Origin of the sequence: Terrabacter lapilli, from assembly GCF_039531305.1 — a bacterium.
Lineage (GTDB): Bacteria > Actinomycetota > Actinomycetes > Actinomycetales > Dermatophilaceae > Terrabacter > Terrabacter lapilli.
Genome location: NZ_BAAAPU010000003.1, coordinates 427,136 through 468,691, shown reverse-complemented (window position 1 = coordinate 468,691; position 41,556 = coordinate 427,136). Strand labels below are relative to the sequence as shown.

At 71.6% G+C, this 41,556-nt stretch carries 40 protein-coding genes (1 of these 40 running past the window's edge); 9 read left to right on the top strand and 31 right to left on the bottom strand.

The features are described 5' to 3' along the window. From ABD241_RS20650 to ABD241_RS03525, 6 genes are all read right to left on the bottom strand, one after another. Positions 1–154: saccharopine dehydrogenase NADP-binding domain-containing protein (locus ABD241_RS20650; RefSeq protein ID WP_425580703.1), on the bottom strand; the 154-nt coding region annotated here is incomplete at its 3' end. 15 nt (positions 155–169) lie between these two features. Continuing rightward, positions 170–964 carry an ABC transporter permease gene (locus tag ABD241_RS03545; RefSeq protein WP_344058476.1) on the bottom strand — a complete coding sequence of 265 codons (795 nt, stop codon included), beginning with the start codon at positions 962–964 and terminating at the stop codon, positions 170–172. Position 965: 1 nt separating this feature from the next. Further along, complete coding sequence (locus ABD241_RS03540; RefSeq protein WP_142184144.1) at positions 966–1,904, bottom strand: ABC transporter permease subunit; 939 nt, start codon at positions 1,902–1,904, stop codon at positions 966–968. A 1-nt stretch (position 1,905) separates the two neighbouring features. Next, a complete protein-coding gene (locus ABD241_RS03535) occupies positions 1,906–3,030 on the bottom strand; it encodes an ABC transporter ATP-binding protein (RefSeq protein WP_344058471.1) in 1,125 nt (374 codons plus the stop codon). Beyond that, entirely contained in the window at positions 3,030–4,277 is a 1,248-nt protein-coding gene (locus tag ABD241_RS03530; protein ID WP_344058469.1) for an ABC transporter substrate-binding protein, read from the bottom strand. Before ABD241_RS03530 ends, ABD241_RS03535 begins: the two co-directional genes overlap by 1 nt. Before the next feature lie 100 nt (positions 4,278–4,377). Next, positions 4,378–5,826 (bottom strand): gamma-aminobutyraldehyde dehydrogenase, encoded by a 1,449-nt coding sequence (locus tag ABD241_RS03525; protein ID WP_344058467.1) that lies wholly within the window; start codon positions 5,824–5,826, stop codon positions 4,378–4,380. Between the two features lie 113 nt (positions 5,827–5,939). Between ABD241_RS03525 and ABD241_RS03520 the strand changes: the two genes are divergently transcribed. Both ABD241_RS03520 and ABD241_RS03515 read left to right on the top strand, forming a co-directional pair. After that, on the top strand, positions 5,940–6,443 hold the full coding sequence (locus ABD241_RS03520) for an Lrp/AsnC family transcriptional regulator (RefSeq protein WP_344058465.1): 504 nt from the start codon (positions 5,940–5,942) through the stop codon (positions 6,441–6,443). Beyond that, complete coding sequence (locus ABD241_RS03515) at positions 6,440–7,879, top strand: aspartate aminotransferase family protein (RefSeq protein ID WP_344058463.1); 1,440 nt, start codon at positions 6,440–6,442, stop codon at positions 7,877–7,879. The genes ABD241_RS03520 and ABD241_RS03515 overlap by 4 nt, the downstream gene beginning before the upstream one ends. 11 nt (positions 7,880–7,890) lie before the next feature. Here the strand turns inward: ABD241_RS03515 and ABD241_RS03510 are convergent, their stop codons facing one another. Further along, positions 7,891–8,811 (bottom strand): DUF1996 domain-containing protein, encoded by a 921-nt coding sequence (locus tag ABD241_RS03510; protein WP_344058461.1) that lies wholly within the window; start codon positions 8,809–8,811, stop codon positions 7,891–7,893. Between the two features lie 313 nt (positions 8,812–9,124). Here ABD241_RS03510 and ABD241_RS03505 point away from each other — a divergent pair, with 313 nt between their 5' ends. Next, the gene (locus ABD241_RS03505) at positions 9,125–9,898 is read left to right on the top strand and encodes a hypothetical protein (protein ID WP_344059510.1); all 774 of its coding nucleotides are present in this window, start codon (positions 9,125–9,127) and stop codon (positions 9,896–9,898) included. Between the two features lie 116 nt (positions 9,899–10,014). After that, entirely contained in the window at positions 10,015–10,386 is a 372-nt protein-coding gene (locus ABD241_RS03500) for a VOC family protein (protein ID WP_344058459.1), read from the top strand. An 11-nt stretch (positions 10,387–10,397) separates the two neighbouring features. Here the strand turns inward: ABD241_RS03500 and ABD241_RS03495 are convergent, their stop codons facing one another. Beyond that, positions 10,398–11,336, bottom strand: coding sequence for an AEC family transporter (locus ABD241_RS03495; protein ID WP_344058457.1), 939 nt, complete (start codon positions 11,334–11,336; stop codon positions 10,398–10,400). An 82-nt stretch (positions 11,337–11,418) separates the two neighbouring features. Here ABD241_RS03495 and ABD241_RS03490 point away from each other — a divergent pair, with 82 nt between their 5' ends. Beyond that, positions 11,419–12,540 carry an LOG family protein gene (locus ABD241_RS03490; RefSeq protein WP_344058455.1) on the top strand — a complete coding sequence of 374 codons (1,122 nt, stop codon included), beginning with the start codon at positions 11,419–11,421 and terminating at the stop codon, positions 12,538–12,540. Between the two features lie 113 nt (positions 12,541–12,653). Here the strand turns inward: ABD241_RS03490 and ABD241_RS03485 are convergent, their stop codons facing one another. Next, positions 12,654–14,576 carry a propionyl-CoA synthetase gene (locus ABD241_RS03485; RefSeq protein WP_344058453.1) on the bottom strand — a complete coding sequence of 641 codons (1,923 nt, stop codon included), beginning with the start codon at positions 14,574–14,576 and terminating at the stop codon, positions 12,654–12,656. Between the two features lie 4 nt (positions 14,577–14,580). After that, positions 14,581–15,954: an MFS transporter gene (locus tag ABD241_RS03480; RefSeq protein ID WP_344058451.1), complete on the bottom strand. Its 1,374-nt coding sequence runs from the start codon at positions 15,952–15,954 to the stop codon at positions 14,581–14,583. A gap of 71 nt (positions 15,955–16,025) precedes the next feature. Between ABD241_RS03480 and ABD241_RS03475 the strand changes: the two genes are divergently transcribed. Continuing rightward, on the top strand, positions 16,026–17,033 hold the full coding sequence (locus tag ABD241_RS03475) for a GlxA family transcriptional regulator (protein ID WP_344058449.1): 1,008 nt from the start codon (positions 16,026–16,028) through the stop codon (positions 17,031–17,033). Positions 17,034–17,064: 31 nt separating this feature from the next. Here ABD241_RS03475 and ABD241_RS03470 read toward each other — a convergent pair whose 3' ends face one another. The 14 genes from ABD241_RS03470 to rpsB all read right to left on the bottom strand — a co-directional run bounded on the left by ABD241_RS03470 (position 17,065) and on the right by rpsB (position 31,757). Further along, positions 17,065–18,267 (bottom strand): N(5)-(carboxyethyl)ornithine synthase, encoded by a 1,203-nt coding sequence (locus ABD241_RS03470; RefSeq protein ID WP_344058447.1) that lies wholly within the window; start codon positions 18,265–18,267, stop codon positions 17,065–17,067. A 99-nt stretch (positions 18,268–18,366) separates the two neighbouring features. Continuing rightward, positions 18,367–19,578: a dual-specificity RNA methyltransferase RlmN gene (rlmN, locus tag ABD241_RS03465; RefSeq protein ID WP_344058445.1), complete on the bottom strand. Its 1,212-nt coding sequence runs from the start codon at positions 19,576–19,578 to the stop codon at positions 18,367–18,369. Positions 19,579–19,617: 39 nt separating this feature from the next. After that, positions 19,618–20,409: an SDR family NAD(P)-dependent oxidoreductase gene (locus ABD241_RS03460; RefSeq protein WP_344058443.1), complete on the bottom strand. Its 792-nt coding sequence runs from the start codon at positions 20,407–20,409 to the stop codon at positions 19,618–19,620. 2 nt (positions 20,410–20,411) lie between these two features. Beyond that, positions 20,412–21,440, bottom strand: coding sequence for a phosphatidate cytidylyltransferase (locus ABD241_RS03455; protein WP_344058441.1), 1,029 nt, complete (start codon positions 21,438–21,440; stop codon positions 20,412–20,414). Next, positions 21,437–21,994, bottom strand: coding sequence for a ribosome recycling factor (frr, locus tag ABD241_RS03450; RefSeq protein ID WP_142184175.1), 558 nt, complete (start codon positions 21,992–21,994; stop codon positions 21,437–21,439). The genes ABD241_RS03455 and frr overlap by 4 nt, the downstream gene beginning before the upstream one ends. A 114-nt stretch (positions 21,995–22,108) precedes the next feature. Then, positions 22,109–22,837 (bottom strand): UMP kinase, encoded by a 729-nt coding sequence (gene pyrH / locus ABD241_RS03445; protein ID WP_344058439.1) that lies wholly within the window; start codon positions 22,835–22,837, stop codon positions 22,109–22,111. A 101-nt stretch (positions 22,838–22,938) separates the two neighbouring features. After that, positions 22,939–24,066, bottom strand: coding sequence for an aminotransferase class V-fold PLP-dependent enzyme (locus ABD241_RS03440; RefSeq protein ID WP_344058437.1), 1,128 nt, complete (start codon positions 24,064–24,066; stop codon positions 22,939–22,941). Then, positions 24,021–26,756, bottom strand: a complete 2,736-nt coding sequence (locus ABD241_RS03435; RefSeq protein WP_344058436.1) for a DUF4153 domain-containing protein — start codon at positions 26,754–26,756, stop codon at positions 24,021–24,023. Before ABD241_RS03435 ends, ABD241_RS03440 begins: the two co-directional genes overlap by 46 nt. Beyond that, on the bottom strand, positions 26,753–27,574 hold the full coding sequence (locus ABD241_RS03430; protein ID WP_344058434.1) for a response regulator: 822 nt from the start codon (positions 27,572–27,574) through the stop codon (positions 26,753–26,755). The genes ABD241_RS03435 and ABD241_RS03430 overlap by 4 nt, the downstream gene beginning before the upstream one ends. A gap of 82 nt (positions 27,575–27,656) precedes the next feature. Continuing rightward, on the bottom strand, positions 27,657–28,184 hold the full coding sequence (locus ABD241_RS03425) for a DsrE/DsrF/DrsH-like family protein (protein ID WP_344058432.1): 528 nt from the start codon (positions 28,182–28,184) through the stop codon (positions 27,657–27,659). Further along, the gene (locus ABD241_RS03420) at positions 28,184–28,498 is read right to left on the bottom strand and encodes a TusE/DsrC/DsvC family sulfur relay protein (RefSeq protein WP_344058430.1); all 315 of its coding nucleotides are present in this window, start codon (positions 28,496–28,498) and stop codon (positions 28,184–28,186) included. Before ABD241_RS03420 ends, ABD241_RS03425 begins: the two co-directional genes overlap by 1 nt. A 21-nt stretch (positions 28,499–28,519) precedes the next feature. Beyond that, entirely contained in the window at positions 28,520–29,767 is a 1,248-nt protein-coding gene (gene sqr, locus ABD241_RS03415) for a type III sulfide quinone reductase, selenoprotein subtype (protein ID WP_344058428.1), read from the bottom strand. Positions 29,768–29,939: 172 nt separating this feature from the next. Next, complete coding sequence (gene tsf / locus ABD241_RS03410) at positions 29,940–30,770, bottom strand: translation elongation factor Ts (protein ID WP_344058426.1); 831 nt, start codon at positions 30,768–30,770, stop codon at positions 29,940–29,942. Between the two features lie 66 nt (positions 30,771–30,836). Next, positions 30,837–31,757, bottom strand: a complete 921-nt coding sequence (gene rpsB / locus ABD241_RS03405; protein WP_344058424.1) for a 30S ribosomal protein S2 — start codon at positions 31,755–31,757, stop codon at positions 30,837–30,839. A gap of 288 nt (positions 31,758–32,045) precedes the next feature. Here rpsB and ABD241_RS03400 point away from each other — a divergent pair, with 288 nt between their 5' ends. The 3 genes from ABD241_RS03400 to ABD241_RS03390 all read left to right on the top strand — a co-directional run bounded on the left by ABD241_RS03400 (position 32,046) and on the right by ABD241_RS03390 (position 35,896). Continuing rightward, entirely contained in the window at positions 32,046–33,956 is a 1,911-nt protein-coding gene (locus tag ABD241_RS03400; protein WP_344058422.1) for a DUF6541 family protein, read from the top strand. Positions 33,957–34,071: 115 nt separating this feature from the next. Continuing rightward, on the top strand, positions 34,072–35,253 hold the full coding sequence (locus ABD241_RS03395) for a pyridoxal phosphate-dependent aminotransferase (RefSeq protein WP_344058420.1): 1,182 nt from the start codon (positions 34,072–34,074) through the stop codon (positions 35,251–35,253). Positions 35,254–35,356: 103 nt separating this feature from the next. Then, positions 35,357–35,896: a M23 family metallopeptidase gene (locus tag ABD241_RS03390; protein ID WP_344058418.1), complete on the top strand. Its 540-nt coding sequence runs from the start codon at positions 35,357–35,359 to the stop codon at positions 35,894–35,896. 19 nt (positions 35,897–35,915) lie between these two features. Here ABD241_RS03390 and ABD241_RS03385 read toward each other — a convergent pair whose 3' ends face one another. The 7 genes from ABD241_RS03385 to lepB form a co-directional block, all read right to left on the bottom strand. After that, complete coding sequence (locus tag ABD241_RS03385; protein ID WP_344059508.1) at positions 35,916–36,851, bottom strand: tyrosine recombinase XerC; 936 nt, start codon at positions 36,849–36,851, stop codon at positions 35,916–35,918. A gap of 77 nt (positions 36,852–36,928) precedes the next feature. Next, a complete protein-coding gene (dprA, locus tag ABD241_RS03380; RefSeq protein ID WP_344058416.1) occupies positions 36,929–38,116 on the bottom strand; it encodes a DNA-processing protein DprA in 1,188 nt (395 codons plus the stop codon). Next, on the bottom strand, positions 38,113–39,675 hold the full coding sequence (locus ABD241_RS03375; RefSeq protein ID WP_344058414.1) for a YifB family Mg chelatase-like AAA ATPase: 1,563 nt from the start codon (positions 39,673–39,675) through the stop codon (positions 38,113–38,115). Before ABD241_RS03375 ends, dprA begins: the two co-directional genes overlap by 4 nt. After that, entirely contained in the window at positions 39,675–40,040 is a 366-nt protein-coding gene (locus tag ABD241_RS03370) for a YraN family protein (protein WP_344058412.1), read from the bottom strand. The genes ABD241_RS03375 and ABD241_RS03370 overlap by 1 nt, the downstream gene beginning before the upstream one ends. Before the next feature lie 119 nt (positions 40,041–40,159). Further along, positions 40,160–40,480 carry a DUF2469 family protein gene (locus tag ABD241_RS03365; RefSeq protein ID WP_142184205.1) on the bottom strand — a complete coding sequence of 107 codons (321 nt, stop codon included), beginning with the start codon at positions 40,478–40,480 and terminating at the stop codon, positions 40,160–40,162. Then, a complete protein-coding gene (locus ABD241_RS03360; RefSeq protein WP_344058409.1) occupies positions 40,477–41,250 on the bottom strand; it encodes a ribonuclease HII in 774 nt (257 codons plus the stop codon). The genes ABD241_RS03365 and ABD241_RS03360 overlap by 4 nt, the downstream gene beginning before the upstream one ends. 17 nt (positions 41,251–41,267) lie before the next feature. Then, positions 41,268–41,556 carry the 3' end of a signal peptidase I gene (gene lepB / locus ABD241_RS03355; RefSeq protein ID WP_344058407.1) on the bottom strand. The gene runs 587 nt beyond the window's last position, so only the last 289 of its 876 coding nucleotides appear in the window; its start codon lies beyond the right edge, outside the window; it ends in the stop codon at positions 41,268–41,270.

Here is a 41,556-nt window from a genome sequence, read left to right as displayed (position 1 = left end):
CGAAACGGCTCTCCCCCGGGTGGCGCTCGACCACGGCGGCCACCGTGCGCTCGGCACGGGCGGCGTCGTGGTCGGCGACGACCCAGCGGTCGAAGAAGTCGCGCTCCGCGGCGATGCGCGCCGCTGCGTCACCGACCCCGCCGGAGCCGACCATCAGCACCCGCACGGCTCACGCCACCCTGCGGGAGCGGCGGCCGCTCAGCAGCTGGCCGGTGACCACGACGACGAGCGCCCCGAGGAACATGACGGTCCCGATCACGTTGATCTGCACGGGAGTTCCGCGTTGCGCGGCGCCCCAGACGTACATCGGGAACGTGACCGAGGAGGGGCTCGCGTTAAAGTTGGTGATGATGTAGTCGTCGAACGACAGCGAGAAGGCGAGGAGCGCACCGGCAGCGATGCCCGGGAGCACCAGGGGAAACGTCACCTTGAGGAAGGTCTGCAGCTCGTTGGCGTAGAGGTCGGCCGCCGCCTGCTCGAGGCGCGGGTCCAGCGAGGCGACGCGGGCCTTGACCGTGACGATGACGAACGACAGGCAGAACATGATGTGCGCGATGAGGATCGTCGTGCGGCCGGTCGGGATGCCCATGGCGATGAAGAGCGTGAGCAGGCTCGAGCCCATGACGACCTCGGGCGTGGCCATCGGCAGGAAGATCAGCAGGTTGGTGCCCGAGCGCCCGCGGAAGCGGTAGCGCCCCAACGCGAACGCCACCATGGTGCCGAGGACCGCCGCCGTCAGCGAGGCGATGAGCCCGATCTGCAGGCTGAGGCCCACCGACTGGCACATGCCCGGCACGCCGCAGACGTTGGTCCAGGCATCGAGCGAGAACTCGTTCCACTGGTAGTTGTAGCGGCCCACGGGCTTGTTGAACGAGAAGACGATGACGACGAGGTTCGGGAGCAGGATGTAGACCATCACGAGGATCCCGATGATGATCACGAGGTTGCGTCTCAGCCATGCCATCTCAGACCAGCTCCTCGGTCCCGGCCCGGCGCACGTAGGTCACGACGAGGGCCACGATCACCAGCATCAGGATGAAGCTCAGCGCCGCCGCCGTCGGGTAGTCGAGGACCCGCAGGAACTGCGCGTCGATGACCTGCCCGATCATGACGGTGCGGGTGCTGCCCAGGAGCACCGAGTTGATGTAGTCACCGGTGGCGGGGATGAAGGTCAGCAGGGTGCCGGCGACCACGCCCGGCAGCGACAGCGGCCAGATGACCCGGCGGAACGCCTGGAAGGGCGAGGCGTAGAGGTCGCCGGCCGCCTCGACCAGACGGTGGTCGAGTCGCTCGAGGTTGGAGTAGAGCGGCAGCACCATGAACGGCAGGAAGTTGTAGGTCAGGCCGCAGATCACGGCGAACGGCGAGAAGAGCAGCTGGTCGTTGTTGATGAGTCCGACCGTCTTGAGCGCCTCCTTGAACCCGGAGAGCAGCCAGCTGGTGTGGGTCCGCAGCGCCACCTCCGCGAGCAGGCCCTGGTCGCCGAGGATCGTCTGCCAGGCCAGCGTCCTGATCAGGAACGAGGTGAAGAACGGGGCGATGACCAGGACGAGGAGGAAGTTCTTGTACTTCCCCGAGCGGTGCGCGATGAACCACGCCAGCGGGTAGCCGAGCGCGAGCGTCGCCAGGGTTGCCACCCCGGCGTAGACGAGCGAGCGCAGCATCTGCGGCCAGTACGTGGACAGCGCGTCGACGTACGTCGCGAAGTTCCACGTCATCGTGTAGCCGTTGTCGACGTCCCCGGTCTGCAGCGACTGCGAGCCGAGCGAGATCATCGGCAGGACGAAGAAGACGACGAGCCAGAGCATCCCGGGGATCAGCAGCAGGTAGGGCACCGCGGCACCCCGACGACGAGCGCGCCGGGGTGCGGTCACCGGCGCCCCGGTGAGGGTGGAGACGGCCATGTCACTCGTCCTCGACGCTGTCGACCCCGGCGTCGGCGTCCTGCGAGGCGTCGAGCGCGAAGCTGTTCTCGGGCACCCACCCGAGGGTGACGTTGGTGCCCAGGGCGGCACGCGGCATACCGTCGTTCTGCTGGACCACCGTCAGCTCCCGGCCCCACGGCATCGCGACGAGGTACTGCGTCGCGACGCCGAGGAAGGACACGTCGGTGACCTCGCCCTTGAGCGTGTTGAGCCCGGTCGTGTCGGATGAGTCACCGAGGAGGCGGACCTTCTCGGGTCGGATGCCGAGCCACAGCTCGGCACCGCTGCCCGGCAGCGACGACGCGGGGAGTGCCATGGGTATGCCGTGCACGTCCAGGGAGGCCATCTCGCCGGACACGCCGCTCACCGTGGCCCGGAGCAGGTTGGACTGGCCGAGGAAGTTCGCCGCGAAGGTCGACTGCGGCTTCTCGTAGAGCGTGCCCGGGTCACCGACCTGCTGGAGGCGCCCGGCGTTCATCACCGCGATGGTGTCGGCCATGGTCATGGCCTCCTCCTGGTCGTGGGTGACGTGGACGAAGGTGAGGCCGACCTCCTGCTGGATGCGCTTGAGCTCGATCTGCATCTGGCGGCGCAGCTTGAGGTCCAGCGCCCCGAGCGGCTCGTCGAGCAGCAGCACGTCGGGGCGGTTGACGACGGCACGGGCGAGGGCGACGCGCTGCTGCATGCCGCCCGAGAGCTGCGTCGGCTTCTTCCTCGCCACCTGCGCGAGCTCGACGAGCTCGAGGGCCTCCATCGCCTTGGCCTTCCAGTCCCGCACGCCCCGTCGCTTCAGGCCGAACGCGACGTTCTCGAGGATGTCGAGGTGCGGGAACAGGGCGTAGTTCTGGAAGACCGTGTTGACGTTGCGCTGGTAGGGCTTCGTCGCGGTGATGTCCCGGGCGCCGATGGAGATGCTGCCCACCGTCGGCTGCTCGAGGCCCGCGACCATGCGCAGCGTCGTCGTCTTGCCGCAGCCGGACGGCCCGAGGAGGGCGAAGAACGAGCCCTGGGGGATGGTCAGGTCGATGTTGTCGACCGCCGTGAACGTGTCGTAGGTCTTGGTGACCGCGGAGAGGACCAGGTCTCCGCTCGTGCGCTCGGCCATCAGCCGGTCACCAGCGCCTGGAACTTCTTGTTGTACTTGGTCTCCTCCTCGGCCGTGAGGCCGCGGAAGACGTGTGCGCGCGACAGCGTCTCGGCGGACGGGAAGATCAGCTCGTTGCTCGAGACGGAGGGGTCCTGCTTGGCGAGGATCGCCTGCGCGCCCTTGACGACCGAGATGTAGTTGACGTAGTCGACGACCTGCGCCATGACCTTCGGGTCGTAGTAGTAGTTGATGAGGCGCTCGGCGTTCTTCTTGTGCTTCGCGAGCGCCGGGATGACGAAGTTGTCGGACCACAGCGTGCACCCGGTCTGCGGGAGGGCGTAGCCGAGGCTGGGGTTGTCCGCCCGCAGCTGAACCACGTCGCCCGTCCACGCGAAGCAGGCGGCGGTGTCGCCGGAGGCCAGCGGCTTGGTGTAGTCGTTGCCGGTGAAGCCCTTGATCTGGCCGGCGTCCTTGGCCTTCTGCAGCTCGGCCATCGCGGCGTCGAAGTCGGCGTCGGTGAAGCTCTCGATCTTCTTGCCCATCGCCATCAGCACCAGGCCCACCGTGTCGCGCATCTCGGTCAGCAGCGTGACCTTGCCCTTGAGGCTGGGGTCGGTGAGGAGCTGGTCGACCGACTCGACCTTCTTGCCCCCGGTTGCCTTGGGGTTGAAGGCGATACCCGCGAAACCGCTCTGCCACGGAAGCGAGTACTGGCGGCCCGGGTCGAATGTCACCTGCTTGAGCGAGTCCTGCAGGTTGACGTGGTTGGGGATGTTGGCCATGTCGAGCTTCTGGACGTAGCCGTTGCGGATGAGCCGAGCGACCATCCAGTCGGTGCTGCACCACACGTCGCGGCCGGTGTCGCTGCCGGCCTCGAGCAGGGGACGCACCTTGGCGTAGAACTCGTCGTTGTCGTTGTAGTCCTCGGTGTAGTTGACCTTGATCCCGGTCGCCTTGGTGAAGGCCTCCAGCGTCGGCCGGGCCTTGGTCTTGTCGTCGACGTCGATGTACGCCGGCCAGTTCGACCAGTTGATCACCTTCTCGGTGTCCGACATGTCCTGCGCGGCCGCTGCGGTCTTGGCCGCGGCGGTGCCGCTGCCCCCGGCTCCGGTCGACGGGTTCTTGCCTGCCGAGCCGCAGGCCGCGAGGAACGCGGCGGCCCCGATGCCGGCAGCGCCCATCATCGCCGAGCGGCGCGACACCAGACCGCGCAGGAGGGCGGCGCGCAGGTGCGGGTCGCCGGTGTCGAAGCTCTTGTCGTTCATCTCAGTGGCTCCAGGGTTCGAAGGGGTCGTGTGGAGGTGTCGACGCTGACCCGGGATGGTGCTGGTCGAGGAAGCGGCGGGCTCGCGAGCCCGCCGCGCGTCAGGACTCGATGTTGGCCATGACGTGCTTGATGCGGGTGTAGTCCTCGAGCCCGTACATCGAGAGGTCCTTGCCGTAGCCCGAGTGCTTGAACCCGCCGTGTGGCATCTCTGCAACGATCGGGATGTGCGTGTTGATCCACACGCAGCCGAAGTCGAGCTTGCGGCTCATCCGCATGGCGCGCCCGAAGTCCTTCGTCCACACGGACGAGGCGAGGCCGTACTGCACGCCGTTGGCCCACGCGAGCGCCTCGTTCTCGTCGGTGAACTGCTGCACGGTGATGACCGGTCCGAAGATCTCGCTCTGGATCTGCTCGTCGTCCTGGCGCAGGCCCGCGAGGACGGTCGGCTCGAAGAAGTAGCCCTCGCCGAGGCCGTCGGCACGGCGCCCGCCGGCCACGACCTGGGCGTGGTCGGGGAGACGGTCGATCATGCCCGACACGTGGGCGACCTGGTTGGGGTTGTTGACCGGGCCGAAGAGCGCGTCCGGGTCGTCCGGCATACCGACCTTGGCGGAGCCCTTGGCGTAGTCGGCGAGCGCGGCGACGAAGTCGTCGTGGATGCGTGGGCCGGCGAGCACGCGCGTGGCAGCCGTGCAGTCCTGGCCGGCGTTGAAGTAGCCGCCGACGGCGATGCCCTCGACGGCGGCCTCGAGGTCTGCGTCGTCGAAGACGACGACCGGTGCCTTGCCGCCGAGCTCGAGGTGCACGCGCTTGAGGTCGCGCGAGGCGCTCTGCGCGACCTGCATGCCGGCGCGCACGGACCCCGTGATGGCGACGAGGGCGGGCGTCGGGTGCTCGACGAGCATGCGACCCGTCTCGCGGTCGCCGGTGATGACGTTGAAGGTGCCCTCGGGCAGGAACTCGGACGCGAGCTCGGCGAGCAGCAGCGTGGTCTCGGGCGTGGTGTCGGAGGGCTTGAGGACGATCGTGTTGCCGGCGGCGAGCGCCGGGCCGATCTTCCACATCGCCATCATCATCGGGTAGTTCCACGGGGTCACCTGGCCCACGACGCCGATCGGCTCGCGGCGCACGAACGAGGTGTGGCCCTTCATGTACTCGCCCGCCGACTTGCCCTCGAGCACCCGTGCCGCGCCGGCGAAGAAGCGCAGCTGGTCGAGCATCGGCGGCACCTCCTCGCTCTCGGTGAGGGCGTGCGGCTTGCCGGTGTTCTCGGACTCGAGGCGGATGAAGTCGCCGGCGCGGGCCTCGATGGCGTCGGCGAACTTCAGCAGGGCAGCCTGCCGCTCGCTCGGGGTCGTGTCGCCCCACGTCTCGAACGCCTTCGCGGCGGCGGCGTACGCCCGGTCGACGTCGGCCTGCGAGCTGACCGGCGCCTTGGCGACCACCTGCGCGGTCGAGGGGTCGACGATGTCGGTGGTCGCGTCGCCCTCGGGGTCGACGTACTGGCCACCGATGAAGTTGCGGAGCTGGCGCGGCTGCGAAGTCATGCCGGAATGCTAAACACACACCTTCGCAATCAGGAAGGGTTGTCGAGAAAAAACTTCGGAATCCGTTGCGGAGCCACTTGCCAACATCGCGTTCCACAGGTCAGTATCGGCGCATGACGACCATCCGAGGCGTGGCCAACAACGGGGGTGACGGAACCCGAAGACCCTCGGTCAACCTGGACGAGGTCAGCAAGACCATCATCGAGCTGCTCCAGCACGACGGCCGCAAGTCCTATGCATCCATCGCCCAGCACGTGGGGCTGTCGGAGGCCGCCGTGCGCCAGCGCGTGCAGCGCCTCCTCGATGCCGACGTCATGCAGATCGTCGCGGTCACCGATCCGCTGCAGGTCGGGTTCCAGCGCCAGGCGATGGTGGGGCTGCGCGTGTCCGGGGACATCACCCCGGTCGCCGAGGCCCTGACAGAGATGGACGAGGTCGCCTACGTCGTCACGACGGCAGGCAGCTTCGACGTACTGGCCGAGGTCGTCTGCGAGGACGACAACCACCTGCTCGAGCTGCTCACGACCCGCATCCGAGCACTCCCGGGCGTCACGGCCACCGAGACGTTCGTCTACCTGAAACTCAACAAACAGCTCTACAACTGGGGTACGCGATGACCACCAATCCGAACGACGTCTGGGAACCCACCTCGGACCACCGAACGCCCGCGGGCACCCTCCACTCCGAGGCCGCGCGCGACCACCTGTGGATGCACTTCACGCGCCACTCGGTCTTCGAGGACCCCGGCGACGGAGGGATGGGCCACTCGGTCCCCATCATCACCAAGGGCCGCGGGTGGCAGATCTGGGACGACCGCGGCAACGAGTACATCGACGGGCTCGCGGGGCTCTTCGTCGTCCAGGCCGGCCACGGCCGCGAGGAGCTCGCGGAGGCGGCGGCCAAGCAGGCCAAGGAGCTCGCCTTCTTCCCGCTGTGGAGCTACGCGCACCCCAAGGCGATCGAGCTCGCCGAACGCCTCGCCGGCCACGCCCCCGGCGACCTCAACCGGGTCTTCTTCACCACCGGCGGCGGCGAGGCCGTCGAGACCGCGTGGAAGCTGGCCAAGCAGTACTACAAGCTGACCGGCAAGCCGACCAAGCACAAGGTCATCTCCCGCGCGGTCGCCTACCACGGCACCCCGCAGGGCGCCCTGTCGATCACCGGCATCCCCGCGGCCAAGGAGATGTTCGAGCCGCTCGTGCCGGGCGCGCACAAGGTGCCCAACACCAACATGTACCGCGCCCCCGAGCACCTGCGCGACGACGAGAAGGCGTTCGGCCGCTGGGCTGCCGACCGCATCGCCGAGGCGATCGAGTTCGAGGGTCCCGACACCGTCGCCGCCGTCTTCCTCGAGCCGGTGCAGAACTCCGGCGGCTGCTTCCCGCCGCCGGCCGGCTACTTCGAGCGGGTCCGCGAGATCTGCGACGAGTACGACGTGCTCCTGGTGTCCGACGAGGTCATCTGCTCCTTCGGCCGCATCGGCTCGATGTTCGCGTGCGACGACTTCGGCTACGTGCCCGACATCATCACGTGCGCCAAGGGCATGACGAGCGGCTACTCCCCCATCGGCGCGATGATCGCGAGCGACCGCCTCTTCGAGCCGTTCCGGCACGGCACGACCTACTTCCCGCACGGTTACACCTTCGGCGGTCACCCGGTCTCCGCGGCCGTCGCGATGGCCAACCTCGACATCTTCGAGCGCGAGGGCCTCAACGACCGCGTCAAGACCAACGCCCCGGTCTTCAAGGCGACCCTGGACAAGCTCCTCGACCTGCCCCTGGTCGGCGACGTCCGCGGCGCGGGCTACTTCTACGGCATCGAGCTCGTCAAGGACAAGGCCACCCGCGAGACGTTCGACGACGCCGAGTCCGAGCGCCTGCTGCGCGGCTTCCTCTCCAAGGCGCTCTTCGACGCCGGCCTCTACTGCCGGGCCGACGACCGCGGCGACCCCGTGATCCAGCTCGCGCCGCCGCTGATCATGGGACCCGAGCAGTTCGACGACATCGAGTCGCGCCTCCGGTCGGTCCTCGTGGAGGCCGAGAACCACCTCTGACCCGACGCACGTCAGGGCTGGCAGCCCGAGGAGCTGAACGCGCTCCGGTCCACGACGCACCTCTGGAGGAAGGTCTCGAAGTCCTGCTGCGACCACGTCTGCCAGAAGTCGCCGTGCAGCGACCGGCCGTCGCTCGTGCCCATCGGAGCGTCCGACGACAGCGCCACGTCGGCACCCGTCCCGGCGTACGCGAACTGCACCGTCTCCCGCAGCTCGGCCACACCGATCGGGAATCCCGCCGGGCACGACCGTCCCACCCGGTACGCGTAGTGCGCGTTGTCCCTCGTGTCACCGTACTGACTCGTCGGGTGGCTCGGCGGGACCCCGTCCCAGCACGACGGGAAGTCGATGTGCGCCGTCAGCGTCCGCCCCGGCGTGCCCGGCAGACCCGAGCAGTCGGGGATGCTCTGGACCGGCGTCGAGCGCGCACCCGAGTTCTGCCCGCACGTCCAGTTGTACTCGGTCCCGATCAGCCGCGTGTCGGCCGGGATCGCCCGAGCCGCACCGAAGTCGTCCCCGGACGCCGCCCGGTAGTACGCCGTGAACTGCTGCGCCGGCACCAGCTGGCCGGCGTTCGGCCCGGAGACGTACCGCAGCGTCGGCGTCCAGTAGGCCGCCGAGTCCGCCGAGTACGCCAGGCCCAGCACCTTCCGGCAGTTGTTCGTCCGGCCCACCAGGTCCGCGTAGTTCGACGTGTTCGGGTTGGGCAGCGAGAGCCACGCGATGTTCCCGAACAGCTGGTGCTCGTGCGCCGCGCCCGTGCCGTTGTGATTGACGATCGGGTCGTACGAGGCGACCGACACGGTCGGCTGCCCGGACACGTCGCACACCACCTTCCCCATGGCCGATGCCGGGCCCGCAGGCAGCAGCATCGCCAGCACCACGCCCGGCGCCGACAGGAGCGCGACGAGCATCTTCCTTCGCCTGTGCATGTCCCCCCACCCTTCGCTCTCGCCGGACCGGAACGGTCACGGCGCCATCTCCCGTCCTGACCGCGGCCGGCGCCCCCCGCATCGGCCGAGTCCCGGTCCACGTTCCCCTAGTGTGTCGAAGATCACGGCCGCCGTCTGCCACTCGGCCTGCACTCGGCCTGCACCCGGCCTGCACTCGGCCTGCACCCGGCCTGCACCCGGCCTGAACGCGTCCTCACGATCCCTGCGCCCGGTGGGCACCGGAACGCTCGGTCGAGCCGTTCGTTGGGGTAGGTGTCCGATGACTGCGACGCCGACGCACAAGGAGCACGACATGGGATTCCTCGACAGGTTGCTGGGCCGCGAGCCGCTGCAGCAGCAACGCCCGCAGCAGCCCCAGCAGCCGCCCACCGGCCAGCCCTACGCCGTTCCGCCACCGCGCGGAGGCGCGTCCAGCGAGGACGAGCGGGCCATCGCCCGCTACCGGTACCTCCTGCGCACCGCCGACCCCGAGGACATCGAGCGGGTGCACGCCGAGGCCTTCGGCAAGCTCTCCCCCGAGCAGCGGCAGATGGTGCTCCAGCGCCTGACCGAGGACCTGCCCGAGAACGAGCGCCCTCGCACCGACCAGCCCGCCGACCTCGCTCGCAGCGCGACCCGGGCCGAGATGAGCCGACCCGGCTACCTCCAGGGCGCCTTCGGCGGGGGCCGCTTCGGTGGCATGGGTGGCATGGGTGGCATGGGGATGGGCGGGATGTTCGCCGGCTCCATGCTCGGGACCATCGCCGGCGTCGTCGTGGGATCGGCGCTGGCCGACATGATGCTCGACGGCTTCGACTCCTCGCCCGAGGCCCACGAGGCCGGCGACAACGGCGGCGACGGTGCTGCTGACGGCGACGGTGCGGGCGACGGGGGCGACTCCGGGTCTGGTGACCCGGGAGACGCCGGCGGGGCTCAGGACGCCGGGAGCTTCAACGACAACAGCTCCGTGGACGGCGGCTCGGACCTGGCCGGCGGCTCCGACTTCGGTGACTTCGGCGGCGGTGACTTCGGCGGGGGCGACTTCGGCGGCGGAGACTTCGGCGGGAGCGACTTCGGCGGCTTCTGAGGGCCCGCGGCGGCCCGGGCCCACCGGGCCCGGGCCCTGTCGGGATTGTCCAAGACACGGCCGGCGCACGCGGGCACGCTTGGCCTGTCACCGTTCCCCGACGAAAGGCCCGCGCCATGGCGATCGCCGCCCCCAAGATGATCACCCTCGACAGCTCCGACGCCCGGCGCGACGCCGCCTTCTGGTCGACCGTGCTCGGCTGGGAGGTGGCGCACGTGCAGGACGAGTACGCCATGCTCACCGGCCCCTTCGGTGTCGCACTCGGTCTCGGGCTGGTCGAGGACCACGAGCCGCCCACGTGGCCGAACGAGCGCGGTACCAAGCAGTTCCACCTCGACCTGGCCGTCGACGACCTCGACTCGGCCGCGGCCGACTGCGTGGCGGCCGGCGCCACCCTGCCCGACGAGCAGCCCGGTGAGACCTGGCGCGTGCTTCTGGACCCGAGCGGCCACCCCTTCTGCCTCACCCAGGCGGCCAACTGGGGCTGAGACCGTCGACCTCAGACGCCGGCGAAGCCGTGGAAGAGCGCCGCGATGCCGAGGATGACGGGCACGGATGCGAAGGTGCTGACGAAGATGGCATCGCGCGCCAGGTTGACCTCGCGGCGGTAGCGGACGGCATACGTGAAGATGTTCTGCGCGGTCGGCAGTGCTGCGGTCACGACCACGGCGAAGAGGGCCTGCCCGCGCAGCCCCAGGGCCAGCCCGACGCCGAAGGCGATGGCCGGCATCACGAGCGTCTTGAGCGCGACCACGGTCCACACCTGCTCCGCCGCGCGCCCGGTCGCCGGGCGCGGCCCGCGGCGCAGCGAGATGCCGAACGCGACGAGCATCGACGGCACCGCCATCGCGCCGAGCAGGTCGATCGGGGCCGCGACGACCCGTGGCAGGTGGATGTCGAACACCGCGACGAGCAGGCCCGCGACGGCGCCCAGCGTGATCGGGTTGCGGAACATCCGGCCGATGCTGCGGACGAGGGTCGGTCGCTCGTCGCGTGCGTCGCTGTCGAAGAGCGCCATGTAGACCGGCGTGACGAGGAGCAGCTGCATGAGCAGGGTCGGGGCCACCCAGGCCACGTCGCCGAGGACGTAGAGCGCGATGGGGATGCCGAGGTTGCCCGCGTTGACGTAGCCCGCGGAGAGGCTACCGACGAGCTGCGAGCCGAGTGTGCCCGCGCCCCAGCGCAGCCGGGCGATCAGCAGGTAGACGCCGACCACCAGCACGAAGCTGGTCAGCGAGGTCACGAGGTTCGTCGAGAGCACCTGCTGCAGCGAGGTGCGTTGCATGACGGTGAGCAGCAGCGCCGGTGAGGCGACGTAGAAGGCCAGCCGGGAGAGGTTGACCTGGGCCGAGTCGTCGAGGATCCGGCGGTCGGCGAGCAGCCAGCCGACGGCGACGACCACCGCGATCGTCGCGAACCCCTCCAGCACCCCGACCATGGGGGTGATCCTTGCAGCGCGGGCGGTCCCGGCGTGGGAGGGGGTCCGCAGCGCGGCCAGCCCGAACGGGCAGGATGACCGCATGGAGATCGAGACGCTCGACGAGCTGGACGACCACCTCGCCTCTGACGCGAGCCTGCGCGGGCTGCGGCTGCAGGACCTCGACCTCACCGGCTACGGCGACCGGCTGGCCGAGCGCGGCGACCTCACCGGTCTCGTCGTCCTCGGCGGGACGGTGCCCGTGCCCGTCGCCGAGCTGCTCATCGCACGGGGAGCCATAATCTTCCCCGGCATCGCCGACGCCCCGGTGGACCCGTGGCGCGGGCTCTACCTCCCCTCCGACCTCTACGACGGACTGGAGCAGGGCTATCCGCACACCCGGGACGCCAGGACGTATGCGTGGTCCCTCGACGCGCGCCTGCGCACCGACGCGTACTGCACCCTGGTCCGCGCCATCCACGACGACTCCGTCACCGACGCGCTCGACGAGCTCGTCTTCGGCCGCTCGGTGGTCGGGATCATGGGCGGGCATGCGGTGCAACGGGACTCGGCGGCATACGCAAGCGCCGCAGGCCTGGGTCACGCTCTCGCCGACGAGGGTCACCTCGTCGCCACGGGCGGCGGCCCGGGTGCCATGGAAGCCGCCAACCTCGGTGCCCTGTGCCGCGACCGGGCGACGCTCGAGGAGGCGCTGCGTCGCATCGCGACGGTGCCGGGGTTCCGGCCCGACGTCACCGCCTGGGCCGACACCGCCTTGGCGGTCCGGCGCGCGGTCACAGCCGACGAGCCGCCCGCGCCCACCGACACGCTCGGGCCCAGCGCGCGCTCGCTCGGCATCCCGACGTGGTTCTACGGCCACGAGCCGCCCAACGTCTTCTGCGACGTCATCGCCAAGTACTTCTCCAACGCCATCCGGGAGGAGGGGCTGCTCACCCGGTCCGACGCGGGCATCGTCGTGCTCGGTGGCGCGGCCGGCACCGTTCAGGAGATCTTCCAGGCCGTGACGCCGCTCTACTACGCCGCCGGGGAGGAGCCGCTGCCGCCGCTCGTGCTCGTCGGGCGCGAGCACTGGACCGAGCGCGTCCCGGTGTGGCCGGCGCTCACGGCGATCGCCGCGGGGCGCCCGATGGCCGAGGCGATCCACCTCGTCGACCGGGTCGAGGACGTGCTCACCCTGCTCCCCTCCCCCGCCACGGCAGCCTGAACCACCGCGCTGCAACCGCGCCATGGCGCACTTCCGGCCGCCCGTCACCCCAAGACCCCGGCCTGAACCGCGCCATGGCGCACGTGCGCGCAGGCCCCTGGCGGGCTCTGAAGTCAGGAGGTGGGTGCGCTTCGCAGGACCGGGGTCAGGGTCTCGAGCACCGAGGGGTCCTCGATCGTCGCGGGCACGGCCGGCGTGTGGCCGTCGGCCAGCTCACGCATCGTCTTGCGCAGGATCTTGCCCGAGCGCGTCTTGGGCAGCGCACCGACGATGTCGACCTGGTGCAGGGCGGCGACCGGCCCGACCTCGGCCCGCACCCGCGCGACGAGCTCCTTCTTGATGCGGTCGCCGTCGGCGTCGGCGTCGATGCCCGACTTCAGCACCACGAGGGCGCGCGGCACCTGGCCCTTCAGCTCGTCGTGCACGCCGATGACTGCGCACTCCGCCACCGCCTCGTGGCCCGAGAGCGCTGCCTCGAGCGAGCCCGTGGAGAGCCGGTGCCCGGCGACGTTGAGGACGTCGTCGGTGCGGCCCATGACGTAGAGGTAGCCGTCCTCGTCGAGGTAGCCGCCGTCACCCGTCAGGTAGTAGCCCGGGTAGGCCGAGAGGTAGGAGCTGACGTAGCGGTCGTCGTCGCCCCACAGGGTCGGCAGCGTCCCGGGCGGCATGGGGAGCTTGATGCAGATCGCGCCCTCGACGCCGGGCGCGACCGGCTCGCCCGTGCCGTCGAGCACCTGCACGTCGTAGCCCGGCACGGCCACCGTCGGCGATCCCGGCTTGATGGGCAGCAGCTGGATCCCCTTGGGGTTGGCGGCGATCGGCCAGCCGGTCTCGGTCTGCCACCAGTTGTCGATGACGGGCTTGCCCAGGGCCGCGGAGGCCCACTCGTACGTGTCGGGGTCGAGCCGCTCCCCAGCGAGGAAGAGCGCCCGGAAGCGCTCGAGGTCGTGCTCGGCGAGCTTGGCGGCCTTCGAGTCCTCCTTCTTGATGGCGCGGAACGCGGTGGGAGCCGTGAACAGGCACACGGCGCCGTACTCCTCGATGACGCGCCAGAAGGCGCCCGCGTCGGGGGTGCCCACCGGCTTGCCCTCGTAGAGCACCGTGGTCGCCCCCGTCAGCAGCGGGCCGTAGACGATGTAGGAGTGGCCGACCACCCACCCGACGTCGCTGGCCGTGAACATCGTCTCGCCCGGCGCGACGTCGAAGATGTTGGCCATCGACCAGCGCAGCGCCACGGCGTAGCCGCCGCTGTCGCGGTAGATGCCCTTCGGCTTCCCGGTGGTGCCCGAGGTGTAGAGGATGTAGAGCGGGTCGGTGGCTGCGACCGTCGCGCACTCCGCGGCGGGCGCGTCGGCATACACCTCGTCCCAGGTCATCTCCTCCCAGTCGGTGTCGCGCTGGCCCACCGCGGCCGGAGACTGCTCACGCTGAAGGACGATGACCGACTCGGGCGTGTGGCTGCTGCGGCGCAGCGCCTCGTCGAGCATCGGCTTGTACTCGACGATGCGGGAGGGCTCCACCCCGCAGCTCGCGGAGACGACGACCTTGGGTTCGGCGTCCTCGATGCGGGCCGCGAGCTCCTGGGGCGCGAAACCGCCGAAGACCACCGAGTGCACGGCGCCCAGGCGCGCGCAGGCGAGCATCGCGACGACCGCCTCGGGCACCATCGGCATGTAGATGACGACGCGGTCGCCCTTCTCGACCCCGAGCCCCTCGAGGGCCCCCGCGAAGCGGGACACGCGGTCGAGCAGCTCGGCATACGTCAGCGTGACCTTCGTACCGGTCACGGGTGAGTCGTAGTGGATCGCGGGCTGGTCGCCCCGACCGGCGAGGACGTGCCGGTCGACAGCGTTGTAGCAGACGTTGAGCTCGGCGTCGGGATACCACCGGTAGAACGGCGGCCGTGAGTCGTCGAGGATGCGCTCCGGCGGCCTGACCCAGTCGATGGCGGCCGCCGCATCCCGCCAGAAGCCCTCCGGGTCCCGCAGGCTGGCGTCGTAGATGCCCTGGTATGCCGTCGCAGCGCCGTCGCTCATGGGCTCACTGTGCCGCCGAGTCGTCGGGCGCGCCAGCGTCCCTGCGCCGAGGTGACGCATCTGACAGACGAGCGGTCGTGATCGCGACGCACATCACCGCTGCGACCAGGCACAGGGCACCGGCGACGTACCAGGCCAGCGTGTAGGTGCCCAGGTGGTCGCGCACCAGGCCCGCCCCGAGCGCTGCCGCGGCTGCCCCGAGCTGGTGCGACGCGAAGACCCAGCCGAAGACGATCGATGCCCGCTCGCCGTAGGCGCTGCGGCACAGGGCGATCGTCGGCGGCACCGTCGCGACCCAGTCGAGGCCGTAGAAGAGGACGAAGGCGAGCATGTTGACGTGCATCGAGTCGCTGAAGAGCGAGGGCAGCAGGAAGAGCGAGCCGCCGCGCAGCGTGTAGTACGCCGCGAGCAGGATCCGAGCGTCGACACGGTCGGTGAGCCAGCCGGAGAAGATCGTGCCGACGACGTCGAAGACGCCGACGAGCGCGAGGAGGCCGGCTGCCGTCGTCGTCGGCATACCGTGGTCGTGGGCGGCAGGGATGAAGTGGGTGCCGACGAGACCGTTGGTCGACGCCCCGCAGACCGCGAAGCTGCCGGCGAGGAGGCAGAACACCCGCGTGCGAGCCGCGTGGCGCAGGGTGTCGACGGCCAGGTGCACCGGGTGGCCAGTCGGCCGGGGCGGACGCGCCACGGGGGTGCCTGCGGGAGCGCCGTAGGCCGTCAGGCCGAGGACGCTCGGGTGGTCGTGCAGCTTCCACAGCACGAGGGGCACGACCGTCAGCGCGGCGGTCGAGGTGGCGATGGCGGCGCTGCGCCATCCGTGGTTGCCCGCGAGCCAGGCGAGGACGGGCAGGAAGACGAGCTGACCGGTGGCGCCCGCCGCCGTGAGGATGCCGGTCACGAGCCCGCGCCGCGCCACGAACCAGCGTCCCGCGACGATGGCCACCAGTCCCATCGACATGGCGCCGGTGCCCATCCCGACGACGATCCCCCAGCAGAGGACGAGCTGCCACGACTGAGTCATCCACACCGGCAGCAGCGACCCGACGCTCACCAGGACGAGCGCTACTGCGATGACGCGTTGGATGCCGAGGCGCTCCATGAAGGCTGCGGAGAAGGGCGCGGCCAGCCCGAAGAGGATGAGGTTGACCGACACGGCCCCTCCGATGACACCCATCGGCCAGCCGAACTCCTCGTGGAGCGGCGTCATGAGCACGCCCGGCGTGGAGCGGAAGCCGGCTGCGCCGATGATCGTCAGGAAGGTGACGACGGCCACCCACCAGGCCGGATGGATCCGGTGACTCGATCGTTCCGGTGTGCTGGCAGGAGCGGGAGAGGCGGCGTCGGGGACGCCCGCGCGGCGGTCGGTCAGGCTCACGGGCTCCAGCCTGGCGGTTCGCCTACCGCGCCACGAGTGGCCTGACGGACACGATGTGCAAGGATCTGGCCATGACCCTCGTGCCGTCGCGCCCGCACCGCGTCGCCGTCCTGGCCCTCGACGGCGTCGTGGCCTTCGAGCTCGGGCTCCCGCACCGCTTCCTCAGCGCCGGCGCCCTGGACCCTGGCTGGCCCGGTCGCAGCACGGGCGCTCCCCCGCCCTACGAGGTGTCGATGTGCACGCTCGACGACGGCCCGGTCACGACGTCGGCCGGCTATGCCGCGCTGCCCACCCACCCGAACTCCGTTCTGGCACAGGCGGACACGGTCGTCGTACCGGGTGTCACCAACACCGCCGTCGTCAGCCGCGGCGAGCTCCCGGACGCACTGGTCCGGCTCGCCGCCACAGCCCGGCCCGACGCACGGTGGGTCTCCATCTGCACCGGAGCCTTCGTCCTCGCGGGGCTCGGCAAGCTCGACGGCCGCAGGGCGACGACGCACTGGGTCTACGCCGACCTCTTCCGCCGCCACTTCCCCGCCGTGCTCCTCGACCCCGACGTGCTCTACGTCGACCACGGCGACGTCCTCACCTCGGCCGGCAACGCGGCGGGCATCGACCTGCTGCTCCACCTGCTCCGCAGCGACCTCGGCACCGACGCTGCGAACCGCGTCGCACGGGGCGCGGTCGTCGCACCGTGGCGGGCCGGCGGCCAGGCGCAGTTCATCGAGCGCCCCGTCCCGGACGCGTCCGAGGCGGGCACCGGACCCACCCGCGCGTGGGCGATCGAGCATCTCGACGAACCGATCGGCCTGGCCGACCTGGCTCGCCACGCCGGCATGAGCATCCGAACCTTCACCCGGCGCTTCCGCGAGGAGACCGGGGAGACGGCAGGCACGTGGCTCGTGCGAGCCCGGGTCGACCGCGCCCGGCACCTGCTCGAGACGACCGACCTGCCCGTCGACCGGGTGGCCGCCGCAGTGGGCTTCGGCACGAGCGCGTCCCTGCGCCAGCACCTGTCGGCGGCCGTGGGACTGTCGCCGCTCGCCTACCGCCGCACCTACCGCGCAGAGCCGGCCTGAGCCCCGCGGCACGGCATACGGCGCGGGGAGGTCACGTCGCCAGCGGCAGGTGCGGGTGCGTCGGCGAGCGTCCTTGGAACGACAGGATGGCCGGGTTCTGCACCACCCCTGCGCGGATCTCGATGGCGCGCCGGATCGTCGGCGAGCGGTCCCAGGCGGCCGGGCCGCCCATGACCACGGGCAGGAACGGCAGGAGCGCCTCGCTGATCTCCCACGTCGCCGCGTCCCAGAGGTAGGAGGGGCTGTGGTCGACGGCGTAGTAGAGCACGTGGTCACCCACCATGAAGGTCGGCTCGGCGAACGTCGTGGGCCGCGCCCAGCTGAAGCCCATGCCCTCGTCGCACGAGACGTCGATGACGATGCTGCCCGGGGCCATCCGCTTGAGGTCGTCCTCGGTCATGAACAGCAAGGGTGCATCGGTGTCCTGCAGCACGCAGTTGACGACGATGTCGTGCTCGGTCAGGAACTCCCCGAGCGCCACCGTGCCGTGCTCCGTGTCGGCGTGGCCGACGCGGCCGCCGGCGTCATCGGCGTCGGTGTCGAAGTGGACGATCTGGGCCGTGTGGATGGGGGCGGCGACGGCGGCCCGCTGCCGGTGCGTCAGCACGTCCACCTCACCGACGCCCATGGCGTTGAGGGCGGTCACGGCGCCGCGCGCGGTCGCACCGAAGCCGATGACCACGGCGCGGCGGTGGGGGCCGTACGCGCCTGTGATGCCGGCCAGCTGCAGGGCGTGCAGCACCGAGCAGTAGCCGGCGAGCTCGTTGTTCTTGTGGAACACGTGCAGGTTGAAGGAGCCGTCGCGGTTCCAGTGGTTCATCGCCTCGAAGGCGATGAGGGTCAGCTGCCGGTCGATGGCCACCTGGGTCAGCTGGGTGTCCTGCACGCAGTGGGGCCAGCCCCACAGGACCTGCCCGATGCGCAGTCCCGCGATGTCGCCGAGCATGGGCTTGGGCGCGAGGACGACGTCGCACTGCTGCACGAGCTCCTCACGGCTGCGGAACCCGCCGACGTAGCGTTCGAGCTCGTCGTCGGCCACCCCGAACCGCTCGCCGTAGCCGTGCTCGAGGAAGACCCCTCGCCGCAGCGCGGCCGGGATGCGGTCGAAGTGCCGAGGGTGCAGGGGCAGCCGGTGCTCGTTCTCCTTCAGCGACCGTCCGAGGACGCCGACACTCAGCTCGAACGAGTCGACCGGGCCGCTGGGCTCGACGGGCTGGATCAGGGACTGGACCATGGGCCTACCTCCTGGCGAACTCTCCCCCGCGCCCTGCCCGGTGCCCCTTCCACCAGCGCCCGCGCCGGGGCACTGCCTCTGTTGGCCAGCCTACGCGGGTCAGGCGGTGGCGGCAGCGAGTTGCCCGCACGCCCCGTCGATGTCCTGTCCGCGCGTGTCGCGGATGGTCGTCGGGATGCCGTGGGCGCGTAGGCGCTCGACGAAGTTCTGCTCGACCCCGGGCCGCGAGGCGGTCCACTTGGACCCCGGCGTCGGGTTGAGCGGGATGGGGTTGACGTGCACCCAACCCTTTCCGCGGCGGGCGAGCTTCTCACCGAGCAGGTCGGCGCGCCAGCCCTGGTCGTTGATGTCGCGGATCAGGGCGTACTCGATCGAGACCCGGCGTCCGGTGGTCTCGTAGTAGCGGAAGGCCGCGTCGAGCGCCTCGTCGACGGACCAGCGGGTGTTGATCGGTACGAGCTCGTTGCGCAGCTCGTCGTCGGGTGCGTGCAGCGACAGCGCCAGCGTGACCGGGATGCCCTCGGCCGTCAGCTTGTCGATGCCCGGCACGAGGCCGACGGTGGACATGGTGATGCCGCGCGCCGACATGCCGAGGCCGTCGGGCGCGGCGTCGGTCAGGCGACGGATCGCGCCGATCGAGGCCTTGTAGTTGGCGAGGGCCTCACCCATGCCCATGAAGACCACGTTGCTGACCCGCAGCGGCGCCTCCCGGTCCTCGTCACTGCCACCGGCGAGCTCACCGCGGCGCAGCGCGCGTGCCGCCCACACGACCTGCTCGACGATCTCGGCCGCCGACAGGTTGCGCGTCAGGCCGGCCTGGCCGGTCGCGCAGAAGGGGCAGTTCATGCCGCAGCCGGCCTGGCTGGAGATGCAGATCGTGACGCGGTTGGGGTAGCGCATGAGCACCGACTCGACGATGGCGCCGTCGTGCAGGCGCCACGCGTACTTCATCGTCTGACCGTCGTCGGCCACGCGCTCGACGACGGGTGTCAGCAGCGTGGGGAGCAGGTCGGCGACGAGCTCGGAGCGGACCGCCTTGGGCAGGTCGGTCATCTGCTCGGGGTCGTCCTCGAGCCGCTCGAAGTAGTGCGTCGAGAGCTGCTTGGCCCGGAAGCCCTTGTGACCCAGCGACTCGACGGCCTCCTTGCGCTCGGCGGGCGTGAAGTCGGCCAGGTGGCGCGGCGGCTTGCCGCGCCGGGGGGCCGTGAAGGTCAGCTGACCCGGCTGGGGGCGGGTCGTCGTCGGCTCGGGCAGCACGACGGGCTGTCCGGTGGGCGCCGGCTCGGGGGCGGGGGCGGGAGTCTCAGTCATCTCCCCTCCAGTGTCTCAGGCCGAGTCAAAACGGGCCGGTCACCGACGGGCCCGCTGCTCCGCCACCCCGTTGCCGCCGTCGACGACGAGGACCTGGCCCGTGACGTAGGACGACTCGCGGCTGGCGAGGAAGGCGATGGCCGCGGCCACCTCGTCCGCGGTGCCGGAGCGGCCCACCGGGGTGGCGCGCCCCTCCTCGGCCTCGTCGGCCGTCTGCGAGCCTGTCGCGACCCAGCCTGGTGCGACGGCGTTGACCGTCAAGCCGTGCACGGCCTCGTCGACGGCCAGGGCGCGGGTCAGGCCCAGCAGCCCCGCCTTGGCCGTGGCGTAGGCGACCTCGGCCCGCATGGCCATCAGGCCACCGGTGACGCTGCTGACCTGCACGAGCCGACCGGTCCCCGAGGCGCGCAGGTGCGGCAGCGCGGCCCGGCTGACGAGGTATGCCGTGTCGTGGTTGCGTGCCAGCGAGCGGTGCCAGCGGTCGGGGTCGGTCGCCGGCAGGTCGCCGCCGAGCGCGTCGGAGTCGCTCGCGCTGGTCATGCCGGCGTTGTTGACGACCACGTCGAGGCGGCCGTGGCGCCGCACGCAGCCCTCGACGAGGGCCTCGGCGACCGACTCGTCGGTCAGGTCCCCGACGTGGGCGCTGGCCGTCACGCCCTCTCGCTGCAGCTCGGCGACACGGTCGTGCACCCGGTCGGTGGTGGCGGCGACCACGACGGTCGCGCCGAGGCGCCCGAGCAGCCGGGCGGTCGCCAGGCCGATGCCGTCGGGGCTGCCGGCGCCGGTGACGAGGGCGACCCGACCGGACTGCCCGAAGGGAGAGGACGACACGCTCAGACCGGTTTGGCGGCCAGCAGGGTCAGCACCGCCCAGACGATGGGCGCCACGACGACGAGCGAGTCGAGCCGGTCCATGACTCCCCCGTGGCCGGGCAGGACGTTGGACATGTCCTTGATCCCGAGGTCGCGCTTGATGAGCGACTCCATCAGGTCGCCGATCGTGGCGGCGATGGCGACCCCGATGCCCAGCGCCACGCCGATCACCCAGGAGTGGTCGAGCAGGAGGTGGACGCTGAGCGAGCCACCCACGACGCACAGCACCACCGAGCCGCCGAAGCCCTCCCAGGACTTCTTGGGACTGATGGTGGGCGCCATGGGGTGCTTGCCGAAGAGGACGCCTGCGGCATACCCCCCGACGTCGCTGCACACGGTGGTGATGAGGAAGACGAACATCCGGCCGACGCCGTCCGGCGGCGCCAGCAGCAGGGCGGCGAAGCCGACGAGGAAGCTCGGGTAGGTGGAGATGAAGATGCCGCCGAGGGCGTCGCGGCCGGCGCCCTCGAGGCGGCCCGCTCCGCGCCACAGCACGACGGCGAGGCCCGTCAGGGCCCAGGCCACGACGAGGGCGGCGGGGCCGTGGGCGTAGGCGGCCCACAGCATCGCGGCCATCCCCACGAGCGGCGGGACCAGCGGCGCCTCGACGGCTGCGTGGCGCAGGGCGGCACGCAGCTCCCACAGGCCGATGCCCACCGCGAGAGCGACGAGGACGAGGAAGGACTCCTTGCGGACGAGCAGGGTCGCGATGATGAGGACGCCGAGGCCCACGCCCACGCCGATCGCCGCCGGCAGGTTGCGCCCGGCCCGGCTCTGCTTCTTCTCGAGGACCACCTCGGGGGGCAGCCCGGCCAGCTCGTCGAGGCTCGGGTCGTAGGGCACGGGTTCGAGGGGGCCTGCACCTGCGGTGCCATCGCCGTCGGTGCGATCGCCGTCCGGGCTCTCGGTCGTGGGGGCCGGTGCCCGCGTCGGATCCACGGGCTCCGACGGCTGGTCGGTCGTCATCTTCGGGTCGAGCACCGAGGTCACACCTCGAGCAGCTCGGTCTCCTTGGCCTTGACGAGGGTGTCGACGAGGTCGGTGTGCTTCTTGGTCAGCCCGTCGAGCTCCTTCTCGGCCCGCGTGCCGTCGTCCTCGCCCACCTCGCCGTCCTTGACGAGCCGGTCGAGGTCGGTCTTGGCCTTGCGACGGATGTTGCGCACCGAGACGCGCGCCTCCTCGGCCTTGTGGTTGGCGAGCTTGATGTACTCGCGCCGGCGCTCCTCGGTCAGCTCGGGCATGACGCAGCGGATCTGGTTGCCGTCGCTGCTCGGGTTGACACCGAGGTCGGAGTCGCGGATCGCGCGCTCGATGGCGTGGATGGCCGACTTGTCGAAGGGGATGACGAGGATGGTGCGCGGCTCGGGGTTCTGGAAGGAGGCCAGCTGCTGCAGCGGGGTCGGGGCGCCGTAGTACTCGACCGTCAGCTTGTTGAACAGCCCCGGGTTGGCGCGGCCGGTGCGGATGCCCGCGAAGTCCTCCTTGAGGACCTCGACGGCCTTGTCCATCTTCTCCTCGGCCTCGAACATCGTCTCTTCGATCATGGCTCTCCGGTTTCCTCGTCCCTCGTTCGTTCGTGGTCGTGCTCGGTCGTGCCAGGTCGTGCTCGTGTGCGGTGCCGCTCGCGGATCGTCCGCGACAGGGCGCAGTGGCCGGCCTCAGGCGTTGGTGACCAGCGTGCCGATCTTCTCACCGAGCAGGGCGCGCGTGATGTTTCCCGCACCCTCCATGCCGAAGACGACCATCGGCAGCTTGTTCTCCATGCAGAGGCTGAAGGCGGCCGCGTCGACGACCTTGAGCCCCTCGGCGATGGCGTCGTTGAAGGTGAGCGTGTCGAGCTTCTTGGCGTCGGGGTTGGTGCGTGGGTCGGAGTCGTAGACGCCGTCGACGCCGTTCTTGGCGATGAGGACGGCGTCGCACTTGATCTCCAGCGCCCGCTGGGCGCTGACCGTGTCGGTGGAGAAGAACGGCATGCCCGCACCGGCACCGAAGATGACGACGCGGTGCTTCTCGAGGTGGCGGATCGCGCGGCGCGGGATGTAGGGCTCGGCGACCTGCTGCATCGCGATCGCGGACTGCACCCGCGTCTCGACGTCCTCCTTCTCGAGGAAGTCCTGCAGGGCGAGGCAGTTCATGACGGTGCCGAGCATGCCCATGTAGTCGGCGCGGGTGCGGTCCATCCCGCGCTGCTGCAGCTCGGCGCCGCGGAAGAAGTTGCCACCGCCGATGACGACGGCGACCTCGACGCCCTGGTGCACGGCCTCGGCGATCTGCTTGGCGATCCCGGACACGACGGCCGGGTCCAGGCCGATGCGGCCACCGCCGAACACCTCACCCGAGAGCTTGAGCAGGACCCGGTGGAAGGGGGTCGTCTGGGCATCGGTCATGGCGCAGGGCCTCCTCGTGGGCAGCGTTCCGGCGGTCGGTCGATCTTTCCACATCCCCGGGCCATCGGCCGCATCGAGGGGGACGCCGGCCTGTCGGGCGGTCAGCCTTCGAGGAGCGCCGGCAGGGCAGCTGCCAGGCGCGCGTAGTCGTCCTCGTCGTTGTAGGGCGCCGCGGCCAGGCGCAGGTAGCCGCGCCCGCCGAAGGCGACCGGCGGCACGACGAACCCCGCCGCGTAGAGCCGCTGCCACAGGGCCTCGGCGGACTCCGTGGTCGTGGCCACGCCCTCCGGGAGGGCGACGAGCCGCAGGCAGTGGGCCGAGGGTATGCCGCCCAGCGGGTCGGGCGTGCCCAGCGCCGTCCGCACCAGCCGGGCCCCGTGCTGCAGCAGCTCGGCGTTGCGCTCGACCTGGACCCACCCGCCGAGCTGCTCCCAGGCGGTGAGTCCGTCGGGGATGCCCAGGCAGGCGGAGTGGTCGACGGTGCCCTGCAGGTCGAAGCGCTCGGGATAGGGCAGCCCGTGGCTCCACGAGGTGACGAGCGGACGCAGCGACTCCCGGTGCTGCGGCGCGGCCCACAGCGCGGCGGCCGCGCGAGGCGCGTACGCCCACTTGTGGAGGTTGCCGGCCCAGAAGGCGACGCCGAGGGACTCGACGTCGAGACCGGGCAGCGACCCGGGCACGTGGGCCGCGTCGACGAGGACCGGGACGGGTGCCACGGCCGCCGCCACCGCCGCCACGGGCAGCACCAGCGCCGTCGGCGAGGTGATCTGGTCGACGACCACCAGACGGGTCCGGTCGGTTACGGACTGCGCGAAGGCGGCCACGGCGTCGTCTGGCTCGGCGTCGAGAGCGAACACCGCGGTGCGCAGCCGGGCACCCCTGGCCTCCACCGACCAGCCGGCGGTGAGGTAGCCGTGGTTGCTGACGACGACCTCGTCACCGGGGCCGATGCCCAGGCCCTGCGCCACCACGGCGACAGCCTCGGTCACGTTGCGCACCAGGGCGGTGGAGTGGGGCGGCAGACCGAGGAAGCGGGCGGCCGCCTCCCGCGCCTCGGCGAGCTGGGCCGGCAGCTCGTCGCGGAAGGCGCGCATCGGCGCGCGCTCGATGCGCACGCGGGCACGGTCCTGCGCCTCGCGCACCGAACGCGGGACCGCCCCGAAGGCGCCGTGGTTGAGATGGGTCAGGGCGGGGTCGAGCTCGAACAGCTCGGCGATGTCGCGACGCACCCCGCCATCCTGCCGCAGCGACGGTCACGGTCAGCGCCGGCCTGGGCCACCCAGCCACGTCTCCACGCGGCGGGGTCCTGCGCCGCCACCCCGGCTGCCGCGTGCGCGGCCCGGGAGCGGCCGAGGTTCCAGCCCAGGACGTCGTCCGGCGCGGCGGGGGTCGCCGTCCGGAGCAGGCACGAGGCCAGCGCGTCGGGCAGCCCGGCGGCGATCACGGGCGTCGCGTCCGGGCCGAGCGACCCGAGGTAGTCGAGGTCCACCTTCCCGGTCGCCGAGTAGCGGTCGAGGTTGCGCTGGGCGACCCATGCCTCCGGGTCGGCCAGACCGCCGACGAGGACGAGCACGGCGGCCGACGCCAGGGCGGCCCGTGGGAGCCACCACCCCGAGAGCCGGACGCCCGCCACGAGGACGAGGACGACGAGCAGGCCCAGCCACAGCTCGAACGCGTCGACGAGCACGCGCAGCACGGTGAAGCCGTATGCCTGCTGGTAGAGGTCCATCCGGTGCAGCGCCGAGGCGACGACGACGAGCGTCAGCGCGCAGAGGGCGCCGAGGGCCACCCGCAGCCAGAGCCGGTCGCGCGAGCTCCACCGTGGCGCCTTGCGGACGGCGACGGCCACCGTCGCGAGGGTCAGGATCGTGGCTGCCGTGAGCTGGCCGAAGCCCTGGTGCACGTACTCGGCATACGTCAGGCCGGTGGTCCGCTGGACGTAGTCGTGCCCACCGAAGAGCGCGGCGGCCTGCGCCACCACGAAGGCGACGAAGACGGCGACGACGAGGCCGACGGGCACGAGCCACTCCCAGGCGCGGACGACCGGCCGGCCCTCGGGGAGCACCACCCGCTCGACCTTCGGGGGGTTGAGGGCGACGTACGCCGCCGCCAGCAGCGCCCCGCCCATGACGAACCCGACGAAGGTGCGGAAGGTGAGGCTGTCCCACGCGAGGTGCGGCACGAGCGCCCCTGCCCAGGACCCGAACACGGCGTCGCCCGAGGCGAACAGGCCCCCGAAGACGACGAGCGCCACGAGCGAGACCGCGGCGGTGCGCACGACGGGCCACAGCACGTGGATCCTGCTCGTGGCGGCGACCGTGCGGCCCAGCAGCGGCAGGCCCCGGACGGCGGCCAGCGGCCACGAGGCGACGCCGGCGAGGAGCGGCAGCAGCCGCCTGGCGTCGGTGAGCGCGGTGGTGAGCAGCACGATGCCGAGGAGGACCGCGAGCACCGTCAGCCACTCGGCGGCGCGCAGCACCGAGAGCGAGGCCAGGGCCACGCACAGGACGCCGGTCATCGCCGTCCACCGGGAGCCGCGGTGGCGAGTCGTGCGCCAGAGCACCGCTCCCCCGAGGACGAGCACGCCGAAGAGCGCGAGGCCGATGTTGCGGTAGGGCAGCACGACCGCCGACAGGGCGCCGACTCCCGCGCACAACAGCAGCAGCCGCACCTGGGGGGCCAGTCCGGCCTCGGGCCAGAGGTCGCCGAAGAGCGAGTCCACGACGGGCCCCGGGGGCGCTGCCGGGACGCTCGCGTATGCCGCCGAGCGCGGTTGCGCAGGCGAGCTCACTCGGGCGGCGGGTGAGTTCGGGGCGGAGTGGCCGGCGACGGTGTCGGGCCGGCCGGGTGGGGTGGTTGGGGGCGGGGGCACGGTGGACTCCTGGTGGTCGGGCTCCTCGGCAGGCGAGGTCGTGGGGCGCGGTGAGCGGGGCAGCACGGCACGGAGCCGAGCCCCGTGCTCCCCCGCCGCTGGTGGGACGGACGCGATCGAGCCGCCGTGCAGCTCGCAGACCCAGCTCGCGATGGCCAGGCCGATACCCGTGCCGCCGCCGGAGTCATCGCCTGAGCCGAAGCGGTCGAAGATGCGCTCCGCGTGCTCGGCGGGGATGCCCTCTCCCTCGTCGGCCACCTGGAGCCACCACCGGTCGGGCCCGTCCGGGCCGGCGCTGACGGTGACCCGACCCCCGGGCGGGCTGTGCCGATCGGCGTTGTCGAGCAGGTTGGCCAGCAGCTGGGCGAGGCGGGCGGCGTCCGCGGTGACGGACAGGCCCGGGGGCACGTCGACGTCGTGGACGGTCCCGCGACGGGACACGCCCGCCTCGGCGACCGCGGCCTGCACGAGCTCGCGCACGTCGACACCCGCCAGGGCGAGCGGCGTACGCCCCCCGTCGACCCTGCTGAGGTCGAGCAGGTCGCCGACGAGGGTGCCCAGGCGCTCGGCCTGGGCGAGCGCCGTCCGCAGCACCGCGTCGTCGGGACGCACCACCCCGTCGACGAGGTTCTCGAGCAAGGCCTGCTGGGCCGCCAGGGGCGTGCGCAGCTCGTGCGAGACGGTCGCCACGAGCTGCCGGCGCTGGGAGTCGGCTCCGGCGAGGTCCGCTGCCATGGTGTTGAAGGCGTGGGCGAGGATGCCGACCTCGTCGGCGGACGTGGCCGTGACGCGCCTCGAGTAGTCGCCGGTCGCCATCCTGGCCGCTGCAGCCGTCATCTCGCGCAGTGGCGAGGTCATGCCCCGCGCCAGCCACTGCGTGACCCCGAGCGCGGCCGCGACGGTCACCGGGAGGGTGAACCAGCCGGGCACCCCGGCCCGGTCACCGACGGTCGACACGAGCGCAGCCGCCACGATGCTGGCGGCGACGAGCAGGCCGAGCTTGGCCTTGATCGAGCGGACCCCGTCCAGGGGCCGGTCGGGGTTCACCGGTCCTCCCCCGGCAGGGTCGCCGGCGAGCTCGTCACCGGCTCGGTGTCCTCCGCCCCGCCACGCGGCGAGCCGTCTGCGAAGGGCCGGGTCTCCAGGGCGTAGCCGACACCGTGGACCGTGCGCACCCTGCCGGCCCCGATCTTCGCGCGCAGCGACTTCACGTGGCTGTCGAGGGTCCGCGTGCCCCCGGCGTCGGCCCACCCCCACACCTCCCGCATCAGCGCGTCGCGCGCTCGCACGGAGCCCGGCTCCCCCGCCAGGGCCAGCAGCAGGTCGAACTCGAGCGGCGTGAGGTGGACCTCGCTCCCGCGGACGGCGACCCGACGGGCACCACGGTCGACGGTGAGGTCGCCGGCGACCAGCACTGGTGGGTGCTCGGCGGACATCTCCCGGGCGCGGTCGACACGGCGCAGCAGGGCCCGGACGCGGGCCACGACCTCGCGCATGCGGAAGGGCTTCGTCACGTAGTCGTCGGCGCCGACGCCGAGCCCGACGAGCAGGTCGGTCTCGTCGGCCCGGGCGGTGAGCATGAGCACCGGGACGGGACGGGCCGCGTGGATGCGCCGGCACACCTCGAGCCCGTCGAAGCCGGGCAGCATGAGGTCGAGGAGCACGAGGTCGGGCGCGTGCTGCTCGTGCGCGGAGACGGCGCCCGGACCGTCGAAGGCCTGGACGACCCGGAAGCCCTCGGCGACAAGGCGATCGGTCAGCGCCTGGTTGATCGTCTGGTCGTCCTCGACGACGAGCAGCGTCGGCCTCGCGCTGCCCGTCGGCCCGGCGCTGCGCGGCGACCCTGCGGCATACCCCTGTGTCATGTCCACGAGCGTAGGAGCGCGCGTGGGGCAGACGAGGGTGCGACGTGTGGAGATCCTGTGAAGACCGGTTCGGGCGGGCGACTCAGATGAACAGCAGCTGGGCGCCCTCGGTCAGCTCGATGAAGTCGGAGGCCGAGATGATGCCCTCGACGTCGTCGCGCAGGTCTGCCTCGGTCAGGTGCTGCATGTCGGCGGACATGCGACAGGCCCACAGGTGGCCGCCCGAGGCGACGATCTGGTCGAGGAACTCCGGCACCTCGGGGATGTCGAGCTCGGCGATCGACTTCTTCATCTGGGAGGTCGCGAGATGAGTCATGCCGGGGATCCCGCCGAGGCCCTGGGGCATGTGGGTGGCCGTGTTGCCTAGCATCGTGAACTTCAGCTCACCGGAGGTCTTCTTGTTGATCATGTCGAAGCCCCAGAAGGTGAAGAACAGGTGCGTCTCCACCCCCTCACCGAGGGCGGCATTGGCCAGGATCAGGCCCGGGTAGGCCATGTCGAGGTTGCCCTTGCTGCAGATGATGGCGAGCTTGCGCCCCTCGGACGCCGGCGTGTCGAAGGACGGCACGAGCGGGGCGGTGGTCGGGTCCTGGACGGTCGGTGTGGTCATCACACACATCCCTTCGGCTTGGGCAGCCCGGCGACGTAGGCCATCTTCTTGGCGGGCTTGCCCGGGAAGAGCGCGAAGATGGACTTGACCGGTGTCCCGGTCTGGGTGCTGACGCGGCGGAGCGTCGGGGTCTCGCCCTGGCGGGAGTAGTCCTCGCGCAGGAAGTGGACGAGCGTCCAGTGGTCGTCCGTCAGCTCGATCCCGATGAGTCTCGCGAGCTCTCCCCCGAGCTCGTCCGACCACTGGTCGGGATGGGCGAGGAAGCCCTCGTCGTTGACCTCGACGGCATGGCCGGCGATCGTCGTGGTGGGCATGGTGCCGCTCCTTGTCTGCGGTTAGGCGGCGGGGACCTTCCCCGCCATCGACATCTGCGCGGGCAGGCCGAGAGGTCGTCCGGGGAGCAGGAGGTTCCAGTAGATGTGGCGGAACGCGAGCTTGCCGAGGTGGTTGGCCCGCGACTGCTTGAGCAGGGTCATCGGGCCCACGACCGGCAGGGGGAAGGTGCCGGTCAGTGGCTCGGTCTCGTAGTTGAAGTCGAGGAGCATCGCCTTGCCACCGCCGGACTCGACGAAGCAGTTCGCGTGGCCGTCGAACGAGTGGGTCATGCGCCGCCCGGAGACGTGCTCGAGGAAGTTCTCCACGAAGACCTCGACCGAGAAGTGGGCGACCGACCCGGCCTTGGACGTCGGGATGTTGCTCGCGTCGCCCAGGACGAAGATCGAGGGGTGCTCGGTCGACTGGAGGGTGTGCTTGTCGACGGGGACGTAGTTGAGCTCGTCACCCAGGCCGGAGCGGGCGACGAAGTCCGCGCCCATGTTGAGCGGGATCGTGACGAGCTGGTCGTAGGCCACCTCGCGCTCGTCGTAGGAGACGAGCACGCGGCGCTCCTGGTCGACGTGCTCGACCATGAAGTCCGTCTCGAGGGTGATGCCCTTGTCGGCCAGCAGGTGGCCGAGCTCCCGGCTCGCGACCGGCTTGGTGAAGGCGCCGTCGAGCGGGGTCACGTAGACGATCTCGGTCCGGTCGCGCAAGCCACGCCGGCGCAGGTGGTCGTCCGCCAGGAAGGTGAACTCGAGCGGCGCCACCGGGCACTTGATCGGCATCTCGGTGATGTGCACGACCAGCCGGCCGCCGGAGAAGCCGGCCAGCGCCTCGCGCAGCGCCAGAGCGCCCTCGTAGGTGTAGAACTCGCCGACACTGCGGTGCCACTCGGGGCCCAGCATGCCCGGCGTCTGGTCCGGCCGCGGGGCCGTGCCCGAGGCGATGACGAGCTCGTCGTAGCCGAGGGTGCGCCCGTCGACGAGCGAGACCTCACGGGTCTGCGGGTCCACCCGGTCGACGTCGCCGAGGACGAGCTCGACGCCGTCGGCGATGAGGGCGTGCCGGCTGCGCCTGACCTGCTCGGGCTCGATGAGCCCGAAAGGCAGGAAGAGGTAGCCCGGCTGGTAGTCGTGGACGTCGTCCTTGTCGACGACGGTGATGCGCCACTCGCTGGCGGGGAGACGGTGCCTCAACTTGTTGACGACCATGGTGCCGGCCGTGCCCGCTCCCAGGACCACGAGGGACTTCGTGGTGGTGGTCATGCTCCGACGGTACCCCTATGGGTATCCGCGGCGCTGTGAACCAGCCGACACCAACGGTGTGACCTCGTAGACACGAGCGCCTCCCGCACGGGGAAGGTGGCCCCGGACGCGACGATGCCGGCCGCCCCGACTGGGGCGACCGGCATACGTGGTCGTGCTGGAGGTCAGGACCTCACTGGCCGACGCGGAAGCGCGCGAAGGAGGTCGCCTTGGCGCCGCCCTCCTCGAGCACCTTGCCGACCGTCTTCTTGGCGTCCTTGGCGAAGGCCTGCTCGAGCAGGACGTTCTCCTTGAAGAAGCCGTTGACGCGACCCTCGACGATGCGGGGAAGGGCGGCCTCGGGCTTGCCCTCCTCCTTGGCCGTGGCCTCGGCGACGCGGCGCTCGTTCTCGACCGTCTCGGCCGGGACCTCCTCGCGCGAGAGGACCGTCGGGCTGAAGGCCGCGATGTGCATCGCGACGTCGCGACCGACGGTCTCGTCGCCGCCCTCCAGGGCCACGAGGACACCGATCTGCGCGGGCAGGTCGGGGCTCGTCTTGTGGAGGTAGGAGACGACCTTCTCGCCCTCGAGGCGGGCGACCCGGCGGACCTCGATCTTCTCGCCGATGGTCGCGTTGGCCTCGTCGAGCAGCTCCTGGACGGTCTTGCCGTCGCCGAGCGTGCTCTTGAGGAGCGAGTCGGCGTCGGTGGCACCGGAGGCCACGGCCTGCGCGAGGACCTGGTCGGCGAGGGCGATGAACTTCTCACCCTTGGCGACGAAGTCGGTCTCGCAGTTGACCTCGACCAGCGTGCCGACGCCGTCGCCGGCCTGGGCGGTCACGAGGCCGTTGGAGGCCGAGCGGCCCTCACGCTTCGTCACGCCCTTGAGGCCCTTGACGCGAAGGACCTCGACGGCCTTGGCGCGGTCGCCGCCGGCCTCGTCGAGGGCCTTCTTGACGTCCATCATTCCGGCGCCGGTCTGCTCGCGCAGCGCCTTGATGTCAGCGGCGGTGTAGTTCGCCATGCTCTGTATCGCTCTTTTCGTCAGTGGAGATTGGTGCTGGGTGCTGAGGCGGTCGGAGCGGCAGGCTCAGGCCTGCTCGGCACCGGCCGTCGCGTCAGCAGCCGGCGCCTCGGCCGGCGCCTCGGCGGCGGTCTCGGCGGCGGTCTCGGCGGGGGCGTCGACCGCGATCTCGGCGGCGACCTCGGGCGAGGGCGTCTCGACGGGCGTCTCGGTGGCAGCAGCAGCCTCGGCGTAGAGCTCGCGCTCCCACTCGGCCAGGGGCTCCTCGGCCTGCACGTCGGAGCCGGTCTTGCCGGACGAGCGCTGGACCAGGCCGTCGGCCACGGCGTCGGCGATGACCCGCGTCAGCAGCGTGACGGAGCGGATCGCGTCGTCGTTGCCGGGGATCTTGTAGTCGACCTCGTCGGGGTCGCAGTTGGTGTCGAGGATCGCGATGACCGGGAGGCCGAGCTTGCGCGCCTCGTCGACCGCGAGGTGCTCCTTCTTGGTGTCGACGATCCAGACGGCCGAGGGCACCTTGGACATCGAGCGGATGCCACCGAGGGTCTTCTCGAGCTTGTCCTTCTCGCGCTTGAGGATGAGCAGCTCCTTCTTCGTGTAGCCGGAGCCGGCCACGTCGTCGAAGTTGAGCTCCTCGAGCTCCTTGAGGCGCGTGAGGCGCTTGGAGATCGTCTGGAAGTTGGTGAGCATGCCACCGAGCCAGCGGTGGTTGACGTACGGCATGCCGACGCGGGTCGCCTGCTCGGCGACGGGCTCCTGGGCCTGCTTCTTGGTGCCGACGAAGAGGATGGTGCCGCCGTGGGCGACGGTCTCCTTGACGAACTCGTAGGCGTTGTTGATGTACGTCAGCGACTGCTGCAGGTCGATGATGTAGATGCCGTTGCGCTCGGTCATGATGAAGCGCTTCATCTTCGGGTTCCAGCGTCGGGTCTGGTGCCCGAAGTGGACGCCGCTCTCGAGGAGCTGGCGCATGGTGACGACGGCCATTGCCGTGTTCTCCCTTGTGTCGTTGTTGTCAGTTGTGCGTGGGCGGCCGACGCTCGCGGACACGTGGAGCACGTGACCCGGCGGGCGGCGTACGACCTCACTCCTGGCGCCTGACGCACCCCGCCCCACCGCGAGGGTTGGGGACTGCCGTGGTGCGACCCGGTCCGGCGGACCGGCAGAAGACGCGCGAATTACGGTCGCGTGCGCGCAGGCACACGTGACCTCAGACCATGCTACGGGCTGACCCGGGTCGTGGAGAAATCGCGGTGACCGGACACAATGGCCCGCATGGCTCACTGGGTGGACGCGATCCCGACCTTCGTCGTCCTCACGGTCGTGCTCTTCCTCCCCGGCTGGCTCGTCGTCCGGGCCCTCGGGGCCCGGGGCCTGGAGGCGCTCGCCGTCTCCCCCGCCGTCTCCACCGGGCTGATCACCGCTTTCGCAACCGTGGCCCAGCCCCTGGGCGTGCGCTGGGGGCTGGTCCCGCTCGCCGCCGTGACGGCCGTCTCGTTCGTCGTGGCCTGGGTGGCCCGCCGGCTCTTCGGGCACCACGACACCGAGCTGCATCCCGCCCGACGCCTGCTCGGACGACCGCAGCCCGATGCCGCCCTGGCCATCGCGATCGGCGCCGTGCTCGCCCTGGCGACGATCCTGCCCTCGATCGGGCGGCCCGACGAGCTCGTCGACTCCCCGGACGCGGTGTTCCACCTGAGCCGCATCAAGACGTTCCTCGAGAGCGGCAACTTCTCCATCGCCAACCCGACCCTCTACCCCAGCGGGTTCCACGTCTGGGTGGGGACGAGCCTGCTGACCGGCAGCGCGGACGTGCTCCCGGGCACCAACGTCGCCACGGTCCTGCTGGCCGCAGTGGTGTGGCCGATCGGCTGCGTGGCGCTCGTCCGACACGCCCTGGGCACCTCCCGTCTCGTGACGTATGCCGCCGGGCTGGCCTCCGCGGCCTTCATCGCCTTCCCGACCGCCCTCCTGGGGTGGGGCGTGCTCTGGCCCAACCTCATGGCGACCGCGCTGACCCCGGGGGCCCTCGCCCTCATGCTGCAGGCCGCGCGATCGAGACGGGTCGGGCAGTGGCTGGCCTTCGCGGCCGCCCTCCCGGGCCTGGCACTCATCCAGCCCAACGCCCTCGTGGCCCTCCTCGTCTTCGCGCTCACGTGGTTCATCACGGCCCGGGTGCGCGCAGGACTCATGGGGCACCTCGCGTGGCGCGTCGTGGTGCGCGACCTCGCAACAGTGGCTGTCGCCGTCGTGGTCGGACTCGTGGTCGCCCCCACGGTCTCGGCCCTGCTGGCCTCGACGCAGTCCTACGAGTGGAAGGACAAGGTCTCGGTGTGGGCCGCGCTCGTCGAGGTCGTCGGCGGTCGGGTGCTCATCTCGGACGTCCTCTGGGGACTGGTGGTGCTCATGGTCCTCGGCATCGGCTGGATCGCCCTCCGCGCCCGGGCTGCGCTCCCGGTCGTGGCCATGTGGCTCGCCTGCGTCGTGCTCTACGTCCTGTCCGCGTCCTCGACGATGTCGTGGACGGCGCTGGTGACCGGCTACTGGTACAACGACAAGATCCGCCTGGCCTCCTTGGCTGCCGTGCCCGGGGTCGTGCTCGTGGCCGCCGCCGCGCCGGCGGTGCGTGAGCTGGCGGGCCGGGTGCCGGCGCTCGGTCGCCGCCCGGTCGCCGCCGCGCTGCTCGGCGCCCTGACGATCCCGGTGCTCACGCTCGGCCTCAACGGAGGCACCCGCGAGCAGATGCTGGCCGACTTCTTCCGCCCGGCCGACCCGAGCAAGGTCATCCTGTCGCGCGATGCCCAGGCGTCCCTGGCCAGGCTCGCCGCCCTCATCCCGCCCGGGCAGGGCCTCGTCGGACGCCCCGAGAACGGCTCGCCCCTGATGTGGCCGCTCTTCGGCACCCGGACCCTCTACCGCTCCATCCCGATCCCCCCGGCGGGCGACGGGATCGTCATCGGCACGGGATTCGACGACATGGCCCACCGCCCGGACGTGTGCGAGGCACTGGCCCGCAACGACGTCCGGTGGGCCATCGACTCCAGCCACGTCTACTGGCTCGACAAGCCGGAGCGGTCCTCGGGGCTGAAGGACCTCGCGAAGGTCGACGGCGTCGAGGCCGTGCGGACCGACGGCCAGTACACGCTGTACCGCATCACCGGCTGCGGCCTCGGCGCCGGCATGTAACGCCCGGTCGGCCTGCAGCGATGGAGTCGGTGGAGATCCCACCCGGACCCCTGACCGGGTGGGATCTTCCCTGTCCGGTCGCCGGGTTCGGCGGCGCCGTGGCTACGCTCGGGCCATGAGGACGCCGCTGATCTCCCGGATGCAGCCCTTCGGCACCACGATCTTCGCCGAGATGTCGGCACTCGCGCAGCGCACCGGCAGCATCAACCTGGGGCAGGGCTTCCCCGACACGGACGGACCCCGCGAGATGCTCGAGGCGGCGAAGGCGGCCATCGACGGCGGCCGCAACCAGTACCCGCCGGGCCCCGGCGTGCCGGAGCTGCTGCAGGCGGTCGCCGCGCACCAGGAACGCTTCTACGGGCTGACGCTCGACCCCTCGTCGCAGGTCCTCGTCACCGCGGGCGCCACCGAGGCGATCGCCTCGGTCGTCCTCGCCCTGTGCGAGCCGGGCGACGAGGTCGTCACCTTCGAGCCCTACTACGACTCGTATGCCGCCACGATCGCCCTCGCCGGGGCCACCCGCCGCACCTCGGTGCTGCGCTTCCCCGACTTCGCCGTCGACGAGGCGTCCCTGCGGGCGGCCTTCTCCTCGAGGACCCGCCTCGTGCTGCTCAACACGCCGCACAACCCCACCGGCAAGGTCTTCAGCCGGTCCGAGCTCGAGCTCGTCGCCGAGCTCGCGCGCGAGCACGACGCCTGGGTGGTGACCGACGAGGTCTACGAGCACCTCGTCTTCGACGGGGCCGAGCACGTGCCGATGGCGACGTTGCCCGGCATGTTCGAGCGCACCATCACGATCAGCTCGGCCGGCAAGACCTTCTCCGCGACGGGGTGGAAGGTCGGCTGGCTCTCGGGCCCGGCCGAGGCCGTCAGGGCGGCCCGGACGGTCAAGCAGTTCCTGACGTACGTCGCCTCGGGGCCCTTCCAGCCGGCCGTCGCCGTGGCGCTCGGGCTGGGCGACGACGTGTATGCCGGCCTGCGCAACTCGCTGCAGGCCAAGCGCGACCTGCTGTGCTCGGCACTCGCCGCGTCGGGGCTGGAGGTGTCCCGGCCGGCAGGCACCTACTTCGTGATCGCGGACGCCGCGCCGCTCGGGGCGGTGGACGGGCTGGAGTTCGCGCGCCGGCTGCCTGGGCTGGCCGGCGTCGTCGGCGTGCCGGTCTCGGTCTTCCACGACGACCAGGAAGCGGCGCGCACCCTGGTGCGGTTCGCCTTCTGCAAGCGTGACGACGTCCTCGTCGAGGCGAGCCGTCGCCTCGCCGCGGCCGGCCGGCAGAACCCCCAGCCCGTGCAGTGATCGGCACGGCCGGCCGTCCACATCCCGGGGCCGGCCTCGACGGTTGTCCACAGCCACGGCGCCGAAGAGCCTCGGGGCGGCCGCAGGCGCCGACGCTGGGCACATGACGATCGGTTCGGGAGTCCTCGCCGCGGTGCTGGCTGCCACGTCGGTGACGACAGCTGTCATACCGGCCGGTGTCCTCGCGCCCTCCGGTCCGAGCGGCACCGCGGTGGCGACGGGCACGGCCTCGGCGCGCTGGAGCTGGCCGCTGGACCCTCGTCCCGAGGTGGCGCGGCGCTTCGACCGGCCGGACCAGCCGTGGCTGCCGGGTCACCGTGGCGTCGACCTCGCGGCAGCTGTGGGTCAGTCGGTGCTCGCCCCGACCGACGGCCGGGTCACCTGGACCGGCGTCGTCGCCGGACGGTCGGTCGTCGTCGTCTCCCACGATGGCGGCCTGCGCAGCACCTTCGAACCGGTGGTCGCGGTGGTGCCGGTGGGCGCCGCCGTCTCGCGTGGACGGGGCATCGGTGCCGTGGCCGCGACGCCCGGGCACTGCGCTCCGCGCACGTGCCTGCACTGGGGCGTGCTGCGCGGCGAGACCTACCTGGACCCGCTCGCGCTCGTCGGTCGTGCCGGGGTGGTCCTGCTCCCGGTTCCCTGAGCGCCAAGGCGGCGCGGTCTCAGGCGCGGGGGTGGGCCTGCTCGTAGCTGCGCCGCAGCCGGTCGACGGAGACGTGGGTGTAGATCTGCGTCGTGGCGAGACTCGCGTGCCCGAGGATCTCCTGCACCATGCGCAGGTCGGCGCCTCCCTCGAGCAGGTGCGTCGCGGCGCTGTGGCGAAGCCCGTGCGGGCCCAGGTCGGGCGCGTCCGGCAGGTGGGAGAGCAGCTCGTGCACGGCGGAGCGCACCTGGCGGGTGTCGACGCGGCGTCCGCGGCGGCCGAGGAAGAGCGCGGGGCCGGAGTGCTCACCCACGAGCCGGGGGCGGACGGCGAGCCACGCCTCGATGGCCCGTCGTGCCGGGGCGCCGAAGGGGACGATGCGCTCCTTGGATCCCTTGCCCATGACGCGGACGACGTCCTGGGAGCGGTCGACATCGTCGATGTCGAGCGCGGCGAGCTCACCGACACGGATCCCGCTGGCGTAGAGCAGCTCCAGCATCGCGCGGTCACGCACGTGGATGGGGTCGTCGTCATCGGCGCGGACGGCAGCGAGGTCGAGCAGCGCGGTCGCCTCGCCCTGGCGCAGCACCTCGGGCAGGTGAGCCTGCCGCTTCGGGGCCACGAGGCGCAGCGAGGGGTCGGCCGCGATGCGCCCGGTGTGCTCGGCCCAGCGCAGGAAGGTCCGCGCGGAGGCGGCGCGGCGGGCGATGGTCGCCCGTGCCGCCCCGGCGTCGGCCTGCGCCCCGAGCCAGGAGCGCAGGTCGCCGATGCGCAGCTCATCGATCTGCTGGATGCCCTGCTCCCCGGCGAAGGCCAGCAGGTGCCGGATATCGCCGAGGTAGGCACGGCGCGTGTGCTGCGACCGGCCCCGTTCGGCGCCCAGGTGGCGGGAGAAGGCGTGGAGCAGCTCCGCGTGCCGTTCGAGCACGGCGGCTTCCTCCTCGCGCTTCGTCACATCCGTCACTTGCGCACCATCGCAAAGTGGTGCGACGTTGGCAAGCCCCGACCGTGGGATGGCCCGGACCCCGTGGGTCAACGTGCTGCCGTCAGGCGCCGTTGCGGACGCTTGCGCCACGTACCGGCCGACTCGGTCACGAGCCCCAGGCGTTCGAGCCGGCCGAGGGCGGCTCGGACGGCCAGGGGTGACTGCGCCGCGGATCGCACGATGGCATCGAGCGGTAGCGCCGACCGGAAGGGCACGGCCTCGAGCACCGACGCGTCGAGAGACGGGAGGGCGTCCTCCGGAAGCACCGGACCTCGAGCGGGCTCGCAGGCGTCGTCACCCAGGTCGCCGACGAGGTCGATGACCTCACTGGCGGAGGTCACGAGCACCGCACGCCCGTCACGGATCTCCTGGTGGCAGCCGGAGGAGGTCATCGAGGTGATCGGCCCGGGCACGGCACCGACGTTGCGGCCCGCGTCGATCGCATGCTTGACGGTGTTGCGCGAGCCCGAACGCAGGTCGGCCTCCACCACCACCGTGCCCCGGGTCATCCCGGCGATCAGGCGGTTGCGAGCGAGGAACCGGGACTTCATGGGAGCCGAGCCCGGCGCCACCTCGGAGACCACGAGCCCGTCGCGTGCGATCCGCGCGATGAGGGTGGCGTGGGCCGAGGGATAGGGCCGCTCCACGCCGCCCGCCAGCACTGCGACGGTGGCACCGTCGACCGCGAGCGCACCGCGATGGGCGCTCCCGTCGATGCCGAACGCGGCGCCGGACACCACCGACCACCCGCGCTGGGCCAGACCCGCCGCGAGGTCGGCCGCGACCTGCTCGCCGTAAGCGGTCGCCGTCCGTGAACCCACGACGGCCACCGAGCGCTCGACCGTCTCGGCGAGGTCGAGTGGCCCTCGCACCCAGAGGCAGTACGGCGGCACCGGGATGCTGCCGAGCCGCTCGGGCCACTCGTCGTCGCCCGGGACGACCACGCGCGCCCCGACCTTGGCCGCGATGTCCAGGTCACGCTCCGTGTCGAGCGAGGCCACCCTCGGCCGGAACCGGCCCAGGGTGCCACGACCGGCACGGATCCTCGCCACCGCTTCGGGCGCACCCACCTCGTCCAGGAGCGTGCGCACCTCCCTGTCGCAAGGCTCCGCGAGCCGCGACAGCGCCGCCCTCGCGAACCGGTCAGCGTCCATGCTGCACCTCCCCTTCCAGGAGTCCGCGGTCTTGTCCTTGGTGTCCTTGGTGTCCTCGGCCTGGCTGGTCGCGTGCCTCATGCCGCCATCCCCGCCCGGTGCCGCAGCGACAGTGCGAGGTCGACCTCCTCGCGGCCGGGGCGCTGCAGCCCCATGACGTCCGCGATCGTCCAGGCGCACCGCAGCGTCCGGTCGTAACCTCGGAGGCTGAGCGCACCGCTCTCTAGGGACCGGTCGAGGCTCGCCGTGGCCGAACCGGGCAGCCGCCACGGCCGACCCCGCAGGACGGAGCCGGGAACGTCGGCGTTGACTCCGCGGCATGTCTCGAGCACCTCGCGCCAGCGCTCCCCCTGGGCGCGGCGCGCCCCTGCCACCCGAGCTGCGACCGCGGCCGTCGACTCGCCCGCGGCGGCCCCGGCCATGGACAGCCCGGGCGGCTGCACGTGGACCTGCAGGTCGACGCGGTCGAGCAACGGCCCGCTCAGCTTCCCGAAGTAGGACCGGCGCATCATCGGTGTGCACGTGCAGTCCAGACCCTTGCCCCACCCGTTGCCGCAGGGGCACGGGTTGGCCGCCAGGACGAGCTGGAACCGGGCGGGGAAGGTCACGGTCTCCTGTGCGCGGGCGATGGACACCGACCCGCGTTCGAGCGGCGTGCGCAGCGACTGCAGCACGGCCTTGTCGAACTCCGGTGTCTCGTCCAGGAACAGCACGCCCCGGTGGGCCTGGGTGATCGCGCCCGGCCGGATCCGGCCGGTCCCGCCCCCGATGACGGCCGCCTGCGAGGCACCGTGGTGCGGCGCGACGAACGGCGGGCGCGAGATGAGCCGCACCTCCTCGCCGTCCCCGAGGGCGCCGAGCACGGAGTGGATCGCCGTGACCTCCATCGAGGCGGCCTCGTCGAGCGCCGGCAGCAGGCCGGGCAGTCTCTCGGCGAGCATCGTCTTGCCGGCCCCCGGGGGCCCGGCGAGCAGCAGGTGATGACCGCCGGCGGCGGCGATCTCGAGGGCGAGCTTCGCATCGGCCTGACCCACCACCTCGCTGAGGTCTCGGACCGGCGGCGGCTCGGGTGGCACGACGGGCGGGACCGGGACCTCCTCAACCGGGCGACCCCTGCCCAACGCGTCATAGCGCCGCACGAGCTCGACCACGTCGGCGACCGGGTGCACGGCAACCCCGGACACGAGGCGGGCCTCCCCGGCGTTGGCGACCGGGACGACGACGTGGCGCACGCCGGCCAGCGCGGCCGCACGGACGAGAGGGAGGACCCCCGGCACCGGCCGCACGGTCCCGTCGAGCCCGACCTCCCCGATGTGCACGACGTCGCGAACCACGCCGACCCGCACGAGCTCCAGGGCGGCCGCGACCGCGACGAAGATGCCGAGGTCGAAACCGGTTCCGACCTTGCGCTCCCCGGCCGGGGAGAGGTTGACCGTGACCCGCCGTTGGCTGACCGGCATCTTCTCGATGAGGGCGGCCGCCGCCTTGATGCGGTCGGAGGACTGCTTGACCGCGGAGTCGCCGAGCCCGCTGATGGCGAACCCCGGCAGGCCGGGCGTCACGTGCGCCTCGACGTCGACGACGAACCCGAGCACGCCGCGCAGCCCCACCGACCGGGTGCGGCCCAGCCCGGTGCCCATCAGCACACCCCGCGCAGGTGCTCGAGGCTGGCCCGGCCGCTGCGGGGCCGCAGGATCGAGATGACGTCGATCCGCAGCGCCAGGCCGTGCGCCAGGTGGTCGTGCTCGTCACGCCACAGGCCGGCGAGCCGGCGCAGTCGGCGCTGCTTGGCCCACGTCACCGCCTCGAAGGGCGCGCCGTAGGCCTCGGTCGTGCGTGTCTTGACCTCGCAGACGACGAGCTCGCGGCCGTCGACGGCGACGACGTCGATCTCGCCGCGGACGCACCGCCAGTTGCGGTCGAGGATCGTCAGGCCGTGTGCAAGCAGGTAGCGGCACGCGAGGCGCTCGCCGTAGTCGCCGAGGGCGCGGGTGGAGAGGTCCATGCGGACCACCCTCCCGGCGGCCTCCCGGCGAGGACAGACCTCAGCGGGTGGCTGTGGACGGCATACGTTCGCGGGAAGGGGATGTGGACGAACCCGCGCTCAGGGCGTCAGCCGGAGCGTCAGGTGAAGTCGCCGTTCTCGGGGAGCTTGATGTCGGGCTTGGGCAGCTCCTCGACGTTGACGTCCTTGAAGGTCACGACGCGCACGTTCTTGACGAACCGGGCCGGCCGGTAGATGTCCCAGACCCAGGCGTCGGCCATGGTGACGTCGAAGAACACCTCACCGCCGTCGTTGCGGACCTTGAGGTCGACGGAGTTGGCGAGGTAGAAGCGCCGCTCGGTCTCGACGACGTGGGTGAAGAGGCCGACGACGTCGCGGTACTCCTTGTAGAGCTGGAGCTCCATCTCGGTCTCGTACTTCTCGAGGTCTTCCGAACTCACCTGATCGCCGTTCCTGTCTGCTCTGCCGTGGTGGGCGCCGGGGCGAAGGCCTCCGTCACCTCATTCAACACCTCGACGGCGTCGTCGGTGTACACGCCGGGCAGGCGCCACGAGCGCCGGTGCAGCTCGCACGGCCCGAGGCGCGCGAGCGCCTCGAGGTGCTCCGGCGCGGAGTAGCCCTTGTTCAGTGCCCAGCCGTATGCCGGGTGCTCGTCCGAGAGCGCCACCATCAGCTGGTCGCGCTCGACCTTCGCCAGCACGCTCGCCGCGGCCACCGACGAGCACTTGAGGTCGGCCTTGATCATCGTGGTGACCGGCGGCGTGGTGGGCCCGGACTCGTCGGCGAAGGCGAAGAGCCCCACCTCCGCCGGGTCCGTCAGCCAGTCGTGGTTGCCGTCGAGGATGACCAGGTCGGGGACGACGCCGAGGCCGGCAAGCGCCCGGGTGCCGGCGAGCCGCAGGGCGGCCATGATCCCGATGGCGTCGATCTCGTCGGCGGTGGCGTGCCCGACGGCGTGGGCGACCGCCCAGCGCTGCAGGCGCGGTACGAGGGCGGTCCGTGCCCTTTCGGTCAGCAGCTTGGAGTCCTTGACCCCGACCGGGGCCGAGCGCACCGTCTCGTCGATGACGACGACCCCCACGCTGACGGGGCCGGCGAGCGCGCCCCGGCCGACCTCGTCCATGCCGGCGAGCAGGCGGTGTCCGGAGCGCTGCAGCGCCCGTTCGACGCGCAGCGAGGGCTTCTTCGAGGGCGGTGCGGCAGGTGCCATGGAGCCGGGTGCGCCGATCAGCCGGCCGCGGCCTTGGTCGCCGAGGCGGTCGGCGTGCCCGTCGGCGCGGGGTTGACCGCGCCCTTCCCGGCCGGCGCGGTGGAGGCCGGGGCAGGGACCTGCCCGAAGGTGCGCTCGGGGACGCCGAGCCAGGTCACGTGCTCGATGGGCCACACGATGAACAGGGCGCGCCCGACGACCTTGTCGATCGGCACGGACCCGGTGGCCCCGGTGCCGTCGTCGTGCCAGCGGCTGTCGGAGGAGTCGGAGCGGTGGTCGCCCATGACCCAGATGCGGCCCTGGGGC

Coding starts and splice junctions, on each gene's coding strand:
- ABD241_RS03545 (WP_344058476.1), bottom strand. CDS start 964: ATGGCATGGCTGAGACGCAACCTCGTGATCATCATCGGGATCCTCGTG.
- ABD241_RS03540 (WP_142184144.1), bottom strand. CDS start 1,904: ATGGCCGTCTCCACCCTCACCGGGGCGCCGGTGACCGCACCCCGGCGC.
- ABD241_RS03535 (WP_344058471.1), bottom strand. CDS start 3,030: ATGGCCGAGCGCACGAGCGGAGACCTGGTCCTCTCCGCGGTCACCAAG.
- ABD241_RS03530 (WP_344058469.1), bottom strand. CDS start 4,277: ATGAACGACAAGAGCTTCGACACCGGCGACCCGCACCTGCGCGCCGCC.
- ABD241_RS03525 (WP_344058467.1), bottom strand. CDS start 5,826: ATGACTTCGCAGCCGCGCCAGCTCCGCAACTTCATCGGTGGCCAGTAC.
- ABD241_RS03520 (WP_344058465.1), top strand. CDS start 5,940: ATGACGACCATCCGAGGCGTGGCCAACAACGGGGGTGACGGAACCCGA.
- ABD241_RS03515 (WP_344058463.1), top strand. CDS start 6,440: ATGACCACCAATCCGAACGACGTCTGGGAACCCACCTCGGACCACCGA.
- ABD241_RS03510 (WP_344058461.1), bottom strand. CDS start 8,811: ATGCACAGGCGAAGGAAGATGCTCGTCGCGCTCCTGTCGGCGCCGGGC.
- ABD241_RS03505 (WP_344059510.1), top strand. CDS start 9,125: ATGGGATTCCTCGACAGGTTGCTGGGCCGCGAGCCGCTGCAGCAGCAA.
- ABD241_RS03500 (WP_344058459.1), top strand. CDS start 10,015: ATGGCGATCGCCGCCCCCAAGATGATCACCCTCGACAGCTCCGACGCC.
- ABD241_RS03495 (WP_344058457.1), bottom strand. CDS start 11,336: ATGGTCGGGGTGCTGGAGGGGTTCGCGACGATCGCGGTGGTCGTCGCC.
- ABD241_RS03490 (WP_344058455.1), top strand. CDS start 11,419: ATGGAGATCGAGACGCTCGACGAGCTGGACGACCACCTCGCCTCTGAC.
- ABD241_RS03485 (WP_344058453.1), bottom strand. CDS start 14,576: ATGAGCGACGGCGCTGCGACGGCATACCAGGGCATCTACGACGCCAGC.
- ABD241_RS03475 (WP_344058449.1), top strand. CDS start 16,026: ATGACCCTCGTGCCGTCGCGCCCGCACCGCGTCGCCGTCCTGGCCCTC.
- ABD241_RS03470 (WP_344058447.1), bottom strand. CDS start 18,267: ATGGTCCAGTCCCTGATCCAGCCCGTCGAGCCCAGCGGCCCGGTCGAC.
- rlmN (WP_344058445.1), bottom strand. CDS start 19,578: ATGACTGAGACTCCCGCCCCCGCCCCCGAGCCGGCGCCCACCGGACAG.
- frr (WP_142184175.1), bottom strand. CDS start 21,994: ATGATCGAAGAGACGATGTTCGAGGCCGAGGAGAAGATGGACAAGGCC.
- pyrH (WP_344058439.1), bottom strand. CDS start 22,837: ATGACCGATGCCCAGACGACCCCCTTCCACCGGGTCCTGCTCAAGCTC.
- ABD241_RS03430 (WP_344058434.1), bottom strand. CDS start 27,574: ATGACACAGGGGTATGCCGCAGGGTCGCCGCGCAGCGCCGGGCCGACG.
- ABD241_RS03425 (WP_344058432.1), bottom strand. CDS start 28,184: ATGACCACACCGACCGTCCAGGACCCGACCACCGCCCCGCTCGTGCCG.
- ABD241_RS03420 (WP_344058430.1), bottom strand. CDS start 28,498: ATGCCCACCACGACGATCGCCGGCCATGCCGTCGAGGTCAACGACGAG.
- sqr (WP_344058428.1), bottom strand. CDS start 29,767: ATGACCACCACCACGAAGTCCCTCGTGGTCCTGGGAGCGGGCACGGCC.
- tsf (WP_344058426.1), bottom strand. CDS start 30,770: ATGGCGAACTACACCGCCGCTGACATCAAGGCGCTGCGCGAGCAGACC.
- rpsB (WP_344058424.1), bottom strand. CDS start 31,757: ATGGCCGTCGTCACCATGCGCCAGCTCCTCGAGAGCGGCGTCCACTTC.
- ABD241_RS03400 (WP_344058422.1), top strand. CDS start 32,046: ATGGCTCACTGGGTGGACGCGATCCCGACCTTCGTCGTCCTCACGGTC.
- ABD241_RS03395 (WP_344058420.1), top strand. CDS start 34,072: ATGAGGACGCCGCTGATCTCCCGGATGCAGCCCTTCGGCACCACGATC.
- ABD241_RS03390 (WP_344058418.1), top strand. CDS start 35,357: ATGACGATCGGTTCGGGAGTCCTCGCCGCGGTGCTGGCTGCCACGTCG.
- dprA (WP_344058416.1), bottom strand. CDS start 38,116: ATGAGGCACGCGACCAGCCAGGCCGAGGACACCAAGGACACCAAGGAC.
- ABD241_RS03375 (WP_344058414.1), bottom strand. CDS start 39,675: ATGGGCACCGGGCTGGGCCGCACCCGGTCGGTGGGGCTGCGCGGCGTG.
- ABD241_RS03370 (WP_344058412.1), bottom strand. CDS start 40,040: ATGGACCTCTCCACCCGCGCCCTCGGCGACTACGGCGAGCGCCTCGCG.
- ABD241_RS03360 (WP_344058409.1), bottom strand. CDS start 41,250: ATGGCACCTGCCGCACCGCCCTCGAAGAAGCCCTCGCTGCGCGTCGAA.